The organism is Sphaerothrix gracilis Ecp01, from assembly GCF_030405905.1.
GTDB lineage: Bacteria > Cyanobacteriota > Cyanobacteriia > Phormidesmidales > Phormidesmidaceae > Sphaerothrix > Sphaerothrix gracilis.
Map to the genome: position 1 here is coordinate 332,443 of NZ_JASATW010000001.1, position 43,245 is coordinate 375,687.

Annotated in this window: 40 protein-coding genes; 20 read left to right on the forward strand and 20 right to left on the reverse strand. The window is 52.2% G+C overall.

Going from position 1 to position 43,245, the window contains the following annotated elements:
• Positions 1-210: 210 nt before the first annotated feature.
• From QJQ48_RS01570 to QJQ48_RS01580, 3 genes are all read right to left on the reverse strand, one after another.
• Positions 211-1,020 (reverse strand): cobalt-precorrin-6A reductase, encoded by an 810-nt coding sequence (locus tag QJQ48_RS01570; RefSeq protein ID WP_346289415.1) that lies wholly within the window; start codon positions 1,018-1,020, stop codon positions 211-213.
• Entirely contained in the window at positions 1,014-1,694 is a 681-nt protein-coding gene (locus tag QJQ48_RS01575) for a class I SAM-dependent methyltransferase (RefSeq protein WP_346289416.1), read from the reverse strand. The genes QJQ48_RS01570 and QJQ48_RS01575 overlap by 7 nt, the downstream gene beginning before the upstream one ends.
• 158 nt (positions 1,695-1,852) lie before the next feature.
• On the reverse strand, positions 1,853-2,038 hold the full coding sequence (locus QJQ48_RS01580; protein WP_346289417.1) for a hypothetical protein: 186 nt from the start codon (positions 2,036-2,038) through the stop codon (positions 1,853-1,855).
• Positions 2,039-2,353: 315 nt separating this feature from the next.
• Here QJQ48_RS01580 and QJQ48_RS01585 point away from each other — a divergent pair, with 315 nt between their 5' ends.
• Both QJQ48_RS01585 and QJQ48_RS01590 read left to right on the forward strand, forming a co-directional pair.
• Complete coding sequence (locus QJQ48_RS01585; protein WP_346289418.1) at positions 2,354-4,882, forward strand: sugar phosphate nucleotidyltransferase; 2,529 nt, start codon at positions 2,354-2,356, stop codon at positions 4,880-4,882.
• Positions 4,879-5,349: a single-stranded DNA-binding protein gene (locus QJQ48_RS01590; RefSeq protein ID WP_346289419.1), complete on the forward strand. Its 471-nt coding sequence runs from the start codon at positions 4,879-4,881 to the stop codon at positions 5,347-5,349. The genes QJQ48_RS01585 and QJQ48_RS01590 overlap by 4 nt, the downstream gene beginning before the upstream one ends.
• 62 nt (positions 5,350-5,411) lie before the next feature.
• Here the strand turns inward: QJQ48_RS01590 and QJQ48_RS01595 are convergent, their stop codons facing one another.
• On the reverse strand, positions 5,412-5,801 hold the full coding sequence (locus QJQ48_RS01595; protein WP_346289420.1) for a hypothetical protein: 390 nt from the start codon (positions 5,799-5,801) through the stop codon (positions 5,412-5,414).
• A 284-nt stretch (positions 5,802-6,085) separates the two neighbouring features.
• Between QJQ48_RS01595 and QJQ48_RS01600 the strand changes: the two genes are divergently transcribed.
• Positions 6,086-6,259: a hypothetical protein gene (locus tag QJQ48_RS01600; protein ID WP_346289421.1), complete on the forward strand. Its 174-nt coding sequence runs from the start codon at positions 6,086-6,088 to the stop codon at positions 6,257-6,259.
• A gap of 194 nt (positions 6,260-6,453) precedes the next feature.
• A complete protein-coding gene (locus QJQ48_RS01605) occupies positions 6,454-6,786 on the forward strand; it encodes a nucleotidyltransferase domain-containing protein (protein WP_346289422.1) in 333 nt (110 codons plus the stop codon).
• Between the two features lie 138 nt (positions 6,787-6,924).
• On the opposite strand, the gene QJQ48_RS01610 is transcribed toward QJQ48_RS01605, so the two are convergent.
• From QJQ48_RS01610 to smc, 4 genes are all read right to left on the reverse strand, one after another.
• Positions 6,925-11,160 carry a WD40 domain-containing protein gene (locus QJQ48_RS01610; RefSeq protein ID WP_346289423.1) on the reverse strand — a complete coding sequence of 1,412 codons (4,236 nt, stop codon included), beginning with the start codon at positions 11,158-11,160 and terminating at the stop codon, positions 6,925-6,927.
• Between the two features lie 3 nt (positions 11,161-11,163).
• Entirely contained in the window at positions 11,164-12,684 is a 1,521-nt protein-coding gene (locus tag QJQ48_RS01615) for an AAA-like domain-containing protein (RefSeq protein WP_346289424.1), read from the reverse strand.
• A gap of 379 nt (positions 12,685-13,063) precedes the next feature.
• Entirely contained in the window at positions 13,064-14,020 is a 957-nt protein-coding gene (locus QJQ48_RS01620) for a PRC-barrel domain-containing protein (RefSeq protein WP_346289425.1), read from the reverse strand.
• Between the two features lie 84 nt (positions 14,021-14,104).
• Complete coding sequence (gene smc, locus QJQ48_RS01625; RefSeq protein ID WP_346289426.1) at positions 14,105-17,731, reverse strand: chromosome segregation protein SMC; 3,627 nt, start codon at positions 17,729-17,731, stop codon at positions 14,105-14,107.
• A 272-nt stretch (positions 17,732-18,003) separates the two neighbouring features.
• Between smc and QJQ48_RS01630 the strand changes: the two genes are divergently transcribed.
• Positions 18,004-18,354: a RuvC family protein gene (locus QJQ48_RS01630; RefSeq protein WP_428843012.1), complete on the forward strand. Its 351-nt coding sequence runs from the start codon at positions 18,004-18,006 to the stop codon at positions 18,352-18,354.
• Here the strand turns inward: QJQ48_RS01630 and QJQ48_RS01635 are convergent.
• Complete coding sequence (locus QJQ48_RS01635; protein ID WP_346289428.1) at positions 18,351-18,614, reverse strand: DUF3146 family protein; 264 nt, start codon at positions 18,612-18,614, stop codon at positions 18,351-18,353. The genes QJQ48_RS01630 and QJQ48_RS01635 overlap by 4 nt on opposite strands.
• Positions 18,615-18,925: 311 nt before the next feature.
• Between QJQ48_RS01635 and QJQ48_RS01640 the strand changes: the two genes are divergently transcribed.
• From QJQ48_RS01640 to QJQ48_RS01655, 4 genes are all read left to right on the forward strand, one after another.
• Positions 18,926-19,843: an NAD(+) kinase gene (locus tag QJQ48_RS01640; RefSeq protein ID WP_346289429.1), complete on the forward strand. Its 918-nt coding sequence runs from the start codon at positions 18,926-18,928 to the stop codon at positions 19,841-19,843.
• Between the two features lie 159 nt (positions 19,844-20,002).
• On the forward strand, positions 20,003-20,701 hold the full coding sequence (nblR, locus tag QJQ48_RS01645; protein ID WP_346289430.1) for a response regulator transcription factor NblR: 699 nt from the start codon (positions 20,003-20,005) through the stop codon (positions 20,699-20,701).
• Between the two features lie 144 nt (positions 20,702-20,845).
• On the forward strand, positions 20,846-21,310 hold the full coding sequence (locus QJQ48_RS01650; protein ID WP_346289431.1) for a DUF192 domain-containing protein: 465 nt from the start codon (positions 20,846-20,848) through the stop codon (positions 21,308-21,310).
• Positions 21,311-21,685: 375 nt separating this feature from the next.
• Positions 21,686-21,877, forward strand: a complete 192-nt coding sequence (locus tag QJQ48_RS01655) for a DUF2949 domain-containing protein (protein ID WP_346289432.1) — start codon at positions 21,686-21,688, stop codon at positions 21,875-21,877.
• Positions 21,878-21,993: 116 nt separating this feature from the next.
• Here QJQ48_RS01655 and QJQ48_RS01660 read toward each other — a convergent pair whose 3' ends face one another.
• From QJQ48_RS01660 to QJQ48_RS01670, 3 genes are all read right to left on the reverse strand, one after another.
• Positions 21,994-23,148, reverse strand: coding sequence for a pyridoxal-phosphate-dependent aminotransferase family protein (locus QJQ48_RS01660; protein ID WP_346289433.1), 1,155 nt, complete (start codon positions 23,146-23,148; stop codon positions 21,994-21,996).
• A gap of 137 nt (positions 23,149-23,285) precedes the next feature.
• On the reverse strand, positions 23,286-23,840 hold the full coding sequence (locus QJQ48_RS01665; protein ID WP_346289434.1) for a DUF2808 domain-containing protein: 555 nt from the start codon (positions 23,838-23,840) through the stop codon (positions 23,286-23,288).
• Positions 23,841-23,953: 113 nt separating this feature from the next.
• Positions 23,954-25,981 carry a DICT sensory domain-containing protein gene (locus tag QJQ48_RS01670; RefSeq protein WP_346289435.1) on the reverse strand — a complete coding sequence of 676 codons (2,028 nt, stop codon included), beginning with the start codon at positions 25,979-25,981 and terminating at the stop codon, positions 23,954-23,956.
• A 223-nt stretch (positions 25,982-26,204) separates the two neighbouring features.
• Between QJQ48_RS01670 and QJQ48_RS01675 the strand changes: the two genes are divergently transcribed.
• The gene (locus tag QJQ48_RS01675; protein WP_346289436.1) at positions 26,205-26,894 is read left to right on the forward strand and encodes a hypothetical protein; all 690 of its coding nucleotides are present in this window, start codon (positions 26,205-26,207) and stop codon (positions 26,892-26,894) included.
• Between the two features lie 53 nt (positions 26,895-26,947).
• On the opposite strand, the gene QJQ48_RS01680 is transcribed toward QJQ48_RS01675, so the two are convergent.
• Together QJQ48_RS01680 and purE are read right to left on the reverse strand one after the other, a co-directional pair.
• Complete coding sequence (locus QJQ48_RS01680; RefSeq protein ID WP_346289437.1) at positions 26,948-28,408, reverse strand: ammonium transporter; 1,461 nt, start codon at positions 28,406-28,408, stop codon at positions 26,948-26,950.
• 472 nt (positions 28,409-28,880) lie between these two features.
• The gene (purE, locus tag QJQ48_RS01685; protein ID WP_346289438.1) at positions 28,881-29,399 is read right to left on the reverse strand and encodes a 5-(carboxyamino)imidazole ribonucleotide mutase; all 519 of its coding nucleotides are present in this window, start codon (positions 29,397-29,399) and stop codon (positions 28,881-28,883) included.
• Between the two features lie 190 nt (positions 29,400-29,589).
• On the opposite strand from purE, the gene nagA reads away from it, so the two are divergent.
• The gene (nagA, locus tag QJQ48_RS01690; RefSeq protein WP_346289439.1) at positions 29,590-30,744 is read left to right on the forward strand and encodes an N-acetylglucosamine-6-phosphate deacetylase; all 1,155 of its coding nucleotides are present in this window, start codon (positions 29,590-29,592) and stop codon (positions 30,742-30,744) included.
• Positions 30,745-30,853: 109 nt separating this feature from the next.
• Here nagA and QJQ48_RS01695 read toward each other — a convergent pair whose 3' ends face one another.
• The 3 genes from QJQ48_RS01695 to QJQ48_RS01705 form a co-directional block, all read right to left on the reverse strand.
• Positions 30,854-31,327 (reverse strand): hypothetical protein, encoded by a 474-nt coding sequence (locus QJQ48_RS01695; protein ID WP_346289440.1) that lies wholly within the window; start codon positions 31,325-31,327, stop codon positions 30,854-30,856.
• Positions 31,327-31,860 carry a hypothetical protein gene (locus tag QJQ48_RS01700; RefSeq protein WP_346289441.1) on the reverse strand — a complete coding sequence of 178 codons (534 nt, stop codon included), beginning with the start codon at positions 31,858-31,860 and terminating at the stop codon, positions 31,327-31,329. The genes QJQ48_RS01695 and QJQ48_RS01700 overlap by 1 nt, the downstream gene beginning before the upstream one ends.
• 361 nt (positions 31,861-32,221) lie before the next feature.
• Entirely contained in the window at positions 32,222-34,789 is a 2,568-nt protein-coding gene (locus tag QJQ48_RS01705) for a HEAT repeat domain-containing protein (protein WP_346289442.1), read from the reverse strand.
• Positions 34,790-34,825: 36 nt separating this feature from the next.
• Between QJQ48_RS01705 and QJQ48_RS01710 the strand changes: the two genes are divergently transcribed.
• Positions 34,826-35,041 (forward strand): hypothetical protein, encoded by a 216-nt coding sequence (locus tag QJQ48_RS01710; protein ID WP_346289443.1) that lies wholly within the window; start codon positions 34,826-34,828, stop codon positions 35,039-35,041.
• 298 nt (positions 35,042-35,339) lie between these two features.
• Here QJQ48_RS01710 and QJQ48_RS01715 read toward each other — a convergent pair whose 3' ends face one another.
• Positions 35,340-36,521, reverse strand: a complete 1,182-nt coding sequence (locus QJQ48_RS01715) for a serine hydrolase domain-containing protein (protein ID WP_346289444.1) — start codon at positions 36,519-36,521, stop codon at positions 35,340-35,342.
• A gap of 422 nt (positions 36,522-36,943) precedes the next feature.
• Between QJQ48_RS01715 and QJQ48_RS01720 the strand changes: the two genes are divergently transcribed.
• A complete protein-coding gene (locus QJQ48_RS01720; RefSeq protein WP_346289445.1) occupies positions 36,944-37,174 on the forward strand; it encodes a DUF433 domain-containing protein in 231 nt (76 codons plus the stop codon).
• Positions 37,171-37,503: a DUF5615 family PIN-like protein gene (locus QJQ48_RS01725; RefSeq protein ID WP_346289446.1), complete on the forward strand. Its 333-nt coding sequence runs from the start codon at positions 37,171-37,173 to the stop codon at positions 37,501-37,503. Before QJQ48_RS01720 ends, QJQ48_RS01725 begins: the two co-directional genes overlap by 4 nt.
• A gap of 291 nt (positions 37,504-37,794) precedes the next feature.
• On the opposite strand, the gene QJQ48_RS01730 is transcribed toward QJQ48_RS01725, so the two are convergent.
• Both QJQ48_RS01730 and QJQ48_RS01735 read right to left on the reverse strand, forming a co-directional pair.
• Positions 37,795-38,328, reverse strand: a complete 534-nt coding sequence (locus QJQ48_RS01730; protein ID WP_346289447.1) for a hypothetical protein — start codon at positions 38,326-38,328, stop codon at positions 37,795-37,797.
• A gap of 25 nt (positions 38,329-38,353) precedes the next feature.
• Positions 38,354-38,839, reverse strand: a complete 486-nt coding sequence (locus QJQ48_RS01735) for a hypothetical protein (protein ID WP_346289448.1) — start codon at positions 38,837-38,839, stop codon at positions 38,354-38,356.
• 873 nt (positions 38,840-39,712) lie between these two features.
• Here QJQ48_RS01735 and QJQ48_RS01740 point away from each other — a divergent pair.
• From QJQ48_RS01740 to QJQ48_RS01765, 6 genes are all read left to right on the forward strand, one after another.
• Complete coding sequence (locus QJQ48_RS01740) at positions 39,713-39,958, forward strand: hypothetical protein (RefSeq protein WP_346289449.1); 246 nt, start codon at positions 39,713-39,715, stop codon at positions 39,956-39,958.
• A 319-nt stretch (positions 39,959-40,277) separates the two neighbouring features.
• Complete coding sequence (locus tag QJQ48_RS01745) at positions 40,278-40,517, forward strand: hypothetical protein (protein ID WP_346289450.1); 240 nt, start codon at positions 40,278-40,280, stop codon at positions 40,515-40,517.
• Between the two features lie 229 nt (positions 40,518-40,746).
• The gene (bchM, locus tag QJQ48_RS01750; protein WP_346289451.1) at positions 40,747-41,430 is read left to right on the forward strand and encodes a magnesium protoporphyrin IX methyltransferase; all 684 of its coding nucleotides are present in this window, start codon (positions 40,747-40,749) and stop codon (positions 41,428-41,430) included.
• A gap of 41 nt (positions 41,431-41,471) precedes the next feature.
• Positions 41,472-41,900 carry a hypothetical protein gene (locus tag QJQ48_RS01755; protein ID WP_346289452.1) on the forward strand — a complete coding sequence of 143 codons (429 nt, stop codon included), beginning with the start codon at positions 41,472-41,474 and terminating at the stop codon, positions 41,898-41,900.
• 96 nt (positions 41,901-41,996) lie between these two features.
• Entirely contained in the window at positions 41,997-42,659 is a 663-nt protein-coding gene (locus QJQ48_RS01760) for a ribosomal protein L7/L12 (RefSeq protein WP_346289453.1), read from the forward strand.
• Between the two features lie 270 nt (positions 42,660-42,929).
• Positions 42,930-43,245: DUF423 domain-containing protein (locus QJQ48_RS01765; protein ID WP_346289454.1), on the forward strand; the 316-nt coding region annotated here is incomplete at its 3' end.

The following is a 43,245-nucleotide window of genomic DNA, read 5'->3' on the forward strand; positions in this document are numbered from 1 at the left end:
ACTTTTTTCAGGGTGGATCTCCTTCAGCCCCATAAACTGTAAATTTGCGTGACAGTTCATCAGGCTATCAGTGCCAGCAGCGAGTCAAAGCTGCACAGATATGCGATTTGAGTCAACAGCATAACACTCACATTGAAGCTTGAGAACTCTAATTAGTTAAGAAAACCAGTTTTTTTCTTTGTCAAGTCTTGACTTGTTCCTGAGAGACAGCTAAAGGACATTTAGACTGAGCTGCTGGCAAAAATTTAAAGCGGCTGAGATATCACTGGTTTGGCGGGGATAGGCGATCGCGGGGCGATTGATCACGATTAGCTGTACCCCTAGCTGCTGGGCCACCTGCCGCTTGATCTGTTCCCCCCCCGCTGCGCCAGACGCTTTAGTGACGACCTGAGAAATCTGCCACTGCTGCCAAAGGGCAGCTTCGAGCTGCGCGGAGACGGGTGGACGTAGGGCAATTAGACGATCCGGCGTGAACCCAGCGGCGATCGCCGCCTCTAACGCCTTCATCGAGGGCAGCAACCGCGCAAACAGGGTAGCGCAGCACTGCCAGGGCTGAAAATGATGGAGCCAGCGATAGCCCAGGGTCAGCAAAACTCGCTGCTGGCTCAGCAAGTCGCTGGCTAATAGGGTTTCTAGACTGTCTATCGAGTGAGTTAGGGGATTGGCTTCAAGCTGGGGCCGTTCATAGCGCAAATAGGGAATGTTTTGAGCCGCCGCCGCCGCGATCGCCAGCTGAGACACGTCCACTGCAAACGGATGGGAGGCATCTAAAATGGCGGTCACCTGCGCCTGCTGCAAGAAAAAATCAATGGTACCAGCAGTGAGCTGGCCGACCCGAACCTGCAGTGTGGGCACATCGGGATAAGCCTGTTGCGCCGTTGCGGTGGCGACAGTGACGATACAGGGAATTTTTTGGGCCGCGATCGCTCTGGCGAGCTGCAGCCCCTCCCGCGTGCCCCCAATCAGCCAGAGCCGCCTAAAATTAGGGGCGATCGTATCGGGCAGCCGCCGATCTACCACCGCACCTTATATAGATGAAAAAGATCGCCCGGCTGCTGCTTTACCAGCTTAGCCTGACTTTGCTGAATCAGCCGCTGCCAGGCCGTCAGCGGCTCTAGAAACACCTCAGAGCCCAGATAGGTTTCTAAAATAGCCCAGTTTTCAGCGTCAGGCTGCTCTGGATCTAATACGTCAAAAACAAAAAACCCACCCGGCTTCAGCACCGTCCGCACCGCCGCCAGCACAGACTGCCAGTACTCCAGAGAGTAATAGCAGCTAAATCCCGTGGCAATGGCCAAATCAAACGGCTGGTCTTCGTAGTCCAATCGGTGAGCCGAGGCCAAACGCACCCCCTTGAATAACTTTGAATTGAGCTGTGGCCCCCGCGCATTGAGCTGCTCTACGGCCACCGAGCTGATATCTTGCCCGTAAAAAAGAGCCTGCCAGTCTCGCCAGGGATAGATCAAGAAGCTAACGCCGCAGCCCAAATCTAAACACTGTTGTTGTTTTTTGGGCTGAGCCAACTGCCAAAACGGAGACGATAACCGCTCGCTCAGCTTACCGCTGGCCCAATCCTGAAAAATAGGCATCCCCTCGACCTCCGGCGGCAGGTCAAACGCTTCACCCCGATATTGCCGATTGAAGCGCTTAGCAACGGTGGCAAAGTGAGTTTCTTGAGCAGAGTTTCCCGACATAAATCACGACTTCCTATATAGACCATCTGTCTCTAGATAGTCGCTATCAGTACCGCCAATCATACTTACTTAATACAGACCCGGATACAGAGACGCAGCAAGTCACCTTGCCTAGCTGAGGATTGCAGTCATAGGATACTAGAATGCATACCGTTTGCCTATCGACCCTTCAAAGCTTTAGAAAAGTTTTGGCGATAGCTCTTATTGGCAATCAGAAAAACGGGCCACAACAGCGTTAGCTGTAGTCGCCCCTGGCTGAAATTAGTACGGTGAAACCCGCGCCAGAATCGCCAGGCTCCATAACCATAACCTGCTATCAGAAGAAGAATAATCAAAGAGTTCATGGTTACTTTGACTCCAGTTGACGGATTAAATCAGCCTATACAATGTCAGCAAGCTTCAAACTAAGCTTAGTCTCATTAGGCCAGCTAGGGCTGAGAGTACACAAGCCTTCTTTGTAGATTAGCAAAATCGTTTTCACAATGGGTGCTACGGGCAGGAGTTGAAAAATGGTCGCATAAGTGTTGGACAATAGGCTAGGAGCAAGCAAATCATCGAGAAACTTGACAGACCCAATTCGTGAGTAAAACGATGGCAGCGGTTCTCAGGTTTCTCAGACAGTAATTTTAAGTTCATTGATAAGCAGTCAAGGAGGATGTATGCGCGCAGTGCTGATGGCCGGAGGATCAGGAACTCGATTGAGACCACTCACCTGTGATCTCCCCAAGCCGATGGTTCCAATTCTCAATCGCCCAATCTCAGAGCACATTATCAACTTGCTCAAGCGCCACGGCATCACCGAGGTTATTGCTACCCTGCACTACCTGCCTGACGTTATGCGAGATTACTTTCAAGATGGCAAAGACTTTGGCGTGCAGGTGACCTACGCGGTCGAAGAAGATCAGCCGCTAGGAACGGCAGGCTGTGTAAAAAATATTTCTGAGCTGCTTGATGACACGTTCTTGGTCATCAGCGGCGACAGCATTGCGGACTTTGATTTACAAGAAGCTGTCCGGTTTCACAAAGAGAGAGGCTCTAAGGCGACGCTAATTCTAACTCGCGTCCCCAATCCAATTGAGTTTGGCGTGGTAATCACCGATGAAAACAACCGCATCCAGCGCTTTCTAGAAAAGCCTTCAACTAGCGAAATTTTCTCCGATACCGTCAATACGGGGACTTACATTCTAGAACCTGAGGTCTTGGACTACTTGCCGGCTAACCAGGAATCAGATTTTTCCAAGGAGCTGTTCCCGCTGCTGTTAGAAAAAGACGAGCCGATGTATGGCTATGTAGCTGACAGCTACTGGTGCGATGTCGGCCACTTGGATGCCTATCGAGAAGCACAGTACGACGCGCTGCAGCAGCAGGTCAAAGTTGACTTTGCCTATGAGGAACAGTCCCCAGGGCTTTGGGTAGGACAAAACACCCATATTGATAGCTCAGTTAAGATTCAGGCTCCTGTGCTGATTGGCAGCAACTGCCGCATTGGCCCCCGCGTGACTATTGAAGCGGGTACTGTAATTGGCGACAACGTCACCATTGGCAGCGATGCCGATCTAAAGCGGCCTATTATTTGGAACGGTGCCATCATTGGCGATGAAGCCCATCTGCGAGCCTGCGTGATTTCTCGTGGGGCTAGGGTCGATCGCCGCGCTCATGTCCTAGAAGGGGCTGTGGTGGGCGCGCTCTCCACTGTGGGAGAAGAGGCTCAAATCAGTCCTGGCGTTCGAGTCTGGCCCAGCAAGCAGATTGAGTCAGGCGCTTCGCTCAATATCAACCTGATTTGGGGCAATACCGCCCAGCGCAATCTGTTTGGTCAGCGCGGCGTGGCTGGACTAGCTAATGTAGATATCACACCGGAGTTTGCGGTTAAGCTGGGGGCGGCTTACGGCTCTACCCTGAAAGCTGGCTCTCACGTTACTGTTTCCCGCGATCAGCGCAGTATTTCTCGCATGGTGTCCCGGTCAATGATTGCGGGCCTGATGGGCGTAGGTGTTAACGTTCAGAACCTGGAGGCGACAGCTATTCCGGTGGCGAGAACGGTGCTGCCGACGCTGGGCGTGGCGGGAGGAATTCATATTCGCCTGCATCCCGATCGCCCGGATCAAATTCTGATTGAATTCTTTGGCGATAAGGGAATTGATATTCCTAAGGGTAAAGAAAAGAAAATTGAAGGAGCCTACTTCAAAGAAGATTTGCGCCGGGCGCAAATTCACGAGATTGGGCATGTGGCTTACCCCAGCCGCGTGGTAGACATTTATGCTACGGCCTTTGAGCAGCGCCTCAATGTCGAGGCGATTCGCAATAGCAAGTCCAAGGTGGTTATTGACTATGTCTATGCGGTTTCAGGGGCAGTGCTGCCTCAGCTTCTAGCGAAGTTTGGCTGTGATGCGGTAGTCGTCAATGCTAGCCTGCGGCAGGCGGCTCCGGCGGCGGCTGAAAAAGAAGTGCTGCTAGGTCAGCTCGGTCACGTGGTTGAAGCGCTGCAGGCCAACTTTGGCGTGCAGGTTTCAGCCAATGGCGAGCAGATGATTCTGGTAGATGAGGTGGGCACGCCAATCCGGGGTGAAGTGCTGACGGCGCTGATGACCCATATGATTTTGACGGCACACCCGCGCGGTACGATTGTGGTGCCAGTCCAGGCGTCAGGCGCAGTTGAGCAAATTGCTCGCCGCCATGATGGCCGGGTAATTCGGACCAAAGCCAATCCAACAGCCCTAATGGAAGCCTGCCAGTCGAATGACAATGTGGTGCTAGGGGGCAGCGGCGATATGGGCTTTATCTTCCCGCAGCTCCATCCCGGCTTTGATGCCATGTTCTGCATTGCTAAGCTAATTGAAATGCTTACCATTCAGGAGCGATCGCTCGGACAGATCTGGAGCGAGCTACCGCGTATCTCTCATCGCTCTCAGACAGTCCGCTGTCCCTGGACGGTGAAAGGCGCGCTGATGCGGCACCTGGTAGAAACCCACTCTTCTGAAGATCTAGAGCTGATTGATGGCGTTAAGATCTTAGATAGGGAGCGTGATAGCTGGGTGTTGATCCTGCCGGACGCAGGTGAACCTTTAGTTCATGTCTTCTCTAATAGCGAAGATCGTGAATGGATGGATGAAAAGCTGCGAGAATATCGGGCTTATGTCCAAGACTTTATTGAAAAAGAGCAGGGTTTTGAGGAAGTGAAGCGATGAACAACTGCATCTTGATGGCGGAAATTATTCAAGCGCCTCAGCTGCGGTATACCTCGGATAATCAGATGGCGGTGGCTGAGTTTGTCATTCAGTTTCCTGGGCTGCGGCCTGATGAAACCCCATCTCAGATCAAGGTGGTGGGCTGGGGCAACCTGGCCCAAGAGATCCAGGCTCAGTATCACGCGGGCGATCGCGTTTTGATAGAAGGGCGCTTGGCGATGAATACGGTTGAACGGCCTGAAGGCTTTCGCGAAAAGCTGGCAGAGCTGACAGCCCAGCGGATTCACCGCCTCGATCCCGCCAGCTTAGACGTAGCCTTTACCAGTGATGGAGCCCCTGTGGCCTCGTCACCGCCGACCAGCAGCCAATCGCCACCACCGCAGCCTACGGTACAGCCTGCTAAGCCAGCCGTACCGACCTATGAGGCACCCGCAGAGGAGCCAGATTACGATGACATACCGTTCTAGCTTTAGCGACTAGCTCTAAAAGTGCGGCTATGTGGGGAGTCTCCTGGTGAGGCTCCCCACAGCTAGATATAGCCATGTAAAAACTCGTAGGGGTCATCATCCCAGCAGGGTTCAGGATACATCCAGCTCAGATGCTGCAAAATGTCAGCTTCAATTTCTGAAACTTGTATATCCCCAAACATTTCGTCTAAGGCGGCTAAGTCTCGGTAGCGGAGCGGGGCTACCGGATCGGCGTGGGTATCAAGGGCAATTAAATAGGCAGCCTGTAGGGTCGAGGTGGCAATGGAGTCTGAGTATTCCGGCAGGCCAGCCGGACGGGATAGCGTATGTTCGTCGGCGCTTTGCTGCAGTTGTTGCCGCGTCTGAAGCTTCTGCTGCGTCGCTTTGGAGCTAAACTTCAGCAGTTCAGCCACATATTCGTCGTAGCCTTCCTCAGTTTGCGATCTCAACATAGGTCGAGGCTGTTGGCAGATGATGCAAGCGGTGGAAACCCCGATTCTGTCAGCAAGTTGGCGATAGCTTTGTTGCTCAGCTCAGGAAGCCTAGGCTTTCAGTATAATCGCTGAACGCGGGAAACTGGCTGCTGAGGGACACAGGACACTAATCCTTCAACACTTATAAAGAATTGCTTTAAGAAAATTGTAGATGCGGTCAGACTACGGGGCCATTCTAGAGCCGCGTCTTTAATGAATTAACTTAATCTTAATGAATTTCTTTGACAAAACCGGAACTGCTGGTGAAATTACGGAAAATTTCACGAGGACTAGACGATTTGGGCGATCGCAGCAAACCTCTTTATTATTTTTTCTCTATGTTATTAGAGGCTTCAGATCAAAACGGGCATCAGTATCCAGGTCGCCTGGGCAAGGTGCTCCAGCTTCAGGTCGAGGTTGGTCTGGTAGAACCCTGAAATTGGACAAGGTTGAGGCATCCACAACTGGTTCCCCGCAAGTCGATATGGGGGCTATGTGCTGATCTGGGAGATGTCCCCTCTGCTGCTGATATTGAAGAGGCGAGACAAGACGCTTGGAGCGACTTTCCTCGGGAAATGGCTTAGTGCTGCCAGCGGTGATGGATGCTTACAAGGATTGTGGCAAATAGCCCATGGTTGAGATGAGGCAAATTGAGGCTCTAGGTCGCCAGATTGCGGCTCGGTTTCGACCGGAGCGGATTATACTGTTTGGCTCCTATGCAAATGGGCAGCCGACGGCAGATTCTGATGTGGATTTGCTGGTGATTCTGCCGTTTGAGGGGTATCCCTTTCGCGTCGCAGCCGCAATCCTTAAGGCCACCAATCCTGACTTCGCTGTCGATCTCCTGGCAAGAACGCCTGAGCAAATTGAGCAGCGTTTAGCGATCGGTGATGACTTTATTCAGGACATATTGGAGCGAGGCAAGATTTTGCATAAAGCTACTGACGCAGGAATGGGTGAATAAGGCGAAGGGCGATTTCGTTTCTTTAAGGAACTCGGTACCTTAGCTTATTCATTGCGTAAGGATTCCAGTTCTCCAGGGATGAAGGGATTGCCGCTTGTCACTTTATCATGGTCAGATTCGTCGTAATGATCACCCAGCTTAATCTGAGAACTGATTGACCTCTGCCTGACGCTGAGCTTCTTCAGCAATCTGGTTTGCAAGAGTTACTGGATCAATTAAGAGATCAGGATCCCATCGTTTCGCTGTTTGAAATGCCGTAATCGCCTCATTGACATTGCCTGCTTCAGCTAGTGCTTCTGCAGCATCGACTAAAGCAGGAGCAGCAGAATGCAGTAACTCAGGAGTGTGGCAAACGGTCAATCTTTGCAGATCCCTAGGGGTACCCACTAAATAGCTTTCAAGCCAGTCACATCCTCTGGCTAATAGGGCATCTAGGTCTTCATAAGGCAACAGCTTAGCGCTGTTGCCTGCTCCACCTGCTGCGAGGATTCGTCCGTCCGGGCTCCAGCTCACGTCATAGACTCTGCTTTGCTGAGCATCAAGAGTTTTGAGCAGCTCGCCCTTCAGACTCCATAGCTTGATGCTGCCGTCTGCTCCCCCCGTTGCTAAGATTTGGCCATCGGCACTCCAGCTCAAATTACCTACCTCGCTTTGCTGGGTATCAAAGGCTCTAAGTAGCTGACCGTCTAGGCTCCAGAGCATCACGCTGCCATCCGCTCCCGCTGTTGCCAAGGTATGTCCGTTTGGGCTCCAGCTCACATCGTAGACACTGTCTTGTTGGGTATCAAGGGTTTTTAGTAGCTCGCCTCCCAGGCTCCAGAGCATCACGCTACTGCTAAGCTCTCTGCCTATTGCCAAAGTCCGACCGTCTGAACTCCAGCTCACGCTACTGACGAAGTCATGTGGGGGATCCAAAGTTCTTAGCAGCTCACCCTCTGGACTCCATAGCATCACGCTGCCACCGTATCTTCCCCCCGTTGCCAGGGTTCGTCCATCCGGACTCCAACTCACGCTACTGACTGAGTCGTCCTGGATATTCAAAGTTCTTAGCAGCTCACCCTCTGGACTCCATAGCATCACGCTGCCACCGTCCCCCCCCGCCGCCAGGTTCCGTCCGTCCGGGCTCCAGCTCACGCTATAGACCCTGCCTTGTTGGGTATTCAAGGTTTTGAGCAGCTTACCCTCCGAGCTCCATAGCATCACGCTGCCGTCTTCCCCTCCCGTCGCCAGAGTTTGGCTATCAGCGCTCCAGCTCACGCTATAAATATTGCTTTGCTGGCCATCAGGGATTTTGAGTAGTTCACTATTTAGGCTCCACAGCATCACGCTGCCATCTTCTCTAATCTTCGTCACTAAAATCTCGCCATTAGCGCTCCAGCTTATGTTGTGGAGCCTATCTCGCTCGGCATCAAGGGTTTTAAGCAGCTCACCCTCCGAGCTCCATAGCATCACGCTGCCGTCTTCCCCTCCCGTCGCCAGAGTTTGGCTATCAGCGCTCCAGCTCACAATGCTGAACCAGTCTTGCTGAGCATTCAAGATTTCAAGCAGCTCACCCTCTGGACTCCACAGCATCACGCTGCCACCTTCTCCTCCCGTCGCCACGATTCGTCCATCCGGACTCCAGCTCACGCTATCGCCTGAGCCATGCTGAGCATCAAGAGTTCTGAGTAGCTCGCCCTCCGAACTCCACAGTTTCACGCTGCCACCTTCTCCTCCCGTCGCCAGGACTCGTCCGTCTGGACTCCAACTCATGCTCATGATCGCGCCTTGCTGGGTATCGAAGGTTCTGAGCAGCTCACCCTCCGAACTCCACAGTTTCACGCTGCCACCTTCTCCTCCCGTCGCCACGATTCGTCCATCCGGACTCCAGCTCACGCTATAAACTGCTTTGCCTTGCTGGGTATCAAAAGTTCTGAGCAGCTCACCCTCTGGACTCCACAGCATCACGCTGCCGCCTTCTCCTCCCGTCGCCACGATTCGTCCATCCGGACTCCAGCTCACGCTATCGCCTGAGCCATGCTGAGCATCAAGAGTTCTGAGCAGCTCGCCCTCCGAACTCCACAGTTCCACGCTACCGTTTACTCCTCCCATCGCCAGAATTTGAATGTTCGGGCTCCAACTTATACCATTGACCTCACCGTGCTGGGGAGTAATTTCCCGCACTTCAATGCGGCTCAAAATTTGGTGTAGCGAGTAAATGGGGCTAACCGTTGGATACTCCGTCAGGGCTAGTTCTTGATTTACTAAAACGGCTTCTTTAGCCTGAGCTTTCTGGTTGACCAGAGCTTGCAGCCGCTGCCCTGTTTCTACTGCCTTCACCAGCGCCAGGGTTTGGTCACTCTCAAACTGGCGTAACGCGCTGGCAGCATTTCTCTCCAATTCCGTGGCCGTTTCAGCCTCGGTTTTTGCAGTTTCAGCGGCAGCTAATGTAGCTTTCGCTTCCTGCACTGCTGCTTGTGCTGCTAGCTTTTCACGCTCAGCAATTTGCAACTGCTCTTGTGCCTGTTGGCTTGCCTGCTCGGCTCGATTTTTTGCTTGCTCTGCCTGGGTCGTCTTCTGGTTGAGGTTACTAAGTTGTGCTTCTGCCTCTTTTACTTGAGCCTTGGCCTGCTCGAACTGGGTCAGAGCCGCTTGCTCCTGTTCCTTAGCCTTTTGGTACTGCTGTTTGGCCTGCTGCTCTTGATTTCGGACCGCTGTTTCATTCAACTGAGCTTCTGTTAAGGATTTATCCAGTTGCTCCATATCCTCAGTCAGCTGCTCCTGCCGCTGCTCTGCCTTCTCTAAGTTTTGCTGAGCAGCATTACTTTTTTTATTAGCTATGACTGCGCCAGGAACCGCGATCGCTGCTACTGCGATCGCCATCGCTGCCCCAATAAAACTAAACGTATTTCGTCGATTAGCCTTACGGGTAGCCGTCTTGAGTTTCTCATCCGCTTCCGCTTCTGCTGCCGCCAGCCTCCGCTCGGACTCTGCCTGAGTGTCTACCAAAGTTTGGTTGGCTACCGCCAGTTGTGTTTCCGCCTGCTGTCGGGCCTCGGTCAAAATTTGATTGGCTTCCGCTTCCGCTTCCAACCGCCGCTGCACATCGCGCGTCTCTAATTCCTGACTGGCATTGAGAAAGCGGTAATCCTCATCATCCAAGCGCTTACCATCAGACCAGACCAGCGCATCCCGCAGGGTATCACCCCGTAACAGCCGCGATTCGTCTTGTTGCCCAGAGGCTAGCCACGCCGCAATGGCCTCGCCGTAGGGGCGCATTTCCGCCAGCTCTCGTTCTAGCCAATCCCGATTAAATACCTGCTCATAAATGCGGTTATAGACTTTGAGCACATTGTCTCGCTTCACCACGAGCCCGGTGAGCCGCAGGATCATTTGTTCGAGGCTATCGTCGGCAGTAATAGCTCCCTGCTGCACGATTTGCTGATACAGCCCCAGCAGCCGCCCTTTCTGTTGTTCACCACTCCCAACTAAGCGATCGCGAATGGTCACCAAATGTTGAGGGGTATCCTGAACTTCCCAGTTCTCGATGATTTTGGTGTGAACAATTTCCTCCACCCACTGCGACTCTTGACCCACCTGAGGGCAAGCCGCCGCCGTCGCAATCAGCTTGCACAGCTTCTGGGTCAAAAACGGTTGTCCCCCCGTCCAATCCAGCACCGCTTGCAGCACCGTCTCGGGCCGGCTCGACTTAGCCGCTAGCCCCGGCAGCAACGGTTCCGCTTCCGCCAGCCGAAAGCCCGTGAGGTCAATAGGCTGGCCGATATTAAACGGCGTAATCTGCTTGTTTTGAATCAAATCCGCAGGTGTTGCCACCCCCAGTAGAGCAAACGTGAGCCGACGAAACTCCGGCTCATCCGCGCGGCGGTTATAGCACTCCCGCAACGCCCCAAAAAAGTCGTCGCTGCTAAACGGCAGACTCAAGGTGAGGTCTACCTCATCAATAAAAATCACGACGGGTTGAGGAATCGCAGACAGCAGCACTGTCTCTAAAAACAGGGTCAGCCGCTGCACGTTTGAGAGCAGTTGATGCTCCATCCACCAGGCATTCAAGTCAAACTGCCGCCGCAGCCCCAGACCCCGCGCAATGCGGTTGATAATGCTGACATACCACTGCTCCTCCGTCACCGAGGTGCCAATACCCTGTAGATCCACCGCCGCACAGGCAATACCCGCCGCCTGAAGGCGCTGCATCGTGCGCACCTTCAAGCTCGACTTGCCCATTTGGCGAGCATTCAACACATAGCAAAACTTGCTGGCCCGCAGGGCCATATAAAGGTCGTCGTCGGCCTGCCGCTTCACATAGGTGGGGGCATCGATCAGCAGTGCTCCCCCCTCAATCTGATAGTCGTAGGGGGTCGGGGATGAATAACTCATGGCTTAAGCCCTCAGCACTTCCCGAAAGTATTGGCGGTACAGCCCACACAGCGGCACCACATCATTGCCCTGAAACCGCACCAGCCCCATGTTTTCCAGCTTCGAGGCTTCGCCAATGGGCAGGCGTACCGGCTGATCGGCAACGATCACCTGCTTCATGGCCTCTACCAGGTTGCGCTCTTCCAGGTTGCCGAGATGGCGCATCAGGTGACGGCTAAACTCCCACGCCTGGGTGGGTGCTACCTCCAAAAACTGGGCCAAGGTCAGATCGCCCCAGGCGATGTGCTGCAATCCCACCCGCGCCAAAAACGGATGGCCCCCTACCATGTCGGCAAAGTCAGCCAGTTCACCCTCAGACCAGGCCAGACCATATCGCTGCACCAAATCTGCCAGTTGGGTCGGCATCAACGGCGGCAGATTGACGGGCATCCCCACGTTGAACGGCGACTGGTTGATGTTGAGGGGAATGTAGACTTCCTCAGAGTGGGTGATGACTAACCGCAGATTTTGCCAGATGGGATTAATCTTGGATTCTTCGTGCCACGATCGCAGCAGCCCAAACACATCCCCGGCAATGGCGGGATACTTAAAGACCTCATCCACTTCATCCAGACACAGCACCAGGGGAGTCTGGATCTCTGAGAGCAGGTACAGCTCAAAATAGTCCGTGGCTTTGTCAGCACTGCCCGCTATCCCCTGCCAGTACTCATCGACTTTGCTGGGCAGCTTTAATCGATCCGTGACGTTGGCGCACAGCCACCTGAGAAATCCATCCAGATCAGACAGATGCTCCTTGCCAGCCCGCTGCAACGACATCCACGCCGAGGCATACCCCTGTTTCGCAGCCTGATCCTGAATTCGAATCGTCAGGGAAGACTTGCCCATCTGTCGGGGCGCTTTGATCCGAATCAGGGCACCGGGCCGAGTAATTGTCTGATAGCACCGCGCTTCGATTGGTGGCCGCTCCACATAAAATCGTGAGTCCAGCGGCACCTGCCCGCCCAGCTCTTCCCATTCCATCGACGGAGCTACCGCCGTAGGGACCAAGGCCACGGCGGCTTGCCGATTGGCCTGCTGGGCGGCGAGGGTTTGAGCCGCTTCTCGTATGCCTTGGGCAATATTGAGAAACGCCTCGTCCCGATTGCTCCATTTAGTAACCGGTTTGGCATCCTTGGGAAACGCCTGTAGCTTGCCAAAGGGAGCCCCGCTCCAGTCCACCGGCTTGAGAATGATGGGCACCACAATCGCCTCTCCTGCATCGTGGCGTTCAACGGCCCGTTTCATTTCAATGTCGTAACAGTAGTCAGAGGCCAAAAAATGATCGCTGACCAGCAACAAAATAATGTCAGCGGCGTTGAGCTGGTCGTCAATCTCCTTAGCCCACTCAGACCCAGCACTAATTTTGCGATCGTGCCAAGACTTGATCACGCCCTGGCGTTGCAGCATGGCTAGGTGTAGCGCCAGCTTATCCCTCAGTCTCTCATCGCGATGGGAGTACGAGAAAAAAACATCAACAGCTTCCATCCAGGGGGGCAGGCTTGGGAAAGGAACAAGCCTTGATTCCTGCAATTATCTTCTAGAAATTTAGAAAATTCTGAAGTGCGAAAATATATTTATTCGCTCTTCACATCGCTTTAGATTAATCGCTCGGACAGGCCTGCTGAGACCAAGATTTTAAGCGATTCCACCTAACGCTATTCTTAGATGAAAAAGCGTACCTGCTGAGTGTTATTCAGCATTGCCTGCTAGAAACAGAACAAGTGCAGCTGAGCAGACTTGCATGATACTCGAAGAGCAGCTCTTGAGGGCCAACACTGCGAGTAGGATATCTTTGCCATACCGCCTCAGGAACAAAAAAGCCTCAGACCGGCTGAGGCAGAGCAATCAAAACAATTTGGCCCACTTAGTAGTCCAGTTCTTCCTCATACTCCGTCACCTTCTTCTTCTGCGGCAGGTTTACCGGCGGCGCTTCATAAGGTTCGGGAGCATCGTCATCAGACCAGACATCTCCAGTGACATCTTCGTCCTCAGAATAAACCGCGTAGGTTTCCTGGGGTGGCGTCGCATCACTCCAGTTGTCTTCTTCAAAATCATCCGCGTAGGCTTCTAGCTTCGCTTCCTGCCGGGGCAGCGGCTCCATCGGCAGCGGTTCTGGCTCATTCCAATCATCATCGCTCCAGCGCTCCTCAACCACCGGAGGCCGTTCCCGCATCGCTGGTGGCTCAACCGGCGTTTCTAAACCAGAAGGGAGCTGATTGGAAGTAGAGACAGGCATGATGTAGGCATCTTCAGCATCTCGCTCCCAAGGCGGGCTGCCAATGCCCAGCCGCTCCAGAATACCCACCGTAATTTGAACCAGCTTTTCCTCTGCCCCTTCAAATACAATCAGGCGATCGGGGCCGCTGCTGACAATTTCATCGATCGGCAGTTCATAAGTGCTAACCACCTGATCGGGAATTTGCGGCAGTCCCAGAGAGGCAATCACCAAAGACTCAATCTTGCCCGTCACCACATCAAACTTAAAGCCGCGCACTCGTCCCAGGGACTCGCCCGCCTCGGTAATGACTTCACATCTGACCAAAGTACTATAAGGAGCGACGCTGATGTCATCTTCGATCGCATCCTCATCGTCCACCAGAATTACGTCCCCAATTTGGCGAATACTGCTGAGCAACATCACCCGCTCAGTGCTAGAAACCACACCGGAAAGGATGTTTTCTCGCAGCCCCAGCGCCACCACTTCGCCGCGATCGACATCCACCCAAAGCTGGCTGATGATGCCAAGGCGCTTACCGTCATTGCGAGTGATTACCTGCGTACCTAATAAATCAGAGCGTAATCGGCTTTGTTCAAAAGTCATATCGAGTCTCAATCTCGAATCGGGGCGTGTACACCTACATACTTAGATGTACATCTTACCGAGGATTACAATAAGTTAACAGAACTACATTGAAGCACTCTTTGGCTCCAAGGTCAGACCCAAAACTTGAGTATATGCCCCCCTTGCCTGAGTCACCCCAATTGTGCGTTCTGACGATTCGATCATCGGACGCCGCAAACTCACCACAATAAATTGAGCCTGCTGGGCCTGATGTTTGATCATTCTAGCTAATCGCTCTACGTTTGCTCCGTCCAGGAACATATCGACCTCATCAAAGGCGTAGAACGGTGAAGGGCGATAGCGCTGTAGGGCAAAAATGAAGCTGAGGGCCGTTAAGGATTTTTCGCCTCCCGACATCGAAGCTAGGCGTCGTACGGGTTTCCCTTTGGGATGGGCCACCAGGTTTAAGCCGCCGTTGAACGGATCTTGCGGGTCGTCAAGCTGCAGGTGACCGTCGCCATCCGATAGCTCAGCAAAAATGGCCTGAAAGTTGGTGTTGACGGCGGTAAAAGCTTCCTTGAAGGCTTTGCAGCGCAGGGTCGTGAAGTTTTCAATCCGCAGCAGCAGTTCGGTGCGCTCTTCTTCTAGGGTTGTCAGCTTGTCGGTGAGTTCGTTCAGCCGCTCTTCGGTGCGACCGTATTCTTCTAAGGCCAGCATGTTGACTGGCTCCATCGCTTCTAGGCGCTTTTGCAGCGATCGCACCTGCTGTCTCAGCTTCTCTAGATCAGTATCTGGCGGAATTTCCGGCAGGGGATTAGGCAGTTCCTGGGCCTGCTCCGCTAGCGCCTGCTGCTGCGCCTGTCGTCGCTGCTGGCGTTCTTGCTGCACTTCTTCCAGCTTTTGCCGCTGCCAGTCAAGCTGCTGCAGATTGACCTGCTGCTGTTTGAGCTGTCGCTCAGCGCGATCGCGCTTCTCCCGCTCCTCGGCTAAGACTTTATCCAACTCAGCCAGGGCGGCACGGGTGTGAATAATCTCAGCCTCTAGCTTGGCCTGCTGCTCCGCCAGGGCCGTTTGCTGATTGACTTGGGATTGCTGCTGCTGGCGGTAGTCGCGGATTTGAGCCTGGGTCTGCTGCAGCTTTTCCTGTAGGCGCTGCTGCTCAGCCTGCAACGATTGCTGCTGCTGCTCGGTAGCTCTGAGGGCTTGCTGACACTCAGCTACCTGGGTTTCTAGCTGCCGTACCTGCGCCTGCACCGCTTGCCACTCGCTGTGGGTTTGAGACTGCTCTAGCTCGGCTAAAGCCCCTCGCTCTGCTTCAATTTGGCGCTCTAGGGCGGGCATCTCATGGCAGAGAAGCTGGAGCTGATTTTGAGCAGCCACAAGTTCTTGATGGCCCTTCTCCTGCTGCTGCTGGGCGGCGGCCTGCTGCTGCTGGAGCTGCCGGAGCTGGCTGTTGGCCTGCTCAATTTGGAGCTGTAGTTCCCGGTAGTGCTGTTTGGCTTCGATCAGCTCCTGAGACTGCTGCTGGTATTGCTGTTGGGTTTGGGTAAGGGACTGTTCGCAGCGCTGCAAGATCCGATCGATCTCCTGCAGGCGATCGCGCAGGGCCACCGCTTCAGCCGACTCGGCTGCTTCTACGGTGCCAAAATGCAGCCGCCCCTGGCGGTTGAGTAGGCTGCCGCCGGTCATGGCGCCGCTGGTTTCTAGCAGTTCGCCCTCTAAGGTAACAATGCGGAACTGGCCCAAATGCCGCCGCGCCTCAGCTAGCTGCTCAAACACCACCGTATTGCCAAACACATAGGCAAACACATCCTGGTAGGCAGGCTCACAGTCAATCAGGTTCACCGCATAGTCCACCATGCCCTCTGGCCGCTTCCAGGCTGGCACTGGCGTAAAGCGGGGAACGCGAATGGCGTTGAGGGGTAAGAAAGTAGCCCGTCCGGCCCGCCGCCGCTTCAGCAGATCGATCCCGGCAGCGGCCACCCGATCGTCTTCCACGACCAGATAGCCCAGCCTGCCCCCGGCGGCAATCTCCAGGGCTAGCTGATAGCGCGGATCAACCCGGCCGAGCTGGGCGACCAGACCGCAGACTCCGCTCAGCCCTTCATTGAGTAATACCTTAGTCGCCTGGGTGCCCTGGGTTTCCTGCAGAGCCTGGGCTTGGGCTTCCAGCTTATCGAGCTGACGCTGCTTGTCCCGCTGTTCTTGCAGCAGGCGATCGCGGGTTTCCTGCTGTACCTGAAGCGCCTGTTCGCTAGCGGCTACGGCCTGAGCCAAATCTTGTACCCGCTGCTGGGCAGCACTCTGGGCGGTGGCAGCCTGCTGCTGGGGCATGGCCTGAATAGACTCAGCTAGCGATCGCAGGGTTTCGCTTTGTTGCTGCTGCTTCAGGGTAAGCTGCTGAATCCGCTCCTGGAGCCGCACCTGTTCGGCCTGTTTGGGGGCGAGCTGCTGCTGCAGCGCTTCTAGCTGATGACGATGCTCCGTCTGGGCCTGCACCCAGGCTTGAGAAGCATTAGCAATGGCATCGGTGGCGGCGCGGCGCTGGTCTAGCTCGGCCTGCGCTACTTCCAAAGCCCGCTGTTGCTCAGCTAGAGCCTGCTGCAAGGTGTGACCGAGCTGTTGCTCAATCTGTTCTAAAGACTGCAAATAGACTTGAATATTGGCCTGCGCCTGCGCGAGCTGATCGCCTAGGGTTTGGCGAGCCGTCTTCAAATCGGTTTCCTGTCGCTGGAGCTGGCGGCGTTCGGCTTCTTGAGTCGCTAGGGTAGACTGCAGGGCCAAGTGATCTTCTTCCCCCAGAGCCTTAACCCGCTGGTTCAAGTCCGCTAAGACGGCAGTAGCCTGCTCAATGGTTTGCTGCAGGTCTTCAATGCTCTGAGTCAGCTCAACTCGCTGGCGATCGCCCTGCTCGATTTGAACCGCAAGCTGCTGAATTTGTTGCTGCTGCTGCTGCCAGCCTAAGACGGTTTCCCACAGCAGCCGCTCTTGCAGCTTGGCCTTAAGCTGCTGATATTTTTCCGCTTTCTGCCGATCCTGGGCCAAGCGCTCTAGCTGCACGTTGAGCTCTCGCTCTACGATATGGAAGCGTTCTTCCCGGTCTTTCACCGCGTCTAGCTTTTGCTTAGCCTGGTCAATTTTGCGATCGAAGGCGGCGACACCGGCCAGCTCATCAATAATTTCTCGCCGCTCCCGCGAATTCATTGAGATGATGCTGGTAACGTCCCCCTGCAGCACCACGTTGTAGCCCTCAGGATAGATGCGGAAGCGCTGGAGCTGCTCGTGGAGCTGACCGAGGGTACAGGCTTCGCCGTTGATGTAATAGTTGGAAGTGTAGGTACCCTGTGCTGTCACTCGCAGCCGCCGGGTCACGCTCCACTCCTGCGCTGTAGGCAGCGGCACTACCTTAGCCGAACCAACGACGTGGCCGTTGGGCGGCTCACCCGCGTCGCTCAGCTCCGCTTCCTGCTGTAGCAGCTCCATCACGTCGCTGATGTCAAACGTGGCCGTAACGCTGGCCTCTGAGGTAGAACGCCGACTGCTTTGATTTTGATTCACCAAATCGGGCAGCCGCTCCGCCCGCATCCCCTTAGAGCTAGACAGCCCCAAAGCAAACAGCAGCGCATCCAAAATATTGGATTTGCCAGAACCATTGGGGCCAGAAACCACCGTAAACCCCGGCAACAGCGGAATTTTAGTGGTGCCACCAAAAGATTTGAAATGTGAAAGTTCGACGCTTTTAATATGCACTGGCTAGCTTATTTCCGCAGTGCGTACAAATGTACTATCACTGAATCACTTTAACACGTATTTCTAGCAAAAAATCAGCGCGATCGCACCTAAAATCTCTAAAACTCATGATTTTTAATGTTTCACGGCAAAATTAAACCAAGATGGAATAAGCAGCCTTTCGGCTTTCTGCTCCCAAGAGGCAAGACTCTGTGCTACCCGCTGAGACAAATCTACGGCAGCCCGTTATTTTAGGCTTCGATCCGGGTCGAGATAAATGTGGTATTGCCATTATGGGCATCGATCGCATTTTGCGCCATCGGGAGGTCATTTCTGCAGCAGCGGCGCTCGATCGCATTCGTACCCTACAGCAAACCTTTCCGGTTTCTACCATTGTGCTAGGCGATCAGACGACAGCTAAAACCTGGCGGCAACAGCTCAGTGAGCTGCCCGATTCCCCCCGCGTCATCCTGGTAGATGAGCGCAACAGTAGCCTAGAGGCCCGCGATCGCTATTGGCAAATCTATCCGCCCAAGGGCTTACAGCGCCTTTTACCTCAGGGTTTGCGGACACCCCCCGGCCCTATTGACGATATCGTGGCCGTTTTACTGATTGAGCGTTATTTGAACCGGCTGACGAGCTAAATCTGAGCCCGAATGGTGAACGAATAGTCACCGCCGGGTTCTAGCTGATAGTCACACTGTTCTAAAAACCGATTAAGGGGTTCTCGAATCAAGGCTCTGCCCAAGGACGGTTCAACCGTCAGCGCCCCCTGCCGAAAGCGCCATTTAAACTGCCACTCGTAGTTGTTGGCCCTCACCTCTCCCTCAATCTTGCCGTGCTGCCAAGACTGATGAGTAATACGGACATAGGCGGTGGTCTGAGGAAGACGCTTTTGAGTCACGGCAAAATTAAGATTCCTTACAGCTAAGATAGCGACATGCTGGGCTAGAGATCTAGATCCCCTGGGGCAAAAATAAGCTGCTAGCTCAAAATTCAGCGAGGAGTCATCTCGACCGCAAACTAACCGTTTTCTGCCCATGTCTGCTGAAAGCCTCTATCCAAATAGCCATCAAAAACGGTAGCCTAATGAAGAAGGACGCACTATACATCCGATAAAGCTGGCTGCAGTTGATCAGGCTAGCCCTCTCTGCTGGAGGAATTTGGTTGTAGCCTTGTCCTGAAGGCGTTGAGATTTCTGGTTGGACTTTGCGCGTGCCCAAAGTTGGCATTATTTACAACGATATTAAGCCTGCCGCTTGTCAAGTTGCTGAAGAACTTAAAGACAAGCTCATGGTTCACGGCTATGACGTCTTCTCAGCGACAGGCGTGGGTGGGCTATTGGGCTATTCTGATCCGCATCATCCCATTTGCCACACCTCCATTGATAGCCTAGTCCCGCCCCAGTTTGATACCGACATGGCCTTTGCCATTGTCCTGGGCGGCGATGGCACCGTTTTATCAGCTTGTCGGCAGACCGCGCCAGCAGGCATTCCGCTGCTGGCCATCAACACGGGGCATATGGGCTTTCTCACCGAAGCCTATCTCAATCAGCTACCGTTTGCCCTCGAAGCCGTCTTTGCCAATAATTACGAAATTGAGCAGCGGGCCATGCTAACGGTCCAGCTATTTCAGGACTCAGTGCTGATCTGGGAGGCGCTGTGTCTCAACGAAATGGTGCTGCACCGGGAGCCGCTGACCAGCATGTGCCATTTTGAGGTGGCGGTAGGTCGTCACGCCCCGGTAGATATCGCTGCCGACGGCATCATCATCTCAACCCCCACTGGCTCAACGGCTTACTCTCTTTCCGCTGGTGGGCCGGTGATCACGCCCAATGTACCCGTGATGCAGCTCATCCCCATTTGCCCCCACTCTCTGGCTTCGCGGGGGCTGGTCTTTCCCGACAGCGAACCTGTGGTCATTACCTCCGCTAACCCCGACCAGCTCGTCATGGTCGTGGACGGCAACGGCGGCTGCTATGTCTCGCCCACCGATCAGGTGCGGGTGCAGCGATCGCCCCATTCTGCCAAGTTCATTCGGCTACAGACGCCTGAGTTCTTCCGGGTGCTGCGGGAAAAGCTGGGGTGGGGGCTGCCTCACATCGCCAAGCCGACTTCGGTGGAACTGCCCTAGCCACTAAGTATTAATTCTTATTGACAAACTGTCATAGGCGTCTATTCATGAGCGGCAACCTAAGCTAGATTGAGAACGTCCCTGTAGTGAAATGGTGTTTTGGGCTAGGGCTGTGGCTTCCGGGCGCAGTATCTTGACCCTGAACTTGATGGGTCATCCATGATAAACACGGCTTCAACAGATTCGGTTCCCCGCGTGCTGCTGATAGAAACCAATCCAGAGCTAGCAGCTCATTTATCTAGCGATCTGAAAGAGTTCGGCTACGAAACGATCGTTAGCTACGATGCCGCTTCAGGGCTAGAGCGAGCGCAAACGTCTCAGCCTGCTCTGATTATCATCGATCGCCTGCTGGCGGGTGAATCTGGTATCGATTTGTGCAAGCATCTGCGATCGCAGGGACTGCGGGTACCGATGTTGCTGATGATGGCGCGAGATTCCCTTGCCGATCGCATTGCCTGCCTAGAATCTGGCGCTGATGACTACTTTTTAAAGCCCTACCGCACAGAAGACTTTCTGCAACTGGTGCAGCTCTACCTGCAGCCGGAGCAAGTCAGCAATGAGCGACTGCGCTTTGCTGAGCTAACGCTGGACTTGGCCACCCGCAGCGCTACCCGCAACGAACGGGCGATCGATTTGACCATGAAAGAATTTGAGCTACTTAAATACCTGATGGAGCATCCCCGGGAGGTGCTGACCCGCGAACAGATTTTAGAAAATGTCTGGGGCTATGACTTCTTGGGCGAATCCAACGTGATTGAGGTCTATATTCGCTATCTGCGGCTTAAAATTGATGGCGAGAACGAAAAACGCCTGATTCAGACGGTGCGAGGCGTTGGCTATGTCCTGCGAGAGGCTTAAAAACCGAGTATGACGCTGAACATTATCCCAGCAATCTTTTGGCGACAGTTTTCAGTAGCTCAAGTACGCTGGTTACTGTGTGGACTGTGCTTTTTGCTGATGAGCTGCTCTTCTTCGGATTCTCTGACTTCGACTGACCCCTCTGTGACTGACAGGCCCATCGCATCAGAAGAACCCGCGATCGCAGTACCTACCCCCTCCCCTCAAAGCGATTTGGCTCAAACATTGCCGGTTACGGCTGAGGCTGAGATCAAAGGCGAAGTGATTCAGCTAGAAGTGGCGACGACTTCTCAGCAGCAGGCGCTGGGCCTCATGTACCGCCCGGAATTGCCCGCCGATCGCGGTATGCTGTTTCAGTTCAGTTCGCCTCGCCCCGCCAACTTTTGGATGAAGAACGTGCCTGTGCCACTAGACATGGTGTTTCTCCGGCAGGGCGAAGTGCAGGCGATCGCGGCAGAAGTTCCCCCCTGTATCAGCGAGCCTTGTCCCACTTACGGCCCCGGTCGGGTTCTAATCGATCAGGTGATTGAGCTACGCAGTGGCCGAGCGGCTGAGCTGGGCTTGGAAGTGGGTGATCGGGTAACGGTGACGCCTTTGGCTAGCGAGTAACTGAGTCAGCCAACTCACAGCCTCACTTTTCCGCCTAAATAGAAAAGCTTGATTCTGTCGTAGGTCTGATTAAATTTACTTTAAAGTGTAGGATTCTGAGACTATCCAATTGACAGTTATTCTGATACCTTAGCTGCATCACTTGGAAACGTTTGTCTGAGGGAGGTTTGCCAGAAATTTGCAAAGACGATCTAGGTCGTTGCGGCAGATTCTACGCAATTTCTCAGATTTTTCTCAGCTAGCTGAATTACCTATGGTCTGAGAAGGGCTGTATTTTTTGGGTGCCGCTATTTTGGACTCCACTGAGGTATTTTTAGCTGAAACCCAGTTCTATTGATCCAAAATGGCTGATCTACTGAAGGAGGTGAAGCTGCCATGACCCCTAAAAGCTATTCAAAGTTAATTAGATTTTTGCAGGAAGAACTGGCGATTTCGCCTTCTTCGATTCAGGTAGCGCTGAAGCGCAGCGAGCAAGATCCAGGGCCACTGCCGATGATTTTATGGCAGTACGGCCTGGTGACGCTGGAGCAGTTAGAACAAATTTACGACTGGTTGGAAGCCGCTTAAGTTTTTGCGCAGGTCGTCATGAACAGCTCAAATCAGAGGCGTCGCCGATCGACGCCTCTTTTAGTTTTGCTAAAGTCAATCTGCCTTAACCTGAGCGATCTTGGCGATAGAAACGGCTAGTCAGCCGTCAACACCTGACTGGCAGCGGCAATGCCAGCTCCCGCGGTGAAGCCATCGCAGCCCAGATCGAGCAGCGTTGCTTCTAGGGCACCTACGGCGGTAAGAATGTCGCGATCGCTGACGAAGCCCAAATGACCGATGCGGAAAATCTGACCCTTGAGATGATCTTGGCCCCCGGCGAGGGCAATATCAAACCGCTTCTTCATCACGCTGCGCACCTGCTCCGCCCCAACCTGCTGCGGCATCACGGCAGTCACCGCCGGGCTAGCAACTTCATCGCTGGCAAATAGGGGCTGTCCCATTGCTCTCATCGCGGCGCGGGCAGCTCGTTTCTGGCGATCGTGGCGGGCAAAGATATTCTCCAATCCCTCGGCCTGCATCATTTGCAGGGCGGTTTGCAGGGCAAAGACAAGGCTAATCGGCGGCGTAAACGGATTGCTGTTTTTAGCGGCTGATTTGCGATACTTACCCAGATCCAAATAGAACTTAGGCAGCGTCGCTTTCTCATAGGCTTGCCAAGCTTTCTCGCCAACGCAGACAAAGCCCAGACCGGGGGGAATCATATAGCCCTTTTGCGAACCGGAGCCGACGACATCGAGGCCCAATTCGTCAATCGGTAAGTTGTAGGCTCCCAGGCTAGTCACAGCATCAACGATAATGAGCGCTTCGCCGTGTGCCTTCACATGAGCATTAATAGCTTCCAGCGGATTAAGAACCCCGGTTGAGGTTTCGCTGTGGGTAATAATCACCGCTTTGATTGCTTTTTCGCTGTCAGCTTCTAAAGCCTGCTTGAATGCCTCTGGATCTAAGGGCTTGCCCCATTCTGCCGTAATGATGTGGGTGTCTAGGCCAAAAGCTTGGCAAATCTGAGCCCAGCGATCGCCAAACTTACCGTTAGCGCCCACCAAAACGCGATCGCCCGGACTCAGAAAGTTGATGATGCCCGCTTCCATCGCGCCCGTACCGCTGGCACTCAGCACCAAGACATCGTTTTGGGTCTGATGCAGCCACTTGAGGTTTGCCGTCACCTCGCCCATAATTTCGGAAAATTCACCGCTGCGGTGGCCGATGGGGTGTTTAGCCTGAGCCAGCAGTACCTTTTCGGGAACCGGAGTCGGCCCCGGAATCATGAGCATCAACTTGTTGTCCATGAACTTTGCCTATGCAAAAACGACGCAATCAATCTTGAGAGATCTAAGACTACCCATCATACCTGTCTAAGACAAATTTTCAGAGATCGTCTAGCGCTGTGTCAAAGTTTGCAGATTGAACCGCGTCGTTTGGGGGCTTAGTTGTGGCCGAAGAAATGAATGCGGCCATAGCCGATGAACTGGCCGATACTCTCTTCGCCTTCCGGGTAGGCCGTGACGCCAAACTGATAGACGCCACCTCTAAACGGATTACGCTGAGATTCCAAAACCACGGTGACGGTATTCCCCGGCTGTACTGGCTGGTCAAAGACGACGGTAACTTCGTCTGGATTTTCGGGAGAGCCACCAATACTGGAGAGAGTCAGTTCTGGGCCTCTGGCATAGGCCGATCCCAGAGAGGCAGTACTCTCATCTAAATCAAAGCGGATGTGTTCGGCCTGATCGCGAGGCGTAATGACGAGTGCCTTCAGCGGCTCACCGGCATCACTGGGCACGCTGATGGTGAAGTGATAGCGACCGCCCGTATTGGGAGATAAGTTGCGCGTAGAAGCGCCTATCAAATCAGGCGGGCGGTCAAAGGCGACCCGACCATCGGGGAAGCGTACGGCCTGTGCTGGCAGAGCGGCCAGCAGTCCTAACGTGCCTAAGAATAGAGCTGATACGCCCAAATGTCGTAAGTGAAGGGTAGACATAGTGAATTCTCCTGTGGCGATCGCTGTCTGAAGACAGCTCCTCTTCACTTTGTCAAGACTTCCTGAATAATAGCTGATAAGGGGCTAAGGGTTTCCTGAAAGGCTGACGGGGCCTAGTCTGCGATCGCGGGTAGGCTTTTGGCCTGCTTTTTGCCAGCAGTCGCGACCACGGTAGCTGGCTGGGGCTGAGGTTGTCCGTTGGCCCGACTGGCCGCCACCGGCAGCGTGAAGTGAAACTGACTGCCCCGATCTTTCCCAGCCGAAGTGGCCCAAATCTGCCCCCCCATTCCGGTCACGATTTGGCGGCAGATCGCGAGACCCAGTCCGGTTCCGCCCGTGGTGCGGCGCAGGGCACCTTCTTCCTGATAAAAGCGATCAAAAACGGCCTCTAGCCGATTCGGCTCAATGCCTCTGCCGGTATCGGCCACTGTAATTTGTACCCTATTGGCCTGAGCAGCGGTGGCTTTGAGGGTGATTTTGCCCTCCGGCGGCGTAAACTTACAGGCATTGTCCAAAAGCTTATTGAGCACTTCTACCAGCCATTCACCATCGGCTTTCACCAAAGGCAGCTTCGCCGGTAGCTGCAGCTTCAGTTTGGGGATAGGCGCGTCGCCATATTTAGCCTTGAGACTGCTGAGGGCCAGGTCTACACATTCCTGCAGCGACAGGGACTCCAAATTCCAGACAATCCGGCCACTTTCTAGGCGAGACAGGGTCAAAAAGTCCTGCACCAGCTTGCGCAGCCGTTCCGCATCGTGTAGCGCTGAATCCAGCATTACCTGCTTCAGCTCCATCGGCATATCCGGCTCGGTTGCTAGGCTCTCTAAGCAAACCTGAATGGTTGAGAGCGGTGTGCGCAGTTCGTGCCCCGTGATGGCAATGAGGTTGCTGCGGGTTTGCTCTAGGTCTTCTAGCTGCTGGTTGAGCTGTTCTAGGTGGGCGTAGGCTTCCGCCTGCATAATGGCAATGCTGAGCTGAGCAGCGATCGCCTCCACCAGCGCCACATCATTATCTGACCAGCTATCGAGGTCAGACTGGCAGCAGTGCAGCTCAATCATGCCCACCAGCCGCCCCTGATGTACCAGCGGCACCATCAGCAAAGCCTGTATTTTCCAGCGCTTGAATAGCGGTTTGAGCGTCTCTAGGGCTGAGCGATAGGGTGACGCTTTCTCAGTAATATCTGGAATCAGAATGGTTTCTGGCTGCTGGCGAATCTGGCAAAAGAGGGGGTTTTCCTCTAAGGGCCAGATTTCACCCACTAATGAGGGGATTTTGGCGCTGAGATGTTCATGCTGAATCTCCATTGAGACATCGTCAGCCGTACCCCGATAAATTAGGCAGCGGGAAGGCTCTAGCGCTTGACCCAGCTCATGCACGGCCACCTGGAAAATTTCGGCAGGGTTGAGCGATCGCCGGATAGTGCCCGTGATGGAATTGACTAAACGTTCGCGGCGCTCTTGAGACGAAATGGCTTTGTAAGCTTTCAGCAGTTTGTACTGCCCCGCCTGCAAATAGGTGATGAGCCTTTGGGCAAAGGGATCGGTGCCCAGATTATCGATATCAATCGTCAGATTAGCGGGAATATAGGCTGCTTTGGCCTGCGCTACTTTTTCAGCGAGATCAGGGCGATAGCCGACAATGCGAGTCAGTAAAATATCGGCAGCTTTCTGGCTAATTTGGGCATCTAAGGTCCAAATTCCCTCAAAGCGGCGGGTCTGATCCAGCGCTGGCGGGCCTGCCGATCGCTCCACCGCGTCTACTGACTGGCGCTCCCGGCAAACTAGGCAGGCGCTGTAATGCGCTCCTACTACAATCAGATGCCATTCCTGCGTCAGGGCATCCTCAGCGTCAAACGTAATGGTTTCGTATTGGTTGAAGCGATCGGCAAAGCCGGTGCCCGCAGCAGAAAGCACATAGACATAGGGGGTCATCTCGGCAATGCGCTCGTAGCGGTGAGCTTCTTGGCGATAGAACCGTTCTTGCTGAAAACTAGCAATCACCAGCGATTGCTCAGAACCAGCCAGTACCTGATCCTCCATAGCATGAGACAGTGCCGTCAGAGAGGCTTTGAAATAAAGTTGGGATCTGATCTGGGGAATTTCCTGCAGTAACTCCTCTAGGACAGAATCGGGATTACTCATGGATGATTCGCAACACCATGTCTCTAAAAAACACCTGCTCGGTCAAGAGTGACGCATTAGCTGCTAAAACTGGTTTAGATCAAGCGTTTTAGCCAACCGAATCAAAGCTTAGTTTCTATCTTCTGACAAAACGGGATAATTGTGGGGAGTTGTAAAGGAGATCGTAGTTGTCTTACAAGCTTTTGCAGAAAGTTGACAAAGTACACACTTTCCTAATTTCACTATGCAGGTCGAGCTATCCAAATCCCCAGGCCACCCTTTTCACCCGCTACCGATAGGCGCGATCGCTCAGCCTGCCACCTGGCCGAACTACACGGCTTTAGCCCTGCCGTCTGTAGAGCAGCTGATCTCCTTAGCCTTAAACGTGGGACTGTGCCTGGAGCCTGCCCCTGCTTCCTCCCTGCCGGTTCACGCCTGGCGGGCGCTGGGTCAGTTAGGGGTCACGACAGCGATCGCGCCGCTGGTTTCTCTGCTGAGCTTGCCGGCGATCGCCCTTGTGCATCAGGAACTGCCCTATGTTTTTAGCTATTTTGGCCCCGCTGCCGTTGCAGACTTAGCCGCGGTTTTGATCAACGCCAGACAGCCCCTAGTAGGAAGGCTCACTGCCTGCCACGCCCTATCCTTGATAGGGCAAAATCACTTTGCGGCCACCCATGACTGTGTCACTCATCTCAGCGCTCAGCTGGGTAAAGCCCTAGTCAACCCGACCCAACTCAATGCAGCTCTGGTTGAGGGGTTAATTGAGTTAGCGGCGATCGAGGCTGTCCCAGTCCTAAGGCGAGCTTTCTCTAATCGCCGGGTAAACACCTCAGTCACCGGCAACTGGCTCAGGGTACAGGCGCGGCTGGGGCTGATTTCCTATTCTCAGTGGCAAGAACAGAAAAAAGGAGCAGAATTATCTGCTCCTTTTTGAGAGGTTTTCACACAGCAAGAGCGCTTGTGAACCAAACAATGACACCTCGCTGCTTAGAGAGTGCCCATATCGCTAGTATCTTTCAAGAAACCGCTATAAGCTTCCATACCGTGCTCAGCGATATCAAGACCCTTGAGTTCTTCCTCTGGCGTCACCCGCAGGCCCAAAGTAGCCTTGAGCGCCAACCAAAAGATTGATGCTGCAATAACGGTGAACAAGCCGATTGAAAGAATACCGACGATTTGAATCCCTAGCTGAGCCACGCCGCCGCCGTAGAACAGCCCTAGCTCTAAGTCAAATAGACCCACCGCCAGAGTGCCCCAAATGCCGCAAACCAGGTGCACAGAAATAGCGCCCACCGGATCGTCAATCTTGATGCTGTCAAAGAAAGCAACCGAGAAGACGACAATCACACCGGCAATGAGGCCAATGATAACGGCACCCCAGTAGCCCACACCGGCACAACCGGCGGTAATCCCAACTAGGCCCGCCAGAATGCCGTTAATGATCATCGAAAGATCAGGTTTGCCGTTCAGCGCCCAAGCCGTCACAGTAGCAGCAACTCCGCCTGCTGCCGCTGCCAGGTTGGTGGTTACAGCAATGTAGGGCACCGCTAAACTCGCGGCCAGTTCTGAACCAGGGTTAAACCCAAACCAGCCGATCCACAGAATCAAGCAGCCCAGCATCGCCGCTGTCATGCTGTGACCGGGAATAGCATTGACGTGACCGTCCTGGTATTTACCAATCCGAGGCCCCAGGAAAGCAGCGCCCATCAAAGCCGCCCAGCCACCGACGGAGTGTACTACCGTAGAACCGGCAAAGTCAGAAAAGCCTAGCTCAGAGAGCCAGCCACCAGCCCAGACCCAGTGCCCGGTGATGGGATAGGAAATGCCGGTGAGCAACAGGCTGAAGATAATAAAGTCGATGAACTTGACTCGCTCAGCCACCGCGCCGGAAACGATGGTCGCTGCCGTTGCTGCAAAGGCCACCTGGAATAAGAAAGAAACCGGAATTGTGAGGCCAACTCCTTCTTCCAGGCCATAGACTGTCGGATCGGTACTGGAGAGAAACCAGCCGCCACCGCCAATCCAGCCGTTACCACCGCTGCCATACATCAAAGAGAACCCAATGGCCCAGTAAGCCAGCGTGGCTAGGGCGAAGACAATGAGGTTCTTAGACAGGATGTTGACAGCGTTTTTCTGACGACAGAAGCCCGTTTCCAACATGCCGAAACCGGCATTCATGAAAATTACCAAAACCGCCGCTACCGTAATCCAGATATTGTCCAAAACGGTTTGAACATTATCGGGCGTAATAGCGTCTTCCTGAGCATGAGCCGCGACTCCCCAAATCCCCACAATTAGCAGAGCTAAGGGAACACACGCCAACCAACTCCAGGAATTTTTACCTAGACTTTTTTTCAGCACCTCATCAAAGGGAGGCACACTAGCATCCCAGAAGGCGGATTTTTGCCTTCTGCGCTTAGATTTTTTGCGTAGAACTAAACCAGACATCTCTTAAGACGTTCCTTCAACACAATCAGATAGCAATCACAGCCTTAGTCAGTAAAAAGCAGGCCATCCAGACTAAAAAGAATGGATAATATGCCCCGCTGGTGGTGTGAGGAGTTCGGCCAAGGCTGGAGCAAATAGCCTTGGAAAGCTCATAGATAAAGAAACTTATGACTTTAGAAGATAAGCTTCTTGAACAGAATAAGGGGATCCTGTTGATACAGAATCACAACTATTTTCGTGCTATGGGCAGATGACACTATACGAGGTCAGAACGATTCCATCAATTCTGGCAGAGGCAATCTGTATCAGGGGATACTTTTTGCCCGCCTCCTAGACAGAATGCATGAATTATGGCGGAGATTGGTCAGAAACTTAAGCGATTGACAGAGAAAAACGACATTTCTTAGCAAGTTTGGCGATCGCCATCCGCAAAGATTAAGCTATGTGACAGCGATCGCGCACCTGATTTTCTCTACATCTCCTGCAAATACTGCTGATAGCCCAGGGTGTCTAACCGCCCCTGCTTCTCCATCACGGTGCTCTGTAGAGATTGTCGATAAGCCTGCACTTGCGCTAGCAGATCCGGCTGATGGCTCGCTAAAATCTGCACCGCCAGCAGCCCCGCATTTTGACCATTGCCGATCGCCACCGTCGCTACCGGAATTCCCCTCGGCATCTGCACGATTGAGTAGAGCGAATCTATCCCCTGCAGCGTACTGGTCTTAATCGGCACCCCAATCACCGGCAACGGCGTCAGAGCAGCCACCATCCCCGGTAGATGAGCGGCCCCGCCTGCCCCGGCAATAATCACCTTCAGGCCCCGCTGATGGGCCTGCTGAGCGTAGTTCACCATCCGCTCCGGCGTACGATGGGCTGAAACAATCGCCACCTCATGCGCCACCTGAAAATCTTCGCAAACCGCGATCGCTGCCTGCATGGTAGGCAAGTCTGAGTCGCTGCCCATAATGATGCCGATTTGAGGGGAGGTCATAGGGTAAGGGGGTGAGTAGGACAGGAAATAGGGTAGTGGGTGATGGGTGAGGGAGCAAGGGGAGATGGGGAAGCCGGAGACGCGGAGACGGAAAAGGGTAAGACGAGTAAAGCGAGTCCGTTGGCTATGGAATGGTCGAAGGTTAGGAACAACCCTGATAATGGGGAGGTCTTGAGGCGAAATTAGGGTAATGGCGAAGTCGGTTGAGTTTCTGAATGCGCGGGTCGTGGGGCGGGCAGGACTGCAGCGCGTGCGGGTGGAGCAGGGCAAAATTGCGGCGATCGCGCCCATGTCGTCTACAGCAGACGAAGCTGAGCCGATAGATCTAGCCGGAGACTGGTTATCTCTGGGGGGCGTAGATTTACAAATTAACGGGGCGCTGGGGCTGGCATTTCCCGATTTGCAGCCAGGAGATGAGGCAAAGCTGCAAAAAATCTGTGACTTCCTTTGGCAGCAGGGCATAGATAGCTTTTTGCCCACGCTAGTGACCACTTCTATAGAAAAATTTCAGCAGGCTTTGGCGGTGCTGCACTCGTTTCAGCCAGCGGGCGAGCAGACAGCTCAGATTATTGGCGCACATTTAGAAGGGCCTTGCCTCAATCCGGCGAAGCGGGGAGCCCATCCTGAAGCGTTTCTGCTGCCGTTGACGCTAGAGCACGTCAAGCAGGTGCTGGGGGATTATGGCGACTGTGTACGGGTGATGACGCTGGCCCCAGAATTAGACGATTTGGGGGAGGTGATTGCTTATCTGCGATCGCGGGGAATCACCGTCAGCCTGGGCCATTCTCTAGCCACAGCGGCACAGGCGCAGCAGGCATTCCAGCAGGGGGCGACAATGGTCACGCACGCCTTTAACGCCATGCCGGGGCTACACCACCGAGAGCCAGGTTTACTGGGAGCCGCGATTGCGCATCCTCAAGTGTCCTGTGGCCTGATTGCCGACGGACAGCACATCTGTCCGACCATGCTAAATTTACTGCTCCGAGCCGAACGGGGTTCTCAGCGCGGCCAAAAGGCAGGACTGTTTTTAGTCAGCGATGCCCTGTCGCCTTTGGGCTTACCAGACGGCATTTACCCCTGGGACAGCCGCCAGATTGAGGTGAAGCAGGGAACGGCTCGCCTGCCGAATGGCACGCTTTCGGGGACGACGCTGCCGCTGCTGGCAGGGGCGCAAAATCTAGTGCAGTGGGGTTTGTGCAGCGTGGAGGAAGCGATCGCCCTAGCGACAGAAGCACCCCGTCAGGCGATTGGCCTGCCTGGGTTTGAAGTGGGGCAGCCCGCTCACCTATTGCGCTGGCACTGGAATGAAAGCACGAATTTACTAGAATGGCAGCGTTATTTGTAAAAATACTACTTTGAATAAGACCTAAACTTTGTCTTTCATAGTAAAGATTTAGAGCAGAGATTCTGTGTTTCAAAAATGGCTTTCAGCGTCATAGAAAAGAGCAGAAATCTCACTCTATCTTTGTGTAATAAAGATACTTCTTGAACAAGCCTATTATCTTTGAGCGTTCCCATCCGGTCTGTTGACCAAATAGCGCTATGCGTTTGTCAATGCTTCGCGATCGCCGATCATTTAGCCCTTCTACTTCTGCAATAACTTTGGGATCTATGCCCCGTTCTTTGAGCAGTTGGAGGGTTAGTTCTCGCTGGACTCGGTAGCTATCATTGAGCTGCTGCAAGCCTTGCTGACTTTTCTTAAGTGCATCGATTTCCTGTAGGCGATCGCTCAAAACATTATCTGGCAGGGCTACCTGCGCTTCTGGCTTGAATTCTTCAATCAGATCGGTTGATGTTTCAAGCGCATGTTCTGCGATATTGGCTAAGTCGGCGGCGGCGGCATAGGCTTCTGCCGCATTGCGCCGATCCTGTTGGCGCAAGTGCTTTAAGCGGTTAATAACGCCAGAGAGTGGAGTATCTTCTTGCATTAGGAATTTTCGTAGAGATCTCTCTGAATATTCTGAACCGAGTCCACTGTCCAGTCATCAGGCTCGTCTGGAGGATCAGGTTTAATGTCAATCGGATCTTCAGGGGGCGGAAACAGCAGGTCTTTAACGGCTTGAATTACAAGTGCCCACCGCTCTCTAATGCTAGCCGTTCCTGGCCCAGACGTTGCTATTTGATAAGAGCGCTTCAGATTTCCCAGCCGCTGATCAACTTTTTCTAGGGCTAATAGCGCCTCATCATAGCCCGACTCGATTTCTGATTTTCTCTGTATCGTGGTGACGAGAGTTTGGCGGGTGACTTGAAGCTGCTCCCTAAGCTGCTGAGTTTCTAGCTCGGCCTGCTTGAGCAGTTCAATCCGCTGACGATAGCGATTGTTCCATCCCTGCAAAGAACCAATACGGCGGCTTTGATACTTGATTAAGCTTTTAGCGTCCTGAAAGACGGGATCTTCAAGCTTGTACTTATAAATGCGCTTTTTAACTTCAACATAAGCATCATCATTGATTTCAGTCATGGATAGAATGCTGGCTCCAAATAATGCAAAACTGAGAAAACTCTACTCAACTTTTCAACAGGGCATTATTACCTTTATAAAGGCGATCGCTCTAGAGTGCATTCATCTTTTCTAAAGTTTGTGTGTAGAGTTAGCTACCGAATTCTTGGGAAGATGGCTTCTGTATCCTCTATGTATTCATATTCTGAGGAGTACCTATTTTCAGTTAATAGGCGTTGCTTCAATAAGGCGTTTTCAGCGCTTTCGATGAAGTTCTAACACTTTGCCGCTAAATTTTGTAACTTCTCAAGCTGGCTGTCTAAAAGGTTAATAGTGCGATCGCACTAACGCTCCGCTTCACCCGCCGCGATCGCAACAACTTCTAACAGGCAACTTTGATACGGTCGGGTGTAAGCGGTTTGTTCGACCGCGATCGCAACAACTGCACAAACGTATCGCTGACCGTATGATCTTTGGTATCAGCCGCATATTGAATCAACATTTCGCGCAGAGCGATCGCATCCTCCAGTTTGAGAAAGTTCGCCAGCATGAAATAGACGCCTCGAAAGCGGGGATCGCCTAGGTGTTGTTCCTGTCGTTCTGGATGTTCCAGAACGGTTTGCAGGATGAAAAACTCCGCGATTTTGTCATGGCGAAAGTACCATTCTTTCGCGGGCTTCCCTTCGCTATCAACAGATTGGCGAGTAATCACCATTTTGTGTCGTTCCATGCCCAACAGTTCTTCTAAAAACTGTGCTTCTGGCAGAGCAGTCTGGTCATTGAGTCGCATCTGGTAGACCGCTTCCGAAAAACTATCCAGGGGAAATTCTTGCCCCAGATGCTTCTCTCGATATTCTTCGGTCATGATCGTATACTGCTGTTCCTGCAAGCGAAACAAATCAGGCTGTTTACCTGCAGCGATCATCGAAGCAATCACAGTTAAATCCATTGGATTTGAGAGAATCTGGTGAATTACTTCCAGTTCTTCAGCATCTTGCTGATCGTCCAGGACTTTCACCAGGTAACGAGAGCAAGCCTGTTCATAGGCTTCACCTTGTACGATCGCATAGTCAGGAATCAGCGTTTTGCGGGAGAGCAGGAATGCTTGAATGTGCGATCGCTTTAACGGTTGCATTACATATTGTTTTGCAGTCGCCGGGGGTATCCACTCCATTGGCTGCGTTGCCAAAATAATGTCGCCCTTAAAGTAGTTTTCGGTAAATTCGACGATCTTTGCCCGTGTGTCGGCACTGACTTCATTCAAACCATCAATGCAGATGGCGATCGCGCCACTGTAAATCAAATTCTGCAAAAATTTCGGGTCTCTAATCTCCTCGCCATGCAGTTTCTTTTGAATGGCTTCAATTACGCCATCCACACACTTGGTTGCCGGAAGATAGACAACCACTCGCTTTGACTGCTGGCAAAGATGCCGTAAGAACATCGTCTTCCCCAGTCCCGAAGCGCCTTCTAGTACGATTTGTCCCTTAAATCCTGGAATTGCCGATCGAGTCGGTTTAATTTCTCCTGAATTTGGATTTTTGACATCAGAGTTCTCAAAGTAAGCCTCTGGCTTAAAATTCTCCAACCCCGCATCGGCAAGCAGCGATTCCCGAAAAGGCTCAAATAGCTTGCGTCGCAAAAAGGGCATCCAGGTTAACGCAAAACCCACATAGCCCAATCCCATAATCTTTCGCATCCAGGGATTCCAGAAGAAGATGGCTTGAATTTGAGGCGATTTGGGGTAGGCAAAGACAAGAGCCAGCCAGAAGGCAGCGTGAGCCAGCCAAACATTCTTTCCGGCTGATAGCCATTCAGCAGAAGACTGGAGTAGGAAGGATTGTCGCTTGTTCTGAAGTGATTCCAGCGATCGCTCAACCTCTAGACTGTATTCCTCAACGTACACATCAGTCTTTAATACAGGATTTGCTAAAGCTGTTCTGATGACGTCAATGATATCCAGGGCTTGTTCAGCCTGCCGCATGGTTGTCGCATGGAGATCCTGATCGGCAGCAATTTTTTTCAGCGATCGCGCTGCCTCTTTGCGAACCTCAAACTCGTTATCTTTCAATGCCTCAATTAAGGCAGGTAAGACGGTATCAGGTTCTGTACTAAAAAGCCCTAATGCATAGGCAGCACTGCTCCGACCTGACGGGTTTTCATCTTTAAGTAGATCAATCAACGGGGAAATAGCAGTTTCATCTTCTACACCAATCGCCCGTATGGCAAAAGCAGCATTGCTCCGTACATGAGCATATTCATCTTTAAGCGCCTCTACCAGAGCAGGAAGAGCCACTTTATAGTCTGTGTCATTCCTGCTTAAAGCAAAAGCAGCATAACTGCGGACGGCAGCATTATTATCTTTTAAAGTTTCGATCAGTGCTGGAATGGCGATCTTAGTATCTGCACTAATCTGTGCGATGGCTGCGGCCGCATTACTTCGGACATCTACGTTAGTATCTTTCAATACTTCGATTAAAGCAGGAAGTACAATATCAGCTTGAGCGCCAGAATTCCTAAGTGCATAGGCAGCGGTAGAACGCACCTTTGAGTTTTCGTCTTTAAGCGCCTCTATGAGGGAAGGGATTGCAATATCGGCTTTAATTGCAGCGATGGATAAGCTATATGCGGCAGTCTGGCGAACCTCGGCATTTTCATCTTTTAAGGCTTTAACTAAAGCAGGGACAACGATTTCGTCTTGTATCCCAACATGGAAAAATAAACCATAAACTGCATGAATCCGAATTTCTTCATCGGTGCTTTCGAGTGCCTTAATGAGTGTCGGGATCGCATTGGCATCACAGTCAAATAGTGCGTCATTAGTATTTTTGAGATAAGCCTCAACTTCTGCTTCAGTACAGGTTTTTGCCCAGGCATTGCCAGTGAATATCAATGGCAGTGAGAAACTGAGGAGAGTAGTTTTAAGGGCAGTGGAGAGGGGCTTTCGCATGGGTTTCTCCGTGGGGGCAGCACGAGAAGAGGACTAGTGGATACTTCGCTTTTAGCAGAGAAGAATCCGGTTGTAGCCAGTTACATTTCAGTTACATTTCCGCTGCTCAAAGCTTCAACCCTTAAAGACCAGTCAAAGATGGGGCGATCGCGCTTGACTCAAATTGGTTTATCACAATTTCTCAAATTAGGATTTATGGTGGATTGGCGATCGCCACTCGCAGAGAATTTTCAACCACATCCCCACAGATAACCTAGCGGTCGAACGTTGCCCATCACCCGCCGCAGAAATCTTCTGTAGCAACAGATCAACTTTTGGCGGTCGGTGTGCATGGGCGTTGTTAGGTGGAGTTTGCTCGTTTTAAGGATCTCATAAGGATAATGCGTCCCCAGGACTTTATCGGCAAAATAGTACAAGTTATCTCTAGGAACATACCCTAGGAACTGTAGAGAAAAATGGAAAAACGCTGCTGATAGTGTGAGCTAACCGAGGGCCATAAGCTTAATTCTTTACAAGTCCCTACCACTTCTGGCCCTTGACGTACCGCCCATCAGTTTGAGTGGGCGGCACCGTACGCTGAAATCAAGATGCCTTGCTCGTCCAAACTACTGTCCGGTGAGTTAGCAACGAACACAGCGCTGAATAAGTTGGGAAAAATTAAGACATCTGCGTGCGAGCCGCTGCGCGAGCCGTTGTGTGTGAAGCAACGACCACCCTCGGCTGACTTTGCCCAGAATCCTAATAAATCGTCCGCTGGCCCGTCATTCATCATTAGATCGCGCTGCTGCGAGGTAAGAAATGATCCAGATTTCACGCTGGAAATGAACTTGGCCAGGCCCTTGGCAGAAATATACAACCCTCCCGATGCAGCATTCAGGGTAACATCGTCTAGTAGTTGCCCCGAACTGTCGGTTGGCGACGAATATGTGCGTGCCGGTGTCCCGTACGGAAAGTACTCCGGCATACCGGTGGGCCACGTCCCATTGCTTGGATCAGCCGAAGCCTGAATTTCAAGCGGTTTCAGAATCATCTCGTAGAGGCCATCCACGTTGAAACTGCGAGAAGTGGCCTTCTGGATCTCCTCGTTATAAGTGTCTGTGTTGGAGTTGCGGTGCTTAATCTCAGTCTCATGTAGTTCCCATGGGTAATACAAACCCCACTTAGCGAAGATGAAGTGGAAGATGCCCATGCTTGTGTTGGAATACGTTCGCGTGCCGGGAGCCGTATCCAATTCGCGCGGTTTGCTCAAACGCTCAGAGATGTGGACGCCACCACCCGACTTTTTAAACCCTGCTTTGTGCTGAAGTAGCTCTGTGACCGTTACATTGCGGTAATCTGCATGCACATCATCCCACCAACGACGCGGTAGAAAGTGAGAAAAACGGCTCTGAAGACGTTCTTCAAGCGTTCTGTACTGGCCAGCGCCGGTGCTCCGCTTCAAAACCACGACATTGGTGAAGAGCTTGGTCAAGCTCCCAATCGCGCTCGGCGTGTCCAATGTGAAAGGTTCACTCGGACCGCTGTCGGCGGGGTCAATCGCCCAACCATCTCGGGTGAATCCAAGCCGATCGCCATTCGGATCGCTCAAAATTACTGCAAATCCTTTAAACCGGTTCCTCATCTGTTGGTTAACTCTGTTGAAGAAGACTTCTAAATCAAAGTTTTGAGGATTGTGTGAGTTGATTGCTGTTTTCCCGTTGGAAGAGGGGGGAGTGAGTTGACGGATAGCCATCAGATTATCTCCTTTAAAAAGCAAATGAGAACATAGAGTCGTTTTTTAGAGATCAACTATGTCAGCCTGAAATGGCTACAATCCTTTTTTTAATATCAACAACTTTACTTTGGCTTCAACTTAATCTGGGAAAGATTGCTGATCCTTTGAAGGGATTACACAAAATCGATTTCTATCTTAGGATGACAAACTTACCTCGAATGTGGCAGTACCCTTGAAGGTACTGTCGGGGTTAGATTCTGTAGTTGACTTAGGAGCAGCAATCTAATACCTTCTCCACCACCAACTGAAGCAGCCTAACGATAAAGTTGAACGGTGGCAGGCAACCTTCCAGCACTTGACCAATAAACTAACTGTCGTCCGTTGCAACAAGGTGTTAGCCTGCTCTAAACTTGGATATACACGAGCAATCTGTCAGTATTATGAGCTATCGCGACATCATTACAATTGAGCCTGATAAGCGCGGTGGCAAGCCCTGCATCCGCCAAATGCGGATTACAGTCTACGATGTTTTGAGTTGGTTAGCCTCTGGCATGTCTACTGCTGAGATCATCGATGACTTTCCAGAATTGACAGAAATCGACATTAGAGCCTGTTTGGAATTTGCCGCTGATCGCGAACATCGTTTAGTCGCGTCAGTGAGTGCTACTTGAAACTACTGTTTGACCAAAACCTCAGCCGTAAGTTGGTTAATCGGTTGGCTGATATCTTTCCTGATTCAAGCCACGTTCAATTCCATGACCTAGCTAAGAAAACAGATACTGAGATTTGGGAATTTGCTAAGCTCAATAACTTCTGCATAGTGACGCAAGATGCAGACTTCCCAGAAAGAAGTCGACTTTATGGCTCTCCACCCAAAGTTGTTTGGTTGCGGTGTGGCAATGCATCAACGAATCAAGTCGAAGCATTAATTCGCTCCGGAGCAACAGTAATTCGAGAACTCTTGAACAATGCCGAGTCGCACTGTCTGGAACTTCATTAGTATTCTGATGCTCGCTGTCTACGGCAAACTAAGCAATAACAATTTACCTTTCCTGTACTTGCCGAAGTCCAGTATCCAAACTCTGCGCTGCCGCATTTTCAGCAAGGGGCTATTTTTTCCATCTAAGAACTGGATTTTGGTCAGGCCAACGGGTCTGTTGAGCGGCGGTAGATAACCCCGAATGTAACCGAAAGAACCCTCAACCGCCGCTCCAACAGAATTGTTAGCTCAATTTTCACGAAGAATATAGCATTACTGGCTGGTTGAATATTGAAGTTGTCCTCAATTCCTTCACACTAATAACTTCATGCTCTTTATTTTTTGACTAATTCTCGTTCCAGATTCAACGGCATACTCAAATAAAGACTTCAATTCTAATAAATATGATATAACTACTTCTGGGTCTTCATCGTAAAACTCTGATTCATTGATCACATCTAAATCTTCTAAAATTGCTGTCATAACTGTGTAAAGTTCAACAATCTTTTCAGGCAAAGGATTAGGCAATATTCCTATCTTATCTAAGTTCTTTTCATAGACGTTAAAGTACTTTCGTGTCACCCGCATCTGATACGTAATTTTTCTACCTGATTGTAGGTCATCAATTGCACCTTTAATTCCCTGAACATACTTTCGCTTCTTAACTATTCCTATTAATGCTTGTATCTCTCCGTGGAAAGCAGAAGCTAAACTCTTCGTTTCAGCATGTCTTTGTCTTTGTTGAATAAGGACATTGCCAAGTAACCCGCCAATGAATGTTAGCAGACCTCCGATGATTGTCTGAAAAAGTGGAAGATAGTCTTTGAGTACAAGGTTTAAATTCATAAATTCTCTCTTCATCCATCTCAAATCAACCTTGAGCTCGAAGTGCTGCTGCAAGGGCCTTGAACATTCCAGCAGCTTCATCCAGTTTCCCTAAACGATATTCAGTCAGTCCATCCTTGGGAGTAAGATAATCGTGTTCTGGAAAATCATTTTGCTCATTGCCTGTAAGGTACTGATAGTCCATATCGTAAATTTGCGACTCTAACATTTCGTATGTCCAATGTTCACCAAGTATTGATTGGAGCTTTTCAATTAAACTTGGCTCGACAATACCAGCAACAGTCTCTGCGAACATCGATACGTGTATTTGCATTGCACCCTGTAATTCATTGAGAGCCTCTCCTTTACGCAAAGCACTGGAAACTTGTGTAAGTGTTGTGCCTATCTCACTAAGGTATGAAGCAACCTTTTCTCGACGTTCAGACTCCATTGCCTGAAAAGTACCCGAAACACTCGCCACCGATTTTGCAACTATTGAGATATCTCTCGCTGTATAGATAAAACCACCCATACCTTCAACAAATCCTCTAGGTTAAGTTTTTGAACTGTATTAGTTTAACGCTTAGAGAATTTTTGCTACCAGCTTAACCGCACCGAGCTAACTATTATTAGAGGGAAAGTTTCCACCTAAGATCCCTACACAGGTAAATAGGTGGAATTACGTCTTCCTAAGCTCCTGTTTTGGGTGGATAGATGGAATTACGTCCGCCTAAGATCCCCATACGAGTAAATAGGTGGAATGATTCAGTATAGTAATTTCTTCGGTTTCAGGCTGAACTTGTTTAGGGTTTATTCATCAGCTCTTTTCAGGCAGTCTACTCATGCAAGGAGAACCTCGTCCAAATAGAAGCCTTTCTCACCCATCTAGCGGTGCAAGAGCAGGTTGTAGCCTCTACTCAAAACCAGGCTTTTATACTCACGTACTCGACCGAGGGGGACGCGGCGTGAGAAGCTCTTTAGATGCATAGCTTCGCACCGCTATTGACGCCGATCGCCCAATATTCTAAACTCACTCATTAAGCTGTAGCAGTCCAAACGTTGCAGCTTGTTCACACAGACTCAAAAACCTAGCGGCCCCTGAAGGTGCGTCAACACCAACAGGAGCCTAAACCCCCCAAACTGGACCGCAGTTCGGGCAGGTCTAGGGGCGATTTTACCCTTAGCCACCCTACTTTGCGCTGCAATCTTGTGGGGTGGCTATGTTTTTGGGTTCTGGGGATAGGGGAAAGGCAGGAGAAAAGTCAGAAGGCAGAAGGCAAAGGGCAGAAATTAAGCGGCGGGGTGATAGAGGTTAAGAGCCTTTCACTTCATCGTTCTGCCTTCATCCTTCCTCCTTTACTTCCGCCTTTCCCTTCCCAGACTCAAACCCAAAAGAGGAAAGATCATGTTTCAAGAAAACCATGCCAGCGATCGCCCTTCCCCCGCGATCGCCGTTCCCAACCGCGAACAATCCAGCAGCGGCGACCAAGTGCGCATTTTCATGTTTGGCCCCCTGCCCTGCATTCGGCTAGAAATCCATCGGCTGCACGTCCTGGGCTATGCCGAAGCCAACGCCTGGAGCAAACCCATGCCCACCGACCAGCCCAATGAAGTCATGGTGATTTTGACCAAGCGTTGTCGGCTGGAGTAGGAACAGAGTTAGGGAATAGGGGCGGCAGGTTGATGGGCGATCGCCTGTCTCCTCTGCGGCCCCCTCTCTCTAGCAGTCTGAGTCAAGCAAGAACGCCACAGCTTTGCCTATCAGGGTGGGCGATCGCTCTATCAGGTGAGCGCTAACCGCAAGCTGACTGTGTGAGAACGCAGAGCCAACATTATCAGCTTTTTTACTTTTACTCTTTACGGTGAAGAGCAAGAGAGTAATGAGACAGATAGGGTTAGGCTTTTAGCCTTTATCTCAGTTGTTGAAATGCTCTCCAACCAAAAATGCTTGACCGTTTTAGGAGGTCATTATGACATTATTTAAACCCTTCAATCCCTCAGAGTTACAGTCCAAAAAGAGCCGTTCTGAAGTGCGTCAAAGCCTAGCTTCGGCTCAAGCTTCAGCTTCTGATGAAGTTGTTTTAGAAGAAGGCGAAGACGCAAATAGCGATGCCGAGGCAACTCAGGCAGACCAGATGAACGTAGAAGCAGCGCCTAATAGCGATCTGGCTACTCGGTTCGTCGCTTCCTTAGGTCGCAGCGGGGGTTGATACTCACACCTGAAACTAAGGGCTAAAACAAACAGATCCCAGTAGATCACCTATTTACCGACATCCTCAAAGACATTCTAGGTGTAGCCGTTTAGACCGCTGCACCTTTACCTTGTCTGGGCGATCGCCTCACCCAGAAAATTTGCAATAGTTACCAACAGAAGCAAATAGAAGCAAAACGTAATAGGATTTATCTTGCCAGCACTTTCAACCTGACATTTTTTCTCCTATGACCGCAGTAGACGATAAAACCGTTGTCCGCGAATACTTCAACGCCAAAGGCTTCGATCGCTGGCGTCGCATCTATGGCGATGGCGAAGTTAACAAAGTCCAGCTCGATATTCGCAAGGGCCATCAGCAAACCGTGGACACCGTTATGGACTGGTTCACTGCGGACGGCAATTTAGCCGGATTGACCGTGTGCGATGCGGGCTGCGGCGTTGGCAGTCTCAGCATTCCGATGGCGGCAGCCGGAGCCAAAGTCTATGCCAGCGATATTTCTGAAAAAATGGTAGGTGAGGCCAAAGAGCGGGCACAGGCTGAACTCAGCCCGCAGCAGGTACCCACCTTTGAAGCCAAAGACTTAGAGCAGCTAGACGGACGCTATCACACCGTTATTTGCCTAGACGTACTGATCCACTATCCCCAAGACAAAGCGGCTGAGATGATTCAGCACCTCAGTTCGCTGGCCGAATCGCGCCTGATCCTCAGCTTTGCCCCCAAAACTGTTTTCTATACCGTCCTCAAAAAAGTAGGCGATTTTTTCCCCGGCCCCAGCAAAGCCACCCGCGCTTACCTGCACCGTCAGGCAGACGTGGTGAAAATTCTAGAAGCCAACGGCTGGACGATTCAGCGCAGTGCCTTCAATAAGACCCAATTCTACTTTTCTCGCCTGTTGGAAGCGACCCGCTAGCAGGGCTAAGATAGGGGCGATATCTCTCTTTTCGGTTTGGCATGAAGAAACCCGCCCAGACAATCGGTTCAGGCTGCCTGCTCTTGATGGGTCTTTTCTTTGTGGCGTTATTTATAGCCGTTGCGCTCGATCCGGAGAATGCTGGCGATCGCGCAAATATCTTGGCCGCTGCCGTTGTTTTCGGCGGGCCACCTTTGATCGCGGGGGGCTGGCTAGCTTGGCACCTCAGACGACAGGAGCAACAGGCTAAAGCGGCTGAGGCAGAAGCGCTACAGGTTCAGCTCCAGCAGATTTTCTTTCAGCTTGTAGCCGAAAATTCTGGCTCGCTCAGCGTGCTGCAGTTTGCTAGGGCAACGGGGATGTCAGGCACAGAAGCGCGGGCTTACCTAGACGATCGCGCTCAAGAATTTGGCGCAGATTTTAGCGTCGGTGAACAGGGAGAATTTTTCTATCAGTTCCCCAGCAGGTAGTGTTCTGGTAGGAGCTTTTTGAAATGCTAAAAATTGTAGAAAAACAGCACTGCTGCTCATTGCATCCATCCATTTCAAGCTGACAGGCAAGTAGATATGAGGCGAGCTAAACAAATTTCAGCCGGACTGCTGCTGCTGCTTGGTTTTTGGTGTTTGGCCAGAGCGGCTGAAACCGGACTTGATCGCAATCCGAATCGACTCGATCGCCGCGAAACTGTGCTGGCCGGACTGCTGCTGGGAATTCCAGCCGTTGGCTTTGGTAGCTATTTGGGGCTGGATGCCTATCTGCAGAAAAAGCGACAGGAGCGCGATCGCCTACAGGGTATTTTCTTCAAGCTGGTGAAAGCGGGCAAGGGCAAGGTGGCCCCCCTGCGGTTTGCGATGGAAGCCAATCTCAGCGGGGAAATGGCTAAAGCCTATTTAGACGAGCGGGCTCGGATCTATGACGCTGACTTTCAAGTAGATGAACAGGGGGGCGTTTCTTACTACTTCCATTTAGGGGATGTGGATACGCGCTTATTACGTCCCACGCCAGAAGTCACCTTTGACGTGATTTTAGAAGCCGTTCCTGAATACAAAAAGCGAGAAGTTGTCCGCACGGTGCAAAAGCTGACGGGCCTAAGCTGGAAAGAAGTGAAGGCCCTGATTCGAGACGTACCCCAGCCGATTCAGAGAGGAGCCTCGAAGCAGACAGCAGAAGAATTTCGGCGGGAACTGGAGGCAGTGGGGGCGCAGGTGGCGCTGGTGCTGCGGGATTGAGAGGGCTGGAGGCAGTGGGGGCGCAGGTGGCGCTGGTGCTGCGGGATTGAGAGGGCAAACGCGAAGACGCGGGTAGGAGGCGATAGAGAAGGTGGGGGAGATAGAGAAGATCGGGGAGATGGAGAAGGTGGGGGAGATGGAGAAGGTGGGGGAGATGGAGGAGGAAGGCGATAGGATAATTTGGGTTGGGTGTGTTGAATGATCTCAAGCTTGAGTGTTCAGGGCGGCTCAAATCTCAGAACTTACAAAACTCAGAATTCTCTAAAAATAATGGCGCGGATTTTCTTGGTTTTGGCAGCGATTTTGGCAGGACTGGCGGTGGCGGGTGGAGCGTTTGGTGCTCATGCGCTGCGGGGACAGTTGGCGGCGCGATCGCTGGAAATTTTTGAAACCGGCATTCGCTATCAGATGTATCACGCCCTGGGTTTGCTGGCGATCGCTCTACTGCTCTTGCAGCGACCGGACAGTAGTAGTCTACTCACAGTAGCGGGCTGGGCCTTTGTCGGCGGCGTGCTGATTTTTTCCGGCAGCCTCTACGGGCTGAGCCTGTCGGGCATTAAGTGGCTGGGGGCAATTACGCCCCTGG

Excerpts from the sequence above, each read along its gene's own strand:
- QJQ48_RS01575 (WP_346289416.1), bottom strand. The coding sequence starts at position 1,694 with ATGTCGGGAAACTCTGCTCAAGAAACTCACTTTGCCACCGTTGCTAAG.
- QJQ48_RS01580 (WP_346289417.1), bottom strand. The coding sequence starts at position 2,038 with ATGAACTCTTTGATTATTCTTCTTCTGATAGCAGGTTATGGTTATGGA.
- QJQ48_RS01585 (WP_346289418.1), top strand. The coding sequence starts at position 2,354 with ATGCGCGCAGTGCTGATGGCCGGAGGATCAGGAACTCGATTGAGACCA.
- QJQ48_RS01590 (WP_346289419.1), top strand. The coding sequence starts at position 4,879 with ATGAACAACTGCATCTTGATGGCGGAAATTATTCAAGCGCCTCAGCTG.
- QJQ48_RS01595 (WP_346289420.1), bottom strand. The coding sequence starts at position 5,801 with ATGTTGAGATCGCAAACTGAGGAAGGCTACGACGAATATGTGGCTGAA.
- QJQ48_RS01605 (WP_346289422.1), top strand. The coding sequence starts at position 6,454 with ATGGTTGAGATGAGGCAAATTGAGGCTCTAGGTCGCCAGATTGCGGCT.
- QJQ48_RS01610 (WP_346289423.1), bottom strand. The coding sequence starts at position 11,160 with ATGAGTTATTCATCCCCGACCCCCTACGACTATCAGATTGAGGGGGGA.
- QJQ48_RS01615 (WP_346289424.1), bottom strand. The coding sequence starts at position 12,684 with ATGGAAGCTGTTGATGTTTTTTTCTCGTACTCCCATCGCGATGAGAGA.
- QJQ48_RS01620 (WP_346289425.1), bottom strand. The coding sequence starts at position 14,020 with ATGACTTTTGAACAAAGCCGATTACGCTCTGATTTATTAGGTACGCAG.
- QJQ48_RS01630 (WP_428843012.1), top strand. The coding sequence starts at position 18,004 with ATGGGCATCGATCGCATTTTGCGCCATCGGGAGGTCATTTCTGCAGCA.
- nblR (WP_346289430.1), top strand. The coding sequence starts at position 20,003 with ATGATAAACACGGCTTCAACAGATTCGGTTCCCCGCGTGCTGCTGATA.
- QJQ48_RS01655 (WP_346289432.1), top strand. The coding sequence starts at position 21,686 with ATGACCCCTAAAAGCTATTCAAAGTTAATTAGATTTTTGCAGGAAGAA.
- QJQ48_RS01660 (WP_346289433.1), bottom strand. The coding sequence starts at position 23,148 with ATGGACAACAAGTTGATGCTCATGATTCCGGGGCCGACTCCGGTTCCC.
- QJQ48_RS01665 (WP_346289434.1), bottom strand. The coding sequence starts at position 23,840 with ATGTCTACCCTTCACTTACGACATTTGGGCGTATCAGCTCTATTCTTA.
- QJQ48_RS01670 (WP_346289435.1), bottom strand. The coding sequence starts at position 25,981 with ATGAGTAATCCCGATTCTGTCCTAGAGGAGTTACTGCAGGAAATTCCC.
- QJQ48_RS01675 (WP_346289436.1), top strand. The coding sequence starts at position 26,205 with ATGCAGGTCGAGCTATCCAAATCCCCAGGCCACCCTTTTCACCCGCTA.
- QJQ48_RS01680 (WP_346289437.1), bottom strand. The coding sequence starts at position 28,408 with ATGTCTGGTTTAGTTCTACGCAAAAAATCTAAGCGCAGAAGGCAAAAA.
- purE (WP_346289438.1), bottom strand. The coding sequence starts at position 29,399 with ATGACCTCCCCTCAAATCGGCATCATTATGGGCAGCGACTCAGACTTG.
- nagA (WP_346289439.1), top strand. The coding sequence starts at position 29,590 with ATGGCGAAGTCGGTTGAGTTTCTGAATGCGCGGGTCGTGGGGCGGGCA.
- QJQ48_RS01695 (WP_346289440.1), bottom strand. The coding sequence starts at position 31,327 with ATGCAAGAAGATACTCCACTCTCTGGCGTTATTAACCGCTTAAAGCAC.
- QJQ48_RS01700 (WP_346289441.1), bottom strand. The coding sequence starts at position 31,860 with ATGACTGAAATCAATGATGATGCTTATGTTGAAGTTAAAAAGCGCATT.
- QJQ48_RS01705 (WP_346289442.1), bottom strand. The coding sequence starts at position 34,789 with ATGCGAAAGCCCCTCTCCACTGCCCTTAAAACTACTCTCCTCAGTTTC.
- QJQ48_RS01715 (WP_346289444.1), bottom strand. The coding sequence starts at position 36,521 with ATGGCTATCCGTCAACTCACTCCCCCCTCTTCCAACGGGAAAACAGCA.
- QJQ48_RS01720 (WP_346289445.1), top strand. The coding sequence starts at position 36,944 with ATGAGCTATCGCGACATCATTACAATTGAGCCTGATAAGCGCGGTGGC.
- QJQ48_RS01730 (WP_346289447.1), bottom strand. The coding sequence starts at position 38,328 with ATGAATTTAAACCTTGTACTCAAAGACTATCTTCCACTTTTTCAGACA.
- QJQ48_RS01735 (WP_346289448.1), bottom strand. The coding sequence starts at position 38,839 with ATGGGTGGTTTTATCTATACAGCGAGAGATATCTCAATAGTTGCAAAA.
- QJQ48_RS01740 (WP_346289449.1), top strand. The coding sequence starts at position 39,713 with ATGTTTCAAGAAAACCATGCCAGCGATCGCCCTTCCCCCGCGATCGCC.
- QJQ48_RS01745 (WP_346289450.1), top strand. The coding sequence starts at position 40,278 with ATGACATTATTTAAACCCTTCAATCCCTCAGAGTTACAGTCCAAAAAG.
- bchM (WP_346289451.1), top strand. The coding sequence starts at position 40,747 with ATGACCGCAGTAGACGATAAAACCGTTGTCCGCGAATACTTCAACGCC.
- QJQ48_RS01755 (WP_346289452.1), top strand. The coding sequence starts at position 41,472 with ATGAAGAAACCCGCCCAGACAATCGGTTCAGGCTGCCTGCTCTTGATG.
- QJQ48_RS01760 (WP_346289453.1), top strand. The coding sequence starts at position 41,997 with ATGAGGCGAGCTAAACAAATTTCAGCCGGACTGCTGCTGCTGCTTGGT.